The 57,671-nt window shown below is 30.3% G+C and carries 34 protein-coding genes, 1 tRNA gene and 18 pseudogenes (2 of these 53 cut by a window edge); 34 read left to right on the top strand and 19 right to left on the bottom strand.

Annotated features, from left to right (window positions below; translation table 11 throughout):
• The 5 genes and pseudogenes from OTBS_RS09590 to OTBS_RS09605 all read left to right on the top strand — a co-directional run.
• A protein-coding gene (locus OTBS_RS09590) for a hypothetical protein (RefSeq protein ID WP_232489073.1) crosses the window boundary here: on the top strand, nt 1-417 show its 3' portion. Its footprint begins 795 nt before the window's first position; 417 of the gene's 1,212 nt are visible here — the last part of the coding sequence; its start codon lies off the left edge, out of view; its stop codon occupies nt 415-417.
• Between the two features lie 34 nt (nt 418-451).
• Nucleotides 452-562: pseudogene (locus tag OTBS_RS13400) on the top strand (DnaB-like helicase C-terminal domain-containing protein); the annotation flags it as partial.
• Between the two features lie 234 nt (nt 563-796).
• Nucleotides 797-1,372 carry an HD domain-containing protein gene (locus tag OTBS_RS09595; RefSeq protein WP_011945151.1) on the top strand — a complete coding sequence of 192 codons (576 nt, stop codon included), beginning with the start codon at nt 797-799 and terminating at the stop codon, nt 1,370-1,372.
• A 36-nt stretch (nt 1,373-1,408) separates the two neighbouring features.
• Nucleotides 1,409-1,793, top strand: a pseudogene (locus OTBS_RS09600) (ankyrin repeat domain-containing protein); the annotation flags it as partial.
• A 729-nt stretch (nt 1,794-2,522) separates the two neighbouring features.
• Nucleotides 2,523-3,866 (top strand): DUF2748 family protein, encoded by a 1,344-nt coding sequence (locus OTBS_RS09605; RefSeq protein WP_011945153.1) that lies wholly within the window; start codon nt 2,523-2,525, stop codon nt 3,864-3,866.
• A gap of 612 nt (nt 3,867-4,478) precedes the next feature.
• Here OTBS_RS09605 and mnmA read toward each other — a convergent pair.
• A complete protein-coding gene (gene mnmA / locus OTBS_RS09610) occupies nt 4,479-5,588 on the bottom strand; it encodes a tRNA 2-thiouridine(34) synthase MnmA (protein ID WP_011945154.1) in 1,110 nt (369 codons plus the stop codon).
• 234 nt (nt 5,589-5,822) lie between these two features.
• Between mnmA and OTBS_RS17325 the strand changes: the two are divergent.
• The 3 genes and pseudogenes from OTBS_RS17325 to OTBS_RS09620 form a co-directional block, all read left to right on the top strand.
• A pseudogene (locus OTBS_RS17325) lies at nt 5,823-7,176 on the top strand (acyl-CoA carboxylase subunit beta); the annotation flags it as partial.
• 15 nt (nt 7,177-7,191) lie between these two features.
• Nucleotides 7,192-7,287 (top strand): annotated as a pseudogene (locus OTBS_RS14805) (IS5/IS1182 family transposase); the annotation flags it as partial.
• Nucleotides 7,274-8,473: a hypothetical protein gene (locus OTBS_RS09620; protein WP_232489011.1), complete on the top strand. Its 1,200-nt coding sequence runs from the start codon at nt 7,274-7,276 to the stop codon at nt 8,471-8,473. The pseudogene OTBS_RS14805 and the gene OTBS_RS09620, both read left to right, overlap by 14 nt.
• A gap of 298 nt (nt 8,474-8,771) precedes the next feature.
• Here OTBS_RS09620 and OTBS_RS09625 read toward each other — a convergent pair whose 3' ends face one another.
• Nucleotides 8,772-9,740 (bottom strand): IS110 family transposase, encoded by a 969-nt coding sequence (locus tag OTBS_RS09625; RefSeq protein ID WP_080571859.1) that lies wholly within the window; start codon nt 9,738-9,740, stop codon nt 8,772-8,774.
• A 219-nt stretch (nt 9,741-9,959) separates the two neighbouring features.
• On the opposite strand from OTBS_RS09625, the gene OTBS_RS09630 reads away from it, so the two are divergent.
• A complete protein-coding gene (locus OTBS_RS09630; protein WP_011945155.1) occupies nt 9,960-10,217 on the top strand; it encodes an ankyrin repeat domain-containing protein in 258 nt (85 codons plus the stop codon).
• Between the two features lie 406 nt (nt 10,218-10,623).
• Here OTBS_RS09630 and OTBS_RS09635 read toward each other — a convergent pair whose 3' ends face one another.
• Nucleotides 10,624-11,484 carry a hypothetical protein gene (locus OTBS_RS09635; protein ID WP_011945156.1) on the bottom strand — a complete coding sequence of 287 codons (861 nt, stop codon included), beginning with the start codon at nt 11,482-11,484 and terminating at the stop codon, nt 10,624-10,626.
• Between the two features lie 595 nt (nt 11,485-12,079).
• Here OTBS_RS09635 and OTBS_RS09640 point away from each other — a divergent pair.
• Nucleotides 12,080-12,340 (top strand): hypothetical protein, encoded by a 261-nt coding sequence (locus OTBS_RS09640; protein ID WP_011945157.1) that lies wholly within the window; start codon nt 12,080-12,082, stop codon nt 12,338-12,340.
• Between the two features lie 11 nt (nt 12,341-12,351).
• Here the strand turns inward: OTBS_RS09640 and OTBS_RS09645 are convergent.
• Nucleotides 12,352-13,155: pseudogene (locus tag OTBS_RS09645) on the bottom strand (DNA adenine methylase).
• Nucleotides 13,156-13,639: 484 nt separating this feature from the next.
• Between OTBS_RS09645 and OTBS_RS09655 the strand changes: the two are divergent.
• Complete coding sequence (locus tag OTBS_RS09655; RefSeq protein WP_041621256.1) at nt 13,640-14,164, top strand: hypothetical protein; 525 nt, start codon at nt 13,640-13,642, stop codon at nt 14,162-14,164.
• Between the two features lie 107 nt (nt 14,165-14,271).
• On the opposite strand, the pseudogene OTBS_RS13425 reads toward OTBS_RS09655, so the two are convergent.
• A pseudogene (locus tag OTBS_RS13425) lies at nt 14,272-14,468 on the bottom strand (DNA adenine methylase); the annotation flags it as partial.
• A gap of 348 nt (nt 14,469-14,816) precedes the next feature.
• Between OTBS_RS13425 and OTBS_RS17330 the strand changes: the two are divergent.
• From OTBS_RS17330 to OTBS_RS09675, 5 genes and pseudogenes are all read left to right on the top strand, one after another.
• Nucleotides 14,817-15,563 (top strand): sensor histidine kinase, encoded by a 747-nt coding sequence (locus OTBS_RS17330; protein WP_011944800.1) that lies wholly within the window; start codon nt 14,817-14,819, stop codon nt 15,561-15,563.
• 4 nt (nt 15,564-15,567) lie between these two features.
• Entirely contained in the window at nt 15,568-16,425 is an 858-nt protein-coding gene (locus OTBS_RS17335) for a sensor histidine kinase (RefSeq protein ID WP_011944799.1), read from the top strand.
• Between the two features lie 100 nt (nt 16,426-16,525).
• Nucleotides 16,526-17,116, top strand: a pseudogene (locus OTBS_RS09670) (HD domain-containing protein).
• Nucleotides 17,091-17,216: a hypothetical protein gene (locus OTBS_RS17740; RefSeq protein ID WP_269763926.1), complete on the top strand. Its 126-nt coding sequence runs from the start codon at nt 17,091-17,093 to the stop codon at nt 17,214-17,216. Before OTBS_RS09670 ends, OTBS_RS17740 begins: the two are co-directional and overlap by 26 nt.
• Before the next feature lie 565 nt (nt 17,217-17,781).
• Nucleotides 17,782-18,657 carry an IS982 family transposase gene (locus tag OTBS_RS09675; protein ID WP_011945158.1) on the top strand — a complete coding sequence of 292 codons (876 nt, stop codon included), beginning with the start codon at nt 17,782-17,784 and terminating at the stop codon, nt 18,655-18,657.
• Nucleotides 18,658-19,132: 475 nt separating this feature from the next.
• On the opposite strand, the gene OTBS_RS09680 is transcribed toward OTBS_RS09675, so the two are convergent.
• The 3 genes from OTBS_RS09680 to OTBS_RS09690 form a co-directional block, all read right to left on the bottom strand.
• Entirely contained in the window at nt 19,133-26,032 is a 6,900-nt protein-coding gene (locus tag OTBS_RS09680) for a hypothetical protein (RefSeq protein WP_011944727.1), read from the bottom strand.
• Nucleotides 26,025-26,447, bottom strand: a complete 423-nt coding sequence (locus OTBS_RS09685; protein WP_157866369.1) for a hypothetical protein — start codon at nt 26,445-26,447, stop codon at nt 26,025-26,027. Before OTBS_RS09685 ends, OTBS_RS09680 begins: the two co-directional genes overlap by 8 nt.
• A 685-nt stretch (nt 26,448-27,132) precedes the next feature.
• Entirely contained in the window at nt 27,133-28,452 is a 1,320-nt protein-coding gene (locus OTBS_RS09690) for a hypothetical protein (protein WP_011945159.1), read from the bottom strand.
• 473 nt (nt 28,453-28,925) lie between these two features.
• Between OTBS_RS09690 and OTBS_RS13445 the strand changes: the two genes are divergently transcribed.
• Nucleotides 28,926-29,749, top strand: a protein-coding gene (locus tag OTBS_RS13445) for an IS5-like element ISOt6 family transposase (RefSeq protein ID WP_157866465.1) whose coding sequence is annotated in 2 segments (ribosomal slippage) — nt 28,926-29,313 and nt 29,313-29,749 — 825 coding nt in all. Because the reading frame shifts where the segments join, the coding sequence is not laid out codon by codon here.
• A gap of 61 nt (nt 29,750-29,810) precedes the next feature.
• Here the strand turns inward: OTBS_RS13445 and OTBS_RS09705 are convergent.
• Nucleotides 29,811-30,251 (bottom strand): annotated as a pseudogene (locus tag OTBS_RS09705) (conjugal transfer protein TraD).
• Between the two features lie 278 nt (nt 30,252-30,529).
• On the opposite strand from OTBS_RS09705, the gene OTBS_RS15290 reads away from it, so the two are divergent.
• The 7 genes from OTBS_RS15290 (at nt 30,530) to OTBS_RS09725 (ending at nt 37,645) form a co-directional block, all read left to right on the top strand.
• Complete coding sequence (locus tag OTBS_RS15290) at nt 30,530-31,306, top strand: MobA/MobL family protein (protein WP_232488879.1); 777 nt, start codon at nt 30,530-30,532, stop codon at nt 31,304-31,306.
• A gap of 80 nt (nt 31,307-31,386) precedes the next feature.
• The gene (locus OTBS_RS17745) at nt 31,387-31,854 is read left to right on the top strand and encodes an AAA family ATPase (protein ID WP_080571907.1); all 468 of its coding nucleotides are present in this window, start codon (nt 31,387-31,389) and stop codon (nt 31,852-31,854) included.
• A gap of 83 nt (nt 31,855-31,937) precedes the next feature.
• Complete coding sequence (locus tag OTBS_RS17750) at nt 31,938-32,129, top strand: AAA family ATPase (protein WP_269763935.1); 192 nt, start codon at nt 31,938-31,940, stop codon at nt 32,127-32,129.
• A 34-nt stretch (nt 32,130-32,163) separates the two neighbouring features.
• Nucleotides 32,164-33,390 carry a toprim domain-containing protein gene (locus tag OTBS_RS15300; RefSeq protein ID WP_050897578.1) on the top strand — a complete coding sequence of 409 codons (1,227 nt, stop codon included), beginning with the start codon at nt 32,164-32,166 and terminating at the stop codon, nt 33,388-33,390.
• A 629-nt stretch (nt 33,391-34,019) separates the two neighbouring features.
• Nucleotides 34,020-34,730 (top strand): hypothetical protein, encoded by a 711-nt coding sequence (locus tag OTBS_RS17345; protein ID WP_041621174.1) that lies wholly within the window; start codon nt 34,020-34,022, stop codon nt 34,728-34,730.
• Nucleotides 34,675-36,177, top strand: a complete 1,503-nt coding sequence (locus OTBS_RS13460; RefSeq protein ID WP_041621376.1) for a toprim domain-containing protein — start codon at nt 34,675-34,677, stop codon at nt 36,175-36,177. The genes OTBS_RS17345 and OTBS_RS13460 overlap by 56 nt, the downstream gene beginning before the upstream one ends.
• Before the next feature lie 364 nt (nt 36,178-36,541).
• Nucleotides 36,542-37,645: a reverse transcriptase domain-containing protein gene (locus tag OTBS_RS09725; RefSeq protein ID WP_232489012.1), complete on the top strand. Its 1,104-nt coding sequence runs from the start codon at nt 36,542-36,544 to the stop codon at nt 37,643-37,645.
• 405 nt (nt 37,646-38,050) lie between these two features.
• Here OTBS_RS09725 and OTBS_RS10750 read toward each other — a convergent pair.
• Nucleotides 38,051-38,609, bottom strand: a pseudogene (locus OTBS_RS10750) (MobA/MobL family protein); the annotation flags it as partial.
• A 666-nt stretch (nt 38,610-39,275) separates the two neighbouring features.
• Here OTBS_RS10750 and OTBS_RS13475 point away from each other — a divergent pair.
• A pseudogene (locus OTBS_RS13475) lies at nt 39,276-39,699 on the top strand (conjugal transfer protein TraD).
• 41 nt (nt 39,700-39,740) lie between these two features.
• On the opposite strand, the gene xth reads toward OTBS_RS13475, so the two are convergent.
• The 3 genes and pseudogenes from xth to OTBS_RS09750 form a co-directional block, all read right to left on the bottom strand.
• Nucleotides 39,741-40,526 carry an exodeoxyribonuclease III gene (gene xth, locus OTBS_RS09740; RefSeq protein ID WP_011944995.1) on the bottom strand — a complete coding sequence of 262 codons (786 nt, stop codon included), beginning with the start codon at nt 40,524-40,526 and terminating at the stop codon, nt 39,741-39,743.
• A gap of 162 nt (nt 40,527-40,688) precedes the next feature.
• A pseudogene (locus tag OTBS_RS09745) lies at nt 40,689-40,871 on the bottom strand (bifunctional (p)ppGpp synthetase/guanosine-3',5'-bis(diphosphate) 3'-pyrophosphohydrolase); the annotation flags it as partial.
• A 270-nt stretch (nt 40,872-41,141) separates the two neighbouring features.
• Nucleotides 41,142-41,411, bottom strand: a complete 270-nt coding sequence (locus tag OTBS_RS09750) for a hypothetical protein (RefSeq protein WP_011945160.1) — start codon at nt 41,409-41,411, stop codon at nt 41,142-41,144.
• Between the two features lie 112 nt (nt 41,412-41,523).
• Here OTBS_RS09750 and OTBS_RS13480 point away from each other — a divergent pair.
• Nucleotides 41,524-42,347, top strand: a protein-coding gene (locus tag OTBS_RS13480; RefSeq protein WP_157866403.1) for an IS5-like element ISOt6 family transposase whose coding sequence is annotated in 2 segments (ribosomal slippage) — nt 41,524-41,911 and nt 41,911-42,347 — 825 coding nt in all. Because the reading frame shifts where the segments join, the coding sequence is not laid out codon by codon here.
• A gap of 59 nt (nt 42,348-42,406) precedes the next feature.
• Here the strand turns inward: OTBS_RS13480 and OTBS_RS09765 are convergent.
• The 3 genes and pseudogenes from OTBS_RS09765 to OTBS_RS13490 form a co-directional block, all read right to left on the bottom strand.
• The gene (locus tag OTBS_RS09765) at nt 42,407-43,663 is read right to left on the bottom strand and encodes a hypothetical protein (RefSeq protein ID WP_232489013.1); all 1,257 of its coding nucleotides are present in this window, start codon (nt 43,661-43,663) and stop codon (nt 42,407-42,409) included.
• A 564-nt stretch (nt 43,664-44,227) separates the two neighbouring features.
• Nucleotides 44,228-44,537 (bottom strand): annotated as a pseudogene (locus OTBS_RS13485) (DnaB-like helicase C-terminal domain-containing protein); the annotation flags it as partial.
• 142 nt (nt 44,538-44,679) lie between these two features.
• Nucleotides 44,680-44,919: pseudogene (locus OTBS_RS13490) on the bottom strand (transposase); the annotation flags it as partial.
• Between the two features lie 1,036 nt (nt 44,920-45,955).
• Here OTBS_RS13490 and OTBS_RS09775 point away from each other — a divergent pair.
• Nucleotides 45,956-46,032, top strand: a tRNA-Pro gene (locus OTBS_RS09775).
• A 222-nt stretch (nt 46,033-46,254) separates the two neighbouring features.
• Here the strand turns inward: OTBS_RS09775 and OTBS_RS18085 are convergent.
• Nucleotides 46,255-47,048 (bottom strand): annotated as a pseudogene (locus OTBS_RS18085) (IS982 family transposase).
• Nucleotides 47,049-47,234: 186 nt separating this feature from the next.
• Between OTBS_RS18085 and OTBS_RS13505 the strand changes: the two are divergent.
• A pseudogene (locus OTBS_RS13505) lies at nt 47,235-47,561 on the top strand (transposase family protein); the annotation flags it as partial.
• 273 nt (nt 47,562-47,834) lie between these two features.
• Here OTBS_RS13505 and OTBS_RS09780 read toward each other — a convergent pair.
• Together OTBS_RS09780 and OTBS_RS09785 are read right to left on the bottom strand one after the other, a co-directional pair.
• On the bottom strand, nt 47,835-51,464 hold the full coding sequence (locus OTBS_RS09780; RefSeq protein ID WP_232489014.1) for a pentapeptide repeat-containing protein: 3,630 nt from the start codon (nt 51,462-51,464) through the stop codon (nt 47,835-47,837).
• A 466-nt stretch (nt 51,465-51,930) separates the two neighbouring features.
• On the bottom strand, nt 51,931-54,204 hold the full coding sequence (locus OTBS_RS09785; protein ID WP_232489015.1) for an autotransporter outer membrane beta-barrel domain-containing protein: 2,274 nt from the start codon (nt 54,202-54,204) through the stop codon (nt 51,931-51,933).
• A 664-nt stretch (nt 54,205-54,868) separates the two neighbouring features.
• Between OTBS_RS09785 and OTBS_RS14820 the strand changes: the two are divergent.
• The 6 genes and pseudogenes from OTBS_RS14820 to OTBS_RS13525 all read left to right on the top strand — a co-directional run.
• Nucleotides 54,869-55,015: pseudogene (locus OTBS_RS14820) on the top strand (IS110 family transposase); the annotation flags it as partial.
• Nucleotides 55,016-55,423: 408 nt separating this feature from the next.
• Nucleotides 55,424-55,945: pseudogene (locus OTBS_RS13515) on the top strand (transposase family protein); the annotation flags it as partial.
• A 128-nt stretch (nt 55,946-56,073) separates the two neighbouring features.
• Nucleotides 56,074-56,703 (top strand): annotated as a pseudogene (locus OTBS_RS18090) (transposase); the annotation flags it as partial.
• A 45-nt stretch (nt 56,704-56,748) separates the two neighbouring features.
• Entirely contained in the window at nt 56,749-57,225 is a 477-nt protein-coding gene (locus tag OTBS_RS17365; RefSeq protein ID WP_232489016.1) for a helix-turn-helix domain-containing protein, read from the top strand.
• 124 nt (nt 57,226-57,349) lie between these two features.
• Nucleotides 57,350-57,601 (top strand): transposase, encoded by a 252-nt coding sequence (locus OTBS_RS17370; protein WP_232489017.1) that lies wholly within the window; start codon nt 57,350-57,352, stop codon nt 57,599-57,601.
• Between the two features lie 63 nt (nt 57,602-57,664).
• Nucleotides 57,665-57,671, top strand: a protein-coding gene (locus OTBS_RS13525) for an IS5-like element ISOt6 family transposase (protein WP_157866385.1); it runs 817 nt beyond the window's last position. Within the gene, nt 57,665-57,671 belong to an annotated coding region that runs on past the window's edge; the region does not span the whole gene.

Raw genomic sequence — 57,671 nt, forward strand, 5'->3', positions numbered from 1 at the left:
TACTACAAGAGGTATGAGCTGTGCATGGCAACGATATTGAGCAGTTACAAGTTATACCATTTTGATGAATCAAAACAAGTTACCAATAGCACAACGGAGTATCAAAAAACCACAGTTTTACAGCAACAAATAAGTGATGAGAATTATCTTTCAGAACTTAGTAAAGAGCTAGGTTCTAACTCTATATTGTTCAAAGTACGAAAATACATACTTCAACATTACGAATATGAGCAAGTTATTGATAAAATATGGTTTAGTAAATTAGAAGTTGTAAATGAAGATAATGTTAATAAAAAGATATTTATTAAGGCTCTAACAAGCTTTGCGAATAGCTATATCAAATCAAATTTTAAGCTCATTCTAGAGCGTGCTTTTGAAGCTCAAGGGTTTTCGTTTGAATTAGTTCAGTGTAAGTAAACTTAAGGGTAATATGGAAGTTGCTGAATCTCATGAAATAATTGTTGCTAAACACCGTAATGGGCCAGTTGGTACAGTGAAGTTGCACTATAATAGTAGGTATTCTAAATTTTGCAATATTGTTAAAAACTCTCATCAAAGTTAATAAACACTAGATTATGCATAAATGAAAAAATGCTTGTCCAAAAAAAATTACAGCAAAATTTTACTCATTAACACCAGAGATATGCAACTCAAGATTGGTTTTTTTGGCATCGTGATAACTGAATCCAAAAATTTATAATTTAATTTGCTTCTTTTCCAGTTTTTATCTGGGATTGGAGTATACAAAAAATTTAAATTATGGTATAATTTATTAATAACCATTTAGAGATGGAAAATGATAGATTTTTATAGTGAGAGCTTAATAAATAAGCTGTTCAGAACCAACGTAAGATTTAACACCAAAATTGATCTTGATAAAGTTGAAAGAGCAATAAAATATGCTAAAAAATATCATGGCCAGCAAAAGAGAGATACTGGAGAACTCTACTACACACATCCATTGAAAGTAGCGTACATGGTATCAGACTACAGCTTTGAAACAGATACAATTATTACTGCAATACTACATGATACACTTGAAGACACAAAACTAACTAAAGAAAGAATAAGGTACGAATTTGGTGCTAATATTGCAGAACAGGTTTCAGACCTTACCAGAGTTAGGGATAATAAGAAAATCAGTGCTATGGAAATGATACAAATATTACGCAGCCAAAATAAAACAGAACTGTTACTAATCAAGCTTTTTGATCGATTCCATAATATTACAACTATATTCATCAAACCTCCTCAAAAAAGGCAAGAAATAATATTTGAAACTCAGCAAGAATTTATAGCTCTTGCTGAATACCTTAAACTACCAGAGATTGGAGAACGCTTAAGTGAATATTGTAAACTTCATGCTAGTTAAAATGTAGAAATAATTGAGAATGAAGCGATTAAATATATGATATTTAAATCTAAGACTAAGTATACCTTACATAGCGCTATTCAAGATGGTGATATTAAAAAAGTGAAGCAGCTTATTAATAAGGATAGTACAACTTGTCAATTCAAAATATAAAGATGGTACTACAGCTTTATATCTTGCTTTGAAATATAAGAATCTACATATTGCTAAGATTTTGCTGAACAATGGAGCTAATGTAAACGCAAAAAATAATGATGGGCACACTGCTTTACATCTTGTTGTTGACAGAATTCAAGTATATTATGAGTTTTTCGAAAAATATCCTACCTATTGCAATGATCATATAGCATTACTGCTAAAATATAACGCTGATGTAAATATCGAGAATAATCAAGGTAATACACCTTTTTCCTCTTACATTCTTACTTTTCTGCTAACCCTTTGCTCTACCCACATTATTGAGTTTCATCACTACTATGGCTAACTCAGCCATCTTTACACCATCTCCAAAGCCTTATGTTTCACCACTTGTACTTTGATACTTACTTAATTACGTAAGACTTATAAGGACTTCTCAAGTTGTGTCATTAATCTTTACAAACTCGCTGACGCCTGCGACCCCGGTAGTTGAAAATTTTTGGATTTTCACTAGTTTGACCTCCAATCTTCTTTTGCCTACTATGGACTAGAACATATCGGCTTCCACTACACCTCACTTTCAGTGCTATCACGTTCACCATTTGATTTCAGCTCGAATATTTCGCTGTCTACGCTTTACTACTGTTGTTACCTTCAGCAGCACAAGACTCGCTATATGGCAGATCTAGCTTCTCCTTCCATAACTGGTCTTTAACCAGTAAGATTAATTCACCTTATCTTGACTCACCTAGCATATGAGTAATCAACATATCACATGATCTACACAATTATTGTCATTTCTTCCATTTCCAACTCTTCATGTTAAGTGAGTATAATGTGTATTTTTTGAAATATTAACTACTGGCAAAATAACAATCAAATATTTAACTATAAGATCAATTTCATAGATATTGCTAGAATTTATATCATATATGCTTAGTTATATGAAATTTTGTGGTTATATTTTATAGTAATATTATCTATATATCTATGCTATCTTTAAAGCAATATTATGTCAAATTTATATCATATACTTCATAAACTACCAGCTATAGAACATGAAGACATGATGGTTGAATATGAAAATTTAGCTCAATCTTTAGTACAATCAGGAAAGCTACGAGTTGATGCTGAACCAAAAATCAATTTTGTTCGTTTATCTGAACCTAGCTTGAATGTTAATATTGCTATTTCAAATGAGGAGCTTAATGATCCTAAGCTTCAGCATCATACTAAAGCAATGCTAGTTAATATTTATAAGAAAATAATAGAAAAAGATAAAGTCATTCATAAAGTTAATCAGATAGTTAGTGTTTTACAGAAAAAAATGGCTATGCAGCTTGCAGTAGAACAGGATCTACTACTTAAATTAGCAAGGTTATTTGTACAATCAGCCCATCCAATAGTAATTCATTGGCTGCTATTAGAACGAGTAGAAGTATTTATATCCTATTCAAACCAGATAGGAGATGTTATGGATATTGCTACCTGGAAATATGCTGGTCAAAATAGTGGTATGCAAAGTATCAATGGAAATAATATAGCAATATATGTTTCATGTGGTGGTAATCCATTCTTTTTTACTCAACGCTATCAAGAGCAATCTATTTATGGCGATGGTTGGCCAGCGATAGCAAGACTGCAAATCATTGCAGCACAAGAATTGGGGCATTATGCTGATATTTACCGCGATATTAATGCTAATATTGTTGGCCGACATTCAGTTAATTCATCTTTTACAAAGGCTAAACCTAATGTTTTACATGCAAGGCGTAGCGATTTATCCAGATGCTATAAAATTCTACAAAACCTTGAGTGTGTAGGACTTAATAGCTTAATTACTTATGAAAAATCAGTAAAATTTTATCGTAAAAATAAAGTTAAAGGTATTAAACTATTATGGGCTAGACTGTTAAGTTTTTTCTATAAGCAAAAGCTTTATTTTATGATCAAACAAGAAGATTTTATATTTGTTAAAGTCTATAAAAATGAGCAATATTCTGGCTTAATGTTAAAAGCAATGATTCTTGATATGATCTCAAACTTAGAACCAAAAGCTGAGGTTTATAAAAGAGATGATCCTGATGCTGAGGAAGCTATTGCTTGCGTTGAAGCTTTAGCTAGGGTACCGCAGCAAGTAATAAAATGGGGACATATAACTACAATGTCAATAATGCAAGATCTGTATTATATTTACTATAAGCAGGTAATTCCATCATTAATTGATAGATATCAGTATATTACAGGAAAACCTTATATGCGAAATCTGAATTATGTTAGCCAAACTCTCAAATATAGAATAAAGAAATTATGGCCATTTTTTAAAAAAACTTCTTTACCTTCTCGTGAAGTTTAAAAAGTCTGCATTTTTAACGCCAGTTTAGGATAAGAAAAAGCATGAAAGGCCTAATGTAAAAGGCCTACGAGAGATAATGCACAATTAAATTATGCGATATATTTAAATATAATTTCAATTAATAACTGTTTATTTATTGCTCATATTTCTACAAGTATTAGTTCATAATACTATACTTAATAACCTGAACATTGACCATTCTAACGCTTGTATATTATCTCTTTCTAACTGTTTCTTATTCTAAATTTGCATTTGCAGACATGCGAGCAATAAATAAATGGCTATTAATTAAAACTATATTTAATATCTCACATAATTATAATTGTACATTATCTCTTGTATACCTTTTTCATTATGCTTTTCATACTTTTCCTTATCCTAATCTGGCGTTTTTAATGCTACAATAACCTAAATTCGATATAAGGTAAGAGTTAGAGTATAAAGAAAAATATCGTAAGAATAAGCTCAGTATAGAGTATCAGCTGCTAGTGATAACTAGAGTTCTTAGAAAAGATACACTTATTCCTGTTTCCTTTTCAAACTTGAATTATCTTTTCATTTCTTTTTAACTCTTTGATATATCCATTATATCAAACTCAAAGCTAGTTAATATTAACTTTGAGTTTGTTCTTTAGCAATCCATCCACCTCCTAACACTAAATCACCTTTATATATTACACAAGCTTGCCCTGGTGCAATAGCCTTCTCAGGTTCGTTTAAAATAACTTTTACCATTGAATTACTATAAGGATATAGTTTGGCTCGTACAGCTGAGTGAGTAGATCGCACCTTTACTTCTACATCTAGTGGTTCTACCAGCATATTTCCTGGACCTAGCCAGTTCAAACTATGAATCATAAAAGTTGTTTTAAACAGCTTAGACTCTGGTCCAACATATACAATATTTTGTTGAGCATCAATGTTAATAACATATAGTGGATCAGAAAAACTTATTCCTATTCTACGCCTTTGACCTATAGTAAAATTTATAATGCCTTGATGCTCACCAAGAATGTACCCATCAATATGTACAATTTTACCAGGCTTTTTAGCATTAGGCTTTAGTTTTGCAACAACATTATGATATGCTCCATCAGCTACAAAGCAAATATCCTGACTATCAGGCTTATCTGCAATATGTAGACCATACCTGTTAGCATGATACCTAGTTTCATCTTTTGTCATATTTCCTAAAGGGAAATGTAGGTATTGCAATTGAGATTTAGTAGTGGCAAACAAAAAATAACTCTGATCTTTTTTACTATCAACAGCTTTGTGTAGTTCTATTCCATTAGCAGTATCAATGCGCCTAACATAATGCCCAGTTACTAATGCATCAGCCTGAAGATCTTTTGCAAAGTTTAATAGATCATGAAATTTTACTGATTGATTGCATTGAACGCAAGGTAATGGAGTTTCACCATTAATATATGATTCGATAAAATTATCAATTACTGATTCTTTGAATTTATCTTTATAATTAAGCACATAGTGTGGAATTTGTAGCTGGTTAGCTACAAATTTAGCATCATAAATGTCCTGACCAGCACAACATGCTCCTTTTCTGTTTATAGCTGTATCATGATTATATAATTGCATAGTAATACCAATAACGTTATATCCATCTTCTTTTAAAATAGCAGCAACAGTAGAACTATCTACTCCTCCAGACATTGCTACTACTATTGTGGCTTGTTCTTTTGCAACTTTTAGATTCAACATAATTTGATAGCTAACTATATATTTATATTCTAATTATAACTCAATTAATACTTACTTAATATTTTATGTCTTTAATTATTAGTAAATCACCTTCAATAATTTTAAAATACTTGTATGTATCCTTTTTACATTGCTCAGAGTATACTAAGTCTTAAAAAATTCTGTCAACATTATTTTTTAAGATTGAGTTATGAATCACAATAACTTACAGATATAAGCTAACCTAGAAGTAAAGCGTCAAAAAGCTATGCAAGGGGAGGAGGAAGTAGCAAAATTGATATTCAGCATAGTAAAGTGAAGCTTACAGCTCGTGAACGCATAGAAGTTTTACTTGATCATTAGAGCTTTGAAGAAGTAGGTATGTTTGCCAAACATCGCTGTAGTAACTTTGATATGAGTAGCAAAATGTTTCTTGGTGATGGAGTAATTACAATGCCATGGTACAATCAATTGTCGTTTAGTATTTGTATATAGCAAAGATTTTACTGCTCTTGGAGGTTCATTAGGAGAGGTGTATGCTAAAAAAATCTGTAAATTAATTGACACTGCTATAGATGTTAAGAGCTCCAATAATCTGTATCAATGACTCTAGAAAGAGCTAGAATTCAGGAAGGTATAGATTCGCTTGGAGGATATAGCGAGATTTTTCAGAAAAATGTCATTACTCCAGGAGTAATACCTCAAATTTCAGTAATAATGGAACCATATGCTGGAGGAGCTGTGTATTCTCCTGCGCTTATAGATTTATTATGGTAAAAAAAATACCTCTTACCTGTTTCTAACAGGTCCTGATGTAGTAAAGCAAGTAATAGGTGAAGATATTAGTTCTGCTAAACTTAGTGGAAGTTTTGTGCATACAACGCAAAGTGGCATAGCTGATTTGGCTTTTGAAAATGATATTGCAGCATTGCTTGAAATTAGAAAATTTTTTAATTTCCTTCCTTTATCAAACACTCATCTTACTCCATATCAAGAAACTAATGATCCAGCAGATAGAGTGAACATGTAATTAAATACTTTAGCGCCAATAAATCCTAATAAACCTTATGATATGAATGAACTAGTTGAAAGAGTAGCTGATGAAGGATATTTTTTGAGTTGCAGCCTGATTTTGCTAAAAATATTATTATTGGATTTTGATATATGGAAGGCAATCCTGTAGGCATTATTGCTAATCAACCTCTATATTTAGCAGTATGCTTAGACATTAACGCTTCAAGAAAGGCCGCTAGATTTATTAGATTTTGTGATGTATTTAGCATACTATTAGTTACTTTAGTCGATACTCCTGGATTTTTACTAGGTCAAAATCAGGAAAGTAATGGTATAATAAAGCATGGAGTTAAATTATTATATGTTTATGCTAAAGCAACAGTACCTAAAATAACTTTCATTACTAGAAAAGCATATGGTGGAGCTTATATAGTTATGAGTTCAAAACATATTTAAGTTGAGATATTATTATGCTTGGTGTAATGCTGAAATAGGCGTTTTAGGGCCTAAAGTTGCTATAGAAGTTCTATATAAAAATTCATATATTAGCCCTGAATTTAAGGCAGAAGAAAATTTTAGAATAGACTTCTTTCGAAACTGGTTAAGGTAGTTCAAAATTATTGCTGACAAATATCGAAATAGACCTAAAAGATTCGGTCTTAGATTTAATTTGATCTCTGGCATTTATAATTTTGAACTACCTTAACCAGTTTCGAAAGAAGTCTAATAGATCTAGATCTACTGAAGTTAAGTTAGTAGAGAATGATCAAAATAAAAATGAAGATCAGCAGCAAAATTTGAAGTTTAAATATACTGAATCTGATGATTTTATAGAAATTGAGTTAGTAGGAAATGAAAAAGAAGATCAACAGCAACAACAGAATTTGAATTTCTATGAGCTTAGTGATGTTAGTAATGACAAGCCATCAAACAATGATTATGAGCAAAACAGTAAGTTAGCAACTCCAGCTATTATCGATAATTCAGAGGTTGAAAAGAATGAATGCTGCCCCAAAAGAAAAAGACTAGCAGATTATTATCCACTAACACCAGAAGATGCAGTTATACTACAACGTATGTCTAGTAGAAGCTTCAACATATACTTCATAAATCAATTACTGTTGAAGTTATCAAATAAATATTCATTCCGTTATTTTGAAAATAAGATAGCAGTGCTAAACTATATGGCAAAAGCCTTAGCAAATGAATTACTAACTACTGATCAGGCTAATAGTGGAAATTTTCGATTTAATGATGTAGGAAGATTTAAAGAACAGTATCTAGCAAATATTGAATCTGATACAGATCGTAGTATGAAGGCTCAGTTGAAGCGTAAAATAGCTGGAGTCTTTGAAGCAGATACTGCTTATCAAATTTTAACATCTTGTGATTTTGGGGCAGCAGTTAAAAACAAATATTACATCAAGTTGATTAAGAATATTTTACTATCAGATCATATTAAATTCAAGATATTACAGGAGGTACGAGCTGTGCATAGCAATGATATTGAGCAGTTACAAGTTATACCATTTGATGAATCAAAACAAGTTATCAATAACACAACGGAGTATCAAAAAACAACAATTTTACAGCAACAAATGAGTGATGAAGATTACCTTTCAGAACTTAGTAAAGAGCTAAGTTCTAACTCTATATTGTTCAAAGTACGAAAATACATACTTCAACATTACGAATATGAGCAAGTTATTGATAAACTATGGTTTAGTAAGTTAGAAGTTGTAAATGAAGATAATGTTAATAAAAAGATATTCATTAAGGCTCTAACAAGCTTTGCAAATAGCTATATCAAATCAAATTTTAAACCCATTCTAGAGCGTGCTTTTGCAGCTCAAGGGTTTTCGTTTGAATTAGTTGAGTTTGTAGAAAGTTAGATTAATGATTAATAGCTGTGAAATACAAAATTCTACTCAGAAAAATTATGGTGCTTTATTTATTTTTTTGTTATATTGTAAGTTATATGATAACCCTTTAACAGATTGCGAAGGTTTCAAAAGGTTAAAATTCATGAATAATTATTTAATAATTATTTATCGTTCTATACTTTGCTGCTAAGCAAAGCTGTACTGAAGATTATATTACAATAGTGATAGTATAATTTTAGATACCGTGTTAAGAGTCAAGAAAAGAAATAATAATTTTATAAAAAAGATGTAAGTTTTTATAAAATTATTATTTTTGCTGGATTGAAACATTAGGATTAAAAGGAGAATTATGCTTCAAAACGCCATAAATAATATGTAGTAACTTACGCATAGCAGCAGTAAGGATAAGCATTTTGGGTTTACCAGTGTTAGATAAACGTTGAGAAAAATGCTTGATAATACAATTATGTCTTAAGGCAGACATAGCAGGCATATAAAAAGACTTACGTAGATCTGAATTACCAGTTCTAGAGATTCTACTAGCGCTACGCACAGAACTACCAGATTGACGATGCTTAGGATTAAGACCTACAAAAGCTACAACTTGTTTAGCAGAACTAAATTTCTCAATATCTGCTAAAAAAGCCAGAACTATAGCTTGTGTTTTTGCTCCTATACCTGGTATTGATTCAAGTAACATAGCTTTATTGTGAAGATCTTTGTTATTTTTAATATGGTCATTGATTAGTTGTTCAATTTCTTTAATTTGTGTTTCAAGAAATTCAATGTGCATTTGAATATTATTAGCAATTGCTTTAGAAGCTCCTTCTAATCTATTTGTTTCTTGTGTTTTATGCTTAATTAAAACATTCAGGCGATTAACCAGCTGCTGTAGTTCTTGAATATAATGCGGCTGTGGATACCATGCTTCCTGTTTCATTGCTTTGCAAAAATCTGCTATTAATACACTGTCTGCTTTATCTGTTTTTGTACGACTAAGTTTACTCATTGCAAAACCTTTAATACGAGCAGGATTTACTACACTTACTTTATAGCCATAATCGTACAGATATTTCGCTAAGCTTTTCCAGTAGATACATGTTGCTTCCATACAAACATGTCCAGTTTCTCTGCTTTTTAACCATGTTACTAATTTGTTAAATCCTTCAGAATTATTATTAAATTTTCTTGTTTGAACTTTATGATTAATTAACACAGCGGCATCAAATGTCTCTTTAGAAATATCAATTCCTACAATTATACTATTCATAATCACCAAATTTTATGTTAAATATCTCAAAACCAACCTTGTAAATACAGGCTTTTTTGCCTAAGAATACCGTCCGGTTTTTAGTTAAAAAAGATAGTTACTTATCTAAAATTCAGGCTAGTAGCCTTAGGAGCATAACTGTATACTAGCTTTCTTTTGTGCTATTGCTATAATCTTTTATTTTATTGCAATTTCACTTATTTTTATCATACAAGGAGTAAAATGATGTCTGAATCTAAGACTAAATATGCTTTACATCGCGCTATTAAAGATGGTGATTTTGAAAAAGTGAAGCATCTTATTAATAATGATAGTACACTTGTCAATTCAAAATATAAAGACGGTATTACAGCTTTATCTGTTGCTTTAAAATATAAGAATCTACCTATTGCTAAGATTTTGCTGAACAATGGAGCTGACATAAACGCAAAAATAATGATGGGCACACTGTTTTGCATACAGCATTCAGAACTATGTATCTAACATTTACTGCTATAATATTTCTAGCAAATATGCCTTTATAATATCTATTCTCAACAATTTACTACTCTTTGTAGGACTTTTAGATTATACCTTTTATACCTTTCATTATCCTAATCTAGCGTTACTAGACATCGCTCTCCTATTAATTTCTTTGTTCATATAATTGCTTCTCTTGCTAGTTATTCTATCTCCAAACTTAATTCCTATCTTATCTCCTCTTCTTTTTCATCACTCAACTTATCCTAATCTGGCGTTTAAAAGAAGCTTTAACACAACATCCAAATGTTTAAGATTATTGGATATGGTACCGGCCATGTCAAAAATATAGAATTCCTAAAGCATGGCATACTTGATGTTCAATATAAACTAGAGCTTGTATCTTAGAACTCCTATTTAATTACATCATCTATACAACATTACCTAGCATTTCTGATATTTCTGATATTTCTGATATTTCTGATATTTCTGATATTTGCTTGTTTAGTGCTGTAGATTCACATTCTCCTGCATGATTAAGTGTCTGGGAGTCTTCGCACATATTGCTGCCGTTATCATCATCTATACTTTGTTGCTTTTCTGCTGTACTTAAATTTTTAACACCAGTATTGGTATCAGTTTTATTTTTTTTGTACCACCAATTATATATTATCGGTCCAGAAACAACTAAGGTTCCTAAAGTTACTAAAGTTCCTAATCCTATCAATATTACTGTTTTTGCTGTAAAAATTGAATGATTTTCATCTGTAGAGCTAGGTGTAACATCAACAACTGCTGTACTAGAACTACTTATTATATCAGTAAATTTTGCACTATTAATATTATTACTATCATGGGGCTTTATGTCATACAAAATTTCTTGTAGAATTTTAAAATTAGATTCAATTATTTTACAAATTTTTATACTGTAATTAGCAATTCCAGCTGGAGTTAAAGCGTATATAATTTCATCTTTAGATGTAACATTACTTGGTGCTAATATTTCTTGACCTGTACATTTAGGCAAATCAGAGTTAAGTGCTCCTGTAAAAGAAAGTATTATATCATAATTTTCTGCAAATTCAGGAAACTGAGGCTTAATGTCAAAATTACATATAAATAACATTTTTGTATTATTCAAGTTGAATGAAGGTAGCAGTCTCATTGCAGTTATTTGGTAGTCAAAGGTTGCTGGAATGTAGTTCTTAATACACCACTCTGTGTATTTGATAGTAACGTTTGTTACTGAAATTACTCCATTCCCTATAAAGCTATAAATATTATTAAACATTATTACAATTAATTAATCTTTATTAACTAATCATAGAATTAACTTAACAATTGTCAATCATTTATTAAATTAATTAGCATGAAGCTCACAGTATGTTTTTATACGCCAGATTAGAACAAAGGAAAGCATGAAAAGCATAATAAAAAAGGTTTATAAGACATAATGTACAATTATAATTGTGCAATATATTTAAATATAATTTCAATTAATGACGGTTTATTTATTGCTCATATTTCTACAAGTACTAGTTCAGAATACTATACTTAATAACCTGAACATTGAGCATTGTAACACTTGTATATTATCTCTTTCTAACTGTTTCTTATTCTAAATTTTCATTTGCAGACATGCGAGCAACAAATATAGTCATTTACAATGAAGTTTGCGTATAGAAAAAAAGCGATAATAGCTGCATAAGGTTTGCTAACACGATATTATACGCAAACTTCATTGTAAATAACTATAAATGGCTATTAATTAAAACTATATTTAATATATCACATAATCATAATTGTACATTATGTCTTATAAACCTTTTTCATTATGCTTTTCATGCTTCCACTTATCCTAATCTGGCGTTATAAGGCTAGGGTTTATGACTAATATCCTTAAAGCATATAATTTTGTCCAAGGAAATTATTATTATAATATAATTGCTGGTAATATAGGATCAATTTTTGCTACAGGTGGCATAATGTCAGTTTTCAAGGAAGGTATTAGAGGAGAGTTGGGAGTTGGCATTGCAGTAGACTTATATGGTATATATTATACAGACATTGAATTTGGTGGCACCTATAATAATAGCGATAATTCACTTCCTTTTTATATACGTTCTGGATTTCGTTTGCATTGTTGAATGAAATGAGTTCAGTAGTTAGTAATGATTAGCTCATTAACGAAATTTCGCTGTTCATTGATTGAGTATGTGACTGGAATATGAGTGATGAAAAAGTCTTTGTATATGTCTCTAATGAATGCAGTATTATTATTTGAAAGCATAATTTTAACACCTTTATTGTTTAGTTCATAAACAAAATCCCGTAGTCTGATTTGCTCTTTTTCATCAAATGGAACTCTGGTATAGAAACGTTCTCCTGATTGGTGGTAAGGCTGATCAAGATAAACGAAGTCACCTTTTTTAGGTTCTATAAACGAAAAATCCATAGCGCAAATTGATACACCAGCCAGAAGGTTACTACATTTATTTATTCTAGAGCAAATATGAAGCTTAAGATATTGCTTATCAGAAAATGTTTGAGCAGATGTACCATCTCTGTTTAGCCTATAAATTCCTCTAAAAGAGTATTTATTAAGATATATAAATTTTGCCGTGATATCATTAGGATCATTACTATAATAATTGTCTCTTATTTTATAGTAGTGATTTTCAGAATGGTTTTTGTGATATAGATTTAGTAACCTGTTGACTTCATTTGGATTCTTTTTTACAGCGTGATAACTAGTAATTAAGTCGAGATTAATATCAGACAAAAAACATTGTTTAAACAGATGCCTAACTTGAAAAAATAAAGCACCTCCACCAAGGAATGGTTCATGGTAATTATAGTATGGCCCTGAAGGAAGATGTTCTATTAATTTATTAACAATTCTCCTTTAGCCTCCAACCCAGTGAATAAAAGGCTTTGGTTCATTAGAAATTGCTGTTGACACAAGAATTTTTGATTAATTAAATCTCTACTATGAATTATAGCAGAAAACAAGCCTTGAAGCCAGTAATAATAACTGTTACAGAGCTTTTTTTGTAAATCTTTTTTGAATGATATTTTTGTAGCTAGAGATACAATGCGATAATTTCGCATCTATTTTAAAAAAATGAAAAAATTTTCAGAAATATTACAAAAAGCCATGTACTGATAAAAATCGAAATGATACTGTATACCTGATGTTATCTGAGATTTAAGGTATAAATGATATCTAACTAAATTTTATTCCGTTTCAAAGTCATATATCTCTTTTAGAAACTAATCTCTCGCTATTTTCCTTACTACTTTCAACAGAAATAATCAGTTTAGAATAATAAATCAGAATTCAATGTACAGAAGAGGTTAGAAAAAATATTAGTTAAGGATAATTCTTGAAAATATAGATAGTATAAAGTATAATAATATGACTTAATCTTAAATGAGAGGTGATTATGTATAGAAGATATTTTGAACAGTTATCAGACCTTGGAAAGAAAACAATCGATTTTTTATTCAAGACAGAAAAAACAAATAAGTCTTTAATTGTTATTGGAGAAACTGATGACCAAAATTTTAATATTACTCAGGTAGCTCGTTTTTATGAAAGTAAAGGTAATGGACAAGTTAATGATCATCATTTTAGTAATAGAATATATTCAGTAGAATATGTAAATTATGATCATCCAAGGTCATATAATACGGTGTATTTAGTAAAAGATTTTAGTCATAATCATAAGGATGAACTTACATCTGAGATGGCTGCACATCAGAATAAATCTCTTGGCATGATTAAAAAGACAGAGTTAGAACGTGCTAAAGTTTTAATTATTGTATCTAATGATTTAAATGAGGATGCCAAAAATGAATTACAAGAGTTTGCTGAAGATCAAAAACTAAACAATTATTATGAACAAACTCACATTTTAAATCTTGATCAATTTGAAGAGTTTTTATCAGGTGATTTAGGTGTTGAATAATCAATTATAGCGCTATATGGAAGTCATGTTTTGACTTCCTACTTTTTTTAAACCTCAGCAAAGCAAAATTATAATTTCATCAGCAAAAGTATCAGCAATAAACCTTAGTTAATATCGGATAAAAAACATTGTTTAAACAGATGCCTGACCTGAAAAAATAAAGAGCCCATCCACCAAGGAATGGTTCATGGTAATTATAGTATGGCCCTGAAGGAAGATGCTCTATTAATTTATTAACAATTCTCCTTTTACTTCCAACCCAGTGAAGAAAAGGCTTTAGTTCATTAGAAATTGCTGTTGACACAAGAATTTTGATTTAGTTTAATCTCTACCATGAATTAGAGCAAAAAATAAGCCTTAAAGCTAGTAATAATAACTATTGCAGAGCTTTTTTGTAAATCTTTTTTAATGATATTTTTGTAGCTAGAGATACAATGCGATAATTTCGCATCTATTTTAAAAAAGATGAAAAAATTTCATAATTATGACAAAAAGTCATGTACTGACAAAAACCGAAATGATACTGTATACCTGATGTTATCTGAGATTTAAGATTTAGATAATATTCTGATAGAGATTAAAACTTAAACCGCAAAATTTTCTTTTTAATCTCTAGGAAGCAATTTAACAACTTAAATAGCAGGGTAATTCTATGCCTATAGAATACGAAGGTCAAAATAAAATCAATAAATTAACTGAAAAATTATCTACAGATGGAATTAATAGCACAACAATAAAACAGGTAGATGCAGAATTGCAAAAACTATACTGTCAGCTGGAAAAATCTGGGCAAGTAAGCATAAATTTCATAGATTGGATACAATATTTTAGGCGAATCGTAAATAACTATGATAAAAAAAAGATAAATATAATAGCTTCTCTGAATGGAATAATTTTTTTATTTAGACAATACATAGCATCAACAAATATAAGGATTGAAACATTTAACATAGAATCACTAATAAATAATACTGTTATCAGAATGAGGAAAAATTTTGAAAATGAGAATATAAATCTAAATGTTCAAAATGATATAAAGACAGTTCTGATTGGAGATAGTTTTCGAATAAAAGCAGTAATAAGCCAGTTAATTGGTAGTGCTATTATAAATAGTAGTAAGAATAGCAAAATTACTATTAACATCAATCAGTATTCAGAAATATTACAATTTACAGTACAAAACATAGGACTAAGTCCTTCTAAAGAAAAATTAGAAAGAATAAATGCTGAACTAGAGAATTTGAATTTGGTAACATATCAAGAACTAGGAGAAGGATTAGCATTTATTAAACATCTTACACATCAGCTAAAAGGAAGACTAAGAGCAAAAGAGGAAAAGAATTACATAACTTTTGCATTTGAAGTGCCAATAACTAGTTTTAACTCTTCTTTAGGATAATGCTATGAAAGCAAAAAAGAAAACAATTAACCAATGGATGGTACAAATACCTCCAATACCAATTACGCTAGTGAATAGAGAAAGGGAGAATATCGATGAATATATGGAGATAATAACAAAGTTAAGAAAAGCTAAGTATCAGGTCGAGGTAGCTGAATCATTGAAAGAATATTGTGTGAATCTGATACAGAATATCAAATATAGATTTAATATTGCAACTAGTGAAATTGTAAGGCTAGCAAGCGAGATCATGTTAAGTGATTCAAAAAATAAAGATAAGCTGAAAACAATATTAAATCGAGCAGTAAATCTCCAAGAGTACTGTAATGATGTAGTTTACACGCTTAGAAGCGAAATTGAGAATGAAAATTTATGTTTAAAAAAATTTAGCATACAAAAGTTAGTAAAGGATGCTGTCAGGAGACTAGAAGACATTGCAAAAGAGAAAGATATAAAAATCAATTACAATTTTCAGTACAAAATGAAGGATATTGTGATTGGAAATAGTGATCACTTACAAGCTATATTAAGTCAATTAATAGGAAGCGTCATTAGATTTAATCACAGCTACAAGGTTATAATTACAGTTCATTTGTTTACTGTAAAAAATTATATAAAAAGCGATAACATACTACAATTTAGAATACACGATAAAGGAAGCGGTATTTCAAAAGAAAAATTAGGGAATATAAAAGCTAAATTAGCTGATTTTGACTTGGTAAGAGACTGTCCGCTAATGCTTGAATCAGGATTATGGTTTGTAAATTACCTTATTAATCAACTTAATGGAGAAATGGAAATAGAGAGTGAAAAAGACAAGTTTACAACCATTACTTGCAATATTCCAGTACAACTTTTTTAATCAAATTAATTCGCTTCTTTTACAGTTTTTATCTGAGATTGAAGTATATAAAAAGTTTAATTTATTGTATAATTTATTAAAGATTATTTAGAGATGAAAAATGATAGACTTTTATAGCGAAAGCTTACTAAATAAGCTGTTTGAAACCAACGTAAGATTTAATACTGAAATTGATCTTGATAAAGTTGAAAAAGCTATATTTTATGCCCAAAAATATCATGGTCAGCAAAAGCGAGATACTGGAGAACTATACTACACACATCAATTAGAAGTAGCTTATATGGTATCAGACTACAGCTTTGAAACTGATACAATTATTACAGCAATACTACATGATACACTCGAAGACACAACACTAACCAAAGAAATAATAAGTCAAGAATTTGGTAATAATATTGCAGAATAGGTTTTAGACCTCACCAGGATTAAGGATAATAAAAAAATCAGTTCTAGAGAAATGATTCAAACATTTTATAGGCAAAATAAAATAGAACTATTATTAATTAAGCTTTTCGATCGATTCCATAATATTCAAACCATACATATAAAACCTTATGAAAAAAGACAAAAAATCGTCATTGAAACTCAGCAAGAATTTATACCTCTTGCTCAATACCTTAAATTACGAGAAATTGCCATAGAACTAAATAAATACTGTGAGCTTTATGCTAGGTGCGTCAAGAAAAGGTGAATTAATCTTACTGGTGAAAGTCCAGTTATGGAAGGAGAAGCTAGATCCACCATATAGCGAGTCTTGTGCTGCTGAAGGTAACGACAGTAGTAAAGCGTAGACAGTGAAACATTCGAGCCGAAACCAAATGGTGAACGTGATATCCCCGAAAGGCTTATATAGTGGAAGCCGATATGTTAGACTACATAGTAGGCAAAAGAAGATTGGAGGTCAAACTAGTAAAAATCCAAAAATTTTCAACCACCGGGGTCACAGGCGTCAGCGAGTTTGTAAAGATTAATGACACAACTTGAGAAGTCCTTATAACTCTTACGTAATTAAGTAAGTATTCAAAGTACAAGTGATGAAACATAAGGCTTTGGAGATAGTGTAAGGATGGCTGAGTTAGCCATAGTAGTGATGAAATCCAGTAATGTGGGCGGAGCGAAGGGTTAGCAGAAAAGTAAGAACGCAAGAGGGAAACTATGACTGTACACAGCATAGATAGAAATACATGGTTAACGAAACTTGAGCGTATAAAGTTGCTATCATCGAAAAATCAAGACATAAAGTTTAATAACGCCAATTTAGGATAAGTAAGAGTATAAAAGGTAGTGAATAAAAGGTATACAAAGAGAGGATGTTGAGTTAAAAAGAAAATTTAAATAAAAAAGGAATAACCCAACATGAAAAAATGTATTATAACAGTATACTATTTAATAGATAATTTTTGCAAGATATATCAAGAGTGGGAAAGAAAGAGATTAATACCAAGTAGCAATCAAAGGAACAGAGATGGAAAGTTGTCCTTAGCTGAGTTATTAACAATAGCGATATATTTTTATTTGTCTCCATGCAAGGATTTTAAAAATTATTATCTATATTACTTGCGTCATAAGTATAAAGGATACTTTTGTTTACCAAGCTATAGTAGGATAATACAACTGTGGCCTAGAATGTTGCTACCGCTAGCTGTATTAATGCATTATCTGAAAGGAGAAGAGACTGGTATATATTACATCGATTCTACAAAGTTAGCAATTTGTCATAATAAACGTATTTCCAGCAATAGAGTTTTTAACAGAATTTCTAAAATTGGTAAGAGTAGTTATGGCTGGTTCTTAGGCTTTAAGCTACATGTTATAATCAATAATAAAGGCGAAATAATGTCAGTTAAAATTACTAAAGGCAATAAAAGCGATCTATCTATAGCTTCAGTTATTTCTGAAGGCTTATCTGGTAAATTGTTTGATGATAAAGCCTACATATCTAAAGAGTTATTTCATCAACTGCTGACCAATGGTCTACGTTTATTTACTAATCTTCGTAAAGATATGAAAACATATTTATTGGACATAGAAGATAAGCTGTTATTAAATAAACGTTCCTTAATTGAGTCTGTCTTTAATGTACTAAAAAAACATATGCATTTAGATTATACTAGACACCGTTCTCCTATTAATTTCTTTGTTCATATAATTGCTTCTCTTACTAGTTATTCTATCTCCAAACTTAATCCCTATCTTATCTCCTCTTCTTTTTCTTCTCTCAACTTATCCTAAATTGGCGTTTCTAGCAAATATCCATTCTTAATAATTGACTATTCTTTGTAGACCTTCTGTATTATACCTTTCATACTTTTCCTTATCCTAATCTTGCGTTGTTAAGGATATCGAATCTCTAAAGCATGACCTACTTAATGTTTAGTACAAACTTGAGCTTGTATCTTAAATAATAGTTTAAACTATATGCACAGCTAGCAATATCAGTACTGATAGAAAATATAGAGTAAGAACTTCAGAATAACATAACTGATGGTAATAATGAAAAAATAAAGAATATGGACATATTAAAGATTTACATCATTATTCTCATGTTTAAATCTTATTAAAAAAATAGTTTCAAGCTAAATCAAGAAGAATGTAATATCACTGTGACCTAGAACACTCTTCTTGAAAAGTATATAGCATAACTGTTTTATACTGGTTTTGCTATATTTTAAATAAGAACTATTATCTTACATCGTACAGAATCTCATTACCAATATAAATCATGCTCATAATTTACTTCTTCTCCAACAAATTGATCTTCTTCTATAACATTTTCTGAATTTTCTGACTGATAATCATCATCTTCATAACGTTTATAAAATATCTTCAGTCCATCTATAATTTCTTTCGCTTTTTTGTTCAGTTCGACTTGTCTGCGCTGTTCTTCAGATAAGCATGTCTTGCTAACATTACATTTTTTTCTCCAAAAGCTAAAGGATTGTACTAAATACTGTATTAATAATATCGTAGAATTGAAATCTGCAGTAGAAACGATAATATTTGTATTATCAGTACTATTAGTACTATCAGTATCAACAAAATCATAGGATAATCCTTTACTTGACATACTCATAGTATCATCAGAATTCAATTTACTAGCACTATTTTCAAACAATTGAATTGATTCTTTAAGATAGTGAGTAACTGTATTAATACTATTTCCTATCCATGTACTTATAAATGATTCAGCTCTGCTAGCGCTACTAGATACCTGCTCTAATTGATCCTGCTGCTCATTATACTCGTCATTATACTCTTCATCATACTCATCACTCTCATTATCAGCTATATCACTTTCATAGCTATCTATAGTTTCAAACGAAGTATCTGACCTTTTAGAACGTGGTTTTGATGGTAAGCTGTTGGATTCATTTTTGTTTATCGATGATGATAAGACATTGAGTTTATTGCTTAAATCTGGTAGTAGTGGTACTACAGTTGGCATTCCAAAATCTGGTGTTCCAAAGTCTTGTGATATATTTTTTAATTGTTCTGATAACCCAGAGTATGTTAATGAATACTTAAACTTAATATCTAAATCTAAGTATTCATTTGCTGTATTAATAATATCATATTCGTTGAGAGAAAGTATTTTTTTCTCATATTTCTGAATTTGAATATCGTCATAACACTTTAACTTAATCCGATTTAGCAATACATCTTTGTACTCTTTCAGATGGACTTCTGTGTTAGAATATAAATATGAATATGATGCTAAATTATCATCTGTAAGGATATTTGTAACGCATGCATTATTAAAAACTATTTGATCAGCTTCCGATACAAATCCAAGCATTTTATAATTGATAAGTTTGTCCTCAGAGTTTTTATTCTCAGAGTTTAAGCTATATAATGATACAAGACACTTTACAATGTCTTCGTGATGTGGTGCTATCCTAGATGCTCGCCATGAATATAGTTCTCCAGCAATCTTCAATGCTGAATTCATGTTCTCAATAGAAAAATTGCATACTAAATATATTATTATCGGTTCATTGTTATAATTAAGCATATCATTGGTATAACTAAACTTAATTACATCAATTGCATACCTTATATCAAAAAAACATTCCTCTATTATAACTTTACTTTTGCTAGTAGTATGAGTTAATACAAAATTTTTCTCCTCTTGTGTTGCAAGTATATCATCTGGAATTACATTCTCTAGTACTAAAACACCTACTTTTTCCTCATCACGATGATTATGTTGTATTATTGGCTGTGTTTTTACAGTATTAAAGTGCGTAATAGTGTACTCACTTACAATGGCCTTATAGCTATAGTCTTCTATTTTGCGGCTTTCAGCAAATACATCAATTGAATAAGTATAATCAATATCTCCATCATGGTAGAAATATATTTTTAAGTCTTTCCACTTAGAAGTATCTAAATAAAAATTCTTTACAGTTAATATAAGCTCATTACTTTCTTTATCACCTATAGATAGAATAAGTGAATTCTCTACTTTGAAAAATTTAACATTTCTACTTTCAGTAAAAACTACAACTGGCCCATTCTTCCTTACTTCAAATTCTTTTTGGTTATTGCTTGCCATATAAAATTGAGCTATATTTCTATGTACATAGCATTCACATGGTATATAATAGTTATTTTGTTGATCCATTAAGATAAGATGTTTATGGGAATTACTATTCTTCCAATTTAGAACAATAATTTCGAACCCATTTTGTGTATTAATTCCTATATGTATTATATTTAAATCATTATTGGCATTCATATCTATGTGAAGATCACGTATACTAGATAGTTCTAATATGTCTAAAATTTTATCTTCGTCAAAATTATCAATATATATGGTATTTATCTTAGAATTATCATCCTTTAAAAGCAAGTATATATCTGATTTTCCTCCACCTTTGATAAACATATTTGCTTGATCTAAAACAATAATATCTTTACTATCTGAACCAAAAATAAAGAATGTTCTAGCAGATTTTGCAGTGCAAAACACTTGAAATGATTTTCTGCTTTTAGATACTTCTTTGTAATACGTAACTACATCTTGATTTGTCAAACTTTTTACTTTTTTAGAGTTTAGATGCAATTCAAACTTGTCAATAAAAACTCCAACATCTTGGCCACTGCTCATAGATTCAAAACTAACTTTAGGAATTACAACACTACCATACTTATCAATTAGATTAAAATTTGGAGTTTTTTTTACTTGATTAAAATAGTTGTTTATCTTAAGAGTAAACATACTATCTTGAGATAAGATGATGTCTATAGTCATAGTATTATCAAGTAAATTATAGAAACACTCTTCCAACAAAGGAATATCTAGAAAAACAATATCACCAGTACCACGTACGTCTATTATTGATTTTGTGTTCTTATAATTTGCATACTCGTTTTTCATTGATTTAACAAAAATAGTGTAATCACCGCTACCACCTTCTACCTTTGTATATGGTCCTATCGTTAACTTTTTGCAGTTTTTTATAACATCAAATTCGTCTTCTCCATTACCTCCATTGCTGTCTATATGCATACTATCAGAATTAAGTATCTCTTTGTCCTTATATATACTGTCTCCTATTCTACTCACTCTAATAGATGCATCAACAGTATCGCAGTTAACATTATCTTTTTTATTTACTCTACCTATATATTGAATCTTCAGCTTGTTTATATATGGAGTATCTCTAATCTCCTCATCATTTAAATCTTTTTGAATTAAGCTAGAAGTATATTGAATACCTCTTAATCTCATCCTGCACTGAACAAGATCAACTTCAAATTTTACAACTGGAGACTTTATATTACTTACATCTATTATGTTTATATAGTTGCCAAAATATATTTTACCTGTAAACTGATCATTCAAAAACATAAAGTGATTAGTAACACCATAACCACCTTCTACTTCTACATTACCATCCGAACTAATCATGAAAATGTTATTTAGATCATTGAGACCTTTAATATAACCAGAGTTTATATACTTAAAATCAAAAATAATATATTTTTTACGATCTTGCGATTTCCTACTATCATCTGGAATAACTAATGTTCGTGTTTTATCAAGCTTGTACCTAATAATTTCTATTTTTGATTTCCTACTATCATCTTCAATAATTACTGCATTATCACAATAATATCTAATATTTGGATATGAAGACACCTTGTAGCTACTCTCTCCTCCATTTTCATAGCTACTACTAGTGATTTTTGGTAAACAGATAAATGCAGCTCCTGATATTTCATTTGGTAAAACACGAGACAATTTTTCAGTAGGTAATGGACGATTTTTAGTGTTAATATTAGAGTTGCCTGGGACAATGTATTTGTTAGTTATTTTAAACACTTTGAATCCATCAGATGTGACTTCATTAATAGGTTTACCATGTATAGTTCTAGCAATTTGTATAACAACCCCCCCATTAACTGGAGACAGTTCACATTTCTCATATTGTTTTAGTTCGGTTGGGCATTTGCTTACAATCCTAGGTTTGGCCTTTTCTGCTTTCCCAAGTCCAGTAGCATAAGCGACTGTATTATTCGGAAAAGAGTTTAATGCATTCCATGCTGACTTAACTATCGAATTTACTGAATCCGTTTTAAATGCAAGCTCCTCCAGACTTTCCTGTGGACTTAACATCAACGTGCTTCTTATGAACAGATGAATATTTTCCGAAAGTGTAGTATCATACTTTTGTTTCCATTCTATAATGGTACTGATGCCACCATATATTATATTAGATCCAATTATAATTACAGCAACTAGAATAGAAACTGGCCCACCAGCTGCAGCAGCTAATAAAATAATACTAGAAACAAGTGCTATTCCAGCAAATACAATAGCAGCGATGCTATCTCTTATCTCCTTTTCACTACATGCATTATCAGTATTTGCTGCTTTAGCGCATTTAATTAACTTAATTGTTGATCGTACTATTTCTATAACATCAAATATTCCACCTACTACAGCTCCTCCAATCCTAATTGTTTTTGGAAATTTAGGAAATTTTTTTATTAATGCATCTTCACCACGTTGAATTAAAAATGAAGAACTTATCTCACTAAGGCTTAATGCGCAGTCTAGGTTTTGCTCTGATTCGCCTTGAATGGCTTGCTGGCATGTAACAATAGTTCCATGTATTCCTCTTACTAGTAGAATACGTGATCCGGCATTGGTTAATCGATTCTTAAGTATAGTACTAAAGCCTGACAAAGGTGCCTTAGCAATATTATTCATTTCCTCTAAGAACTTATTATTACGCCAGTTTGCATAACCATTATTCTCGACAATCTGACTAAATAAGTATTTCTCATCACCAACTATTCTGTCACCATCATCTGCTAGTATACCTTTTGCTAAATCTAATAATTGATCCTCAAGAATTATGTTACTATTCTCAGATAATAGCTTATTAAATTTTCTAGTATCAATCTTAATTTGATAATAGTTCCGTTTCTCTGAAACTTCTTCATTTGCATTAAACTTATCAATATGGTCCCAGCTTATTCTACATTTGATACCAGCCTCTCTCTTCTTCCTACCTTGAGAATTAGTAAGACATAGTCCGCTACTTGTGCCTACTACGCCTGGGTTTATTGCATTGTTCAGATCTAAGCTAAGTCGCTCAATTTGATCACTATTATCAGCTCTGAATTTGTGTAATATACCTGCAAATTGTTTTTGTCTATTTAATAGTATTTCTCGTGAGGTGCCTTTAAATCTGCTGTGTATGTGTACATTATTATCATTTATTCCTCCTATGGCATTATTATCTAATATATCTAATACTCTTTTAAATTCTCTTTTATATTTCTCAATATCTTCTTGGGAATTTTTTTCATCTGACTTAAGTTTACTTAAATCACGTGCACGATTTGATATAGCTGCAGCATTTATTTTAAGATGTGATTGATGACTAGGTTTTAACAAAAAAGACATAGTATGCAATGTATCACATATTAATTGCCAGTTAGTTACTGATGATTCCCATGTTTTTGTATTAAAGTTAATTTCGTGGTTTTCATAATTATGATAATATCTTTTTAAGGTTTCAATATATTCATTTAACTGCACTGTATATGTATCTAAACTAGGTTGAGAAAAAAAAATGGCTAATCCATAGTCTTCAAATACACTTCGCAAATGTATTATAGTTTTCTCGTTCAGAAATTCATAAAACTTTCCTTCTAATTCTGTTGCTACTGCTCTAAAACTATTCTCTCTTTCTTTAGAAAGTGTTTCTTTACTATAACTATAATCCAACGATGTAAATAATATTTTTACATCATCAAAATAGTTTTTAAAAACACCGCTATGTAGTTGATATATCATTTTAGTATTAGCAGTTGCTAAAAAAACATTATGCACTTTAGCATAAGCATTCATCATAAAATCGTAAAAATTAAACTCTTGGCCTCTTTGATATAATACACGTGCAATAACCTCCAATATTTGTTGTTTATCATTGTACATTGTATTAGCATTTTGTATATCATGTATGCCATGAGAAATCTCAGTCCAAGTTTTAGATAATGCAGCATAATAATTGTTACTATTTTTTGTGCCTTTGCTGTTTCCGCCTCCACCTTTGCCTTTGACAGCATCTAGGGCAAGCATAATGTAAGAATCTATATAATCATGCAGATGAGAATATTTACTACATATATTTTTTAACTTCTGAAAGTTATCACTTACGCTTTGTGAATTTAAATTATCATAAATATGATCTACAATATACTTTAGATATGCTTTATAATAGAAAAAGCTAACATCTGCAGGGTCAGCGTTGTAAACTCGTTTTAAGAATTCGTGTATTGGTGAGTAAGGTTCAGATTTCTTATCATCAGTAGCCTTTTGAGAATCTGTTATCTGTGTAGGTCCAATATGTCCTACGTATTTATCTGTTTGTTCTGCATTAATGCTTTTTAAAAATGATATTCTAGTGTCATAAGAGCTTTGCTTAATAGCATAATCATATATTTTTCTTGCTTCTACAGAAAATTCTGGTTGGTTTGCTGTTTTTGGGTTATTATTATATAGTAATTGTGCTGATCTACGCTGTACAAATTCATGAAAAACAGGTGGAATAACTTTAATGTTCATATTAAGGTTTTTTGCTAAGTTTAGTAGTAATATAGCACGCTTATTGTATCTAAGATCTGGTCCGTATGGATCTATAATTTCTGAAAAAGATTTAGCTTTGTCAAAAATGCCAAAATATTCACGTATGCTTTCTTGGAACTGTGATTTGTCTTCGTTTGTGTTTCCATGATATGCAGGCTTTTTTAGTTCATGCTCCACTGTAGATAGTGAAAATACTATTATATCTCTGTAATACTTAGTTTTTCTATTTATATAAAACGATTTGCTATTCCCTGCTGCTTCCTTTAACTTTATTATTAACTGATCAAATGCATCCGGAGTATTAGCAGATTTAAAATATTCAACTATATGCTCATATTTTATTTCCTCATGTGCATTTCCTGACTCATTAACAATACCTTCATTTTTAAAAAGTGCCCGCATAGCCTCTGGCGATACTTCGTTATATGCCACACAAATAGTGTCAAACAGTGCTTTAAGTAAAGCATAATTATTTGTATCAAAAATGATTTCGTTACTCATAATTTATATCTCCTTCGCATATTAAATCATCTATTTCTTGACTGCACAGTACAGTCATCCTATCATTATGGATAGTTACAATATCTTCATCTTCTTCCGCATTTTCTGTATTTGCATCTATTACTTGTTTAATATAAGATATTAGCATCCTACGATTACTATTAATACCTTGTAAGTCGATCCATAAATTAACATTTGGTAGCATGTGATAAAGGGCAATAACCTTCATAGCTCCTTCAAAGTTTAAACTTCGACATTGCAATGATAATTTAATCGTTGCTTCTGAAGACCATTCTACTTCAGATAACCCATCACATAAAATATATGAGTCTACATATCCAAAGTTACTATAGTTAAAGTTGAACTCTATTGTGATAGGCCCTTGGTTCCATTGATACTGTTTCAGATCAAGCATTATATTGTGTAATAATGACTCGTATATGTAATCATTTATCTCAAATGTTAATACATTGTCTGCTTTTTTTAAATATTTTTTGTGAAAATAACTAATGTTGACATCTAATGAATCATATATCATATATACCTTCCTTTATAAATTGTAAGTTTATTACTACACAAAATAGCAATAATGCGCTTTCACATAGCACATTATTTTAGTGTATGTAATGAAAAATAATTTTACAATGATTATTTAATTTCTATTAACCTTTGATTGTTTTATTCGACTATAGATGAAATAACTTTTGAAAGAACAGTATATAGTTCAATATAAGAGATATGGCAACCACCAGCAAAAATAAGTGTTATAGGCATCTTTTAATACTTATTTATAGAGTTAAAACATGTCAGTACTTCTTGCAAAGCATCAAAAAATCACTTTTATTAAAGAGTTTGATTAGTAATAGTAGTTTTTGTTCAAGATAAATTACATTCTTAAAATATTTTAGCGTTTGTAGACCTTCTGCATTATGACTTTCATACTTTTACTTATCCTAAATTGGTGTTATAAGCAATAAATAAACAGTATTAATTCAAACACTATATTCAAGATAATATACAATTATAATTGTATATTATCTCTTAATTCTTACTTAATCTGACATCCATTTTGATACTTATGTCAAGATGTAAGCTGAATCTCATGCTGAGTCACTAAGGATGTAAATAGATTCTCCTACTAGATGAGTAGTAGTGATCAAAGAAAAATTATATCCATCAATACTATCTTGTTCATTTTGCGCTACTTCTGTGCGATGATCGCTATTTAACTTAGGATTGTTACACTGACGTTTATGAGTGTAAAGATCTTCATGCTCATCATAACATAATGTTCGCTTTTCTACTGATTGCATAACTTCTTCAGTATGAGTATGTCTTATTATTTGCAGATTTTCAATATTATTTTCTTGATAGCTTTCTATAGGTTGAGATTGATTGTTAATAGTTAAGCTATTTACTGCTTCGGATACTACATTATTTTTTACAGTATCCTCCATAGCTAGTGACAGCTCTAATATATTATCTAATTCTGAATCACTTGTATTTATCTTATTTTGTTGAATTGGTTGTAATTGATTTTCAAATTGATTGGTAATATAATTATTTAATTCCAGTTCTATTTCTTTGATATTATTATCATCATCATCTATAGCTAGCATCATATTTAATATATCACCAGCTACTAGCATAGAATCTGATATGTTAGCTAATTCTTTACCATCACTATGTGTATTTATCTCATTACTACTGTTCTCAATATCATCTTCTCTATGTTCATCTATTATCTGAGATTGATTATTATTGGTTGTTAAGTTATTTGTCAATTCATGTACTGTTTCATTTATTTTTTCATCATTATCATTATTTAGCTCTTGAATATTGCTATATTTTTTGAACATGCTATCTATGACGTTTTTACGAGTTTCTCGATCCTTCTTTTTCACAAATTTTAATTCCAGTTCAAATTTTTTGAAAGATATTAAAAACTCTTCGTTATTTTTATGCACTTCTTTCATTATATAAAGAGTTTTTAATAATTTATCCAAACAATATGTGGCATTAGGTCCTATATTAGATAACTTACCGGAAATAGTAGAAAAAGGTATATCTAAGGTATATAAGTCATTTAATATATTGATATTTAAAGTTAATACCTTTAATGTTCCTGCTAATGCATCTAGATCGATTGTATAATTATGGAGTAATATACCTCTGATATTGGAAGCTTCTATTATGTTAGCTGGTTGTAGCAGTTTTTCTAAGTTATCTAAGTCCATCTCAGAAATAAAATCATCAAAATATGTATTTGAGTAAGAAGTACTTTTCCAATTGGTCTGAAAAATTTTACTTAAAAATTTCTTCGACCATGGATGATTTTCTAATAATCTTGTTCCTAAGGTGTCCTTGTTATCAAGGTATTGGTTGAAAGTATATAAACTATCTTGTTTTCTAGGTGGCATATAAGTTCCTTTTATCAATTCATTAAATAAAGCCTCTTACTATATATTCATTTTCTAAATAAATAATGATGTGAATATAGCATTACTTTATTCAAAATCAAACAAAAAAACTAATAAAATTAAATTAATTTAAATTATCTATTAAAATATACTAACTTTCTATGTAAAGTTATTTATATAAACTAAAGTTTGATATAAAGTGATAGGTTAGACGATAACAAGAATAAGAATTATATTTGTAACGCAGGATTATGATAAGAAAAAGTTAAAAAGAGATAATATACAATGGTAAATGTTAAGGTTATTAGGTATATCTTATGAAAGAATAATTGCACATATTATGAGCAATAGATAAACAGTTATTAATTGAAATTATATTTAATATATTACAAAATTATAATTGTACATTAGACTTCTTTCGAAACTATACAATGATGTAAAATGGTGTTATAAAAATCTGATTTGAAGTAATAATGAAATTAGATCAGATTAAAGAGTTAAAGGATGAAAAATTTCGTCGATTAACAGTAGTAAGGAAGGGAACATTCTCAAAGATGGTGGATATTTTGAGGAAAGCTGATGGTGTTAAGAAATCAAAAGGAGGGCGTAAAAATAAGCTCAATTTGGAGGAACAGTTATTGATGGCCTTAGAATACCTTAGAGAATACCGTACTTATTTTCATATAGGTCAGAACTATGGGATTAGTGAAAGTTCAGCATATAAAGCTGTAAAATGGGTAGAAGACACCTTAGTTAAACACCCAAACTTTGCTCTTCCAGGTCGTAAAGCTCTAATGAATAGCGATATGAATTATGAAGTAGTCTTGATTGATGCTACTGAGAGTCCAATAGAAAGACCCAAAAAAAACAAAAATTCTATTATTCAGGAAAGAAGAAAAGGCATACACTAAAGACTCAAATAGTGGTAGACAAGAAAACACACCAAGTAATATGTACAGATTTTTCTAACGGTAAAAAACATAACTTTAGATTATTTAAGGAATCCAAAATTCTTATCCATCCTAAGATTAAAGCGATTACTGATACAGGATATCAAGGTATACAAAAAATTCACAATAATTCTGCATTACCAAAGAAAAAAAGCAAGAAAAATCCTTTAACTAAAAATGATAAAAAGAATAATCGTAGGTTAGCAGGAGAAAGAGTTGTCAATGAAAACTTTATTGGTATGCTAAAACGGTTCAAAATTATTGCTGACAAATATCGAAATAGACGTAAAAGATTTGGTCTTAGATTTAATTTGATCTCTGGCATTTATAATTTTGAACTACCTTAACCAGTTTCGAAAGAGGTCTATTATACCTTGTATACATATTACATTATACCTTTCATTTTTTTTATCCTAAACTTGCGTTGAGAAGGCCATGCTTTAGAGATTTGATATCTTTAACATGGCCGCACCATTCTTGACGAAAGCTATTCCATTTTAAGCCATGAAGGCGAATGTAGCGCTTAGTGTTTTCATCTGGTTCAGAGGAAAATTTTAAAATCACAGCAGCTTTATTTTGCTGTTCCTTATCAAAAATATTTTTACCGATTGTAGTCCAATGATTCTGAACATTTGGATGTTGTGTTAAAGTTTCTTTTAGTGAAACCAATCGCACCAAATAAAGTGTTTGCTGATAAGTGATCAAGCTTAGCCTTAGCGACTAGTCCACCCATTTCGATAAGACGTCGAGTACGCATTTTACGTTCTTTGATTTTGAGGTTAACCTCATCCATGATTAGCTTAGCTTTTTTTGTTGGAGAGTAATTTTTTGCTGCATAAGATTTGCCATGTTAGTAATTCAGAAAGATAAAAAAATCAGGCAAGAATATATCAAAATAAAATTCCAGTAAAGAAAAAAACCGCACCTGCCAAACCAACATCAAATAATTATAGTCAAAAAAACGTGAATCCAAGGTTAGAAGCTTTATTAAAGAATAAGCTTATACGCAATATGCGCTCCATAAAGAGCGATGCTAAAAAATGAGTACTCATTAGCTGATCTAGTGTTAACAAAAAGCAGTTTGTGCTAGCAAAACCAAAAAAATCATGCTAACTTAAAAAACTCAGGTGAGAATTGGTGTTGAGATGGCGATACAGTTTGCAAGGATTGAATTTTTAAGTAGAAGTAAAGGATGTAATAGTTGTTGTAAGGCAGTGTATAATGCAAGAACTATTGTTAAAAACAAGAAGACAAATATAAGGTATAACTTCTCTCGTAAGAAAGATAACGTATATCATACAGTACTGATACCAGCTTATGTAAATCAAAAATTCAAGAATATTCAAACATTAATGAATGAGGTGGAACAAACAGAAAAACGAAGAAACAGTAAGTTGTTGAATGATATCGTAATAGCGTTGCCAGACGATAAGGAGCTAAATTCAGAAGATAGAATAAAGATTACACATGAAATAGTTGATGCAATGGAATGGGTGCAAAATGGTCTTGGAGTACAGATAGACATTCATAAGCCTCATAGAGGAGATAAAAACTGGCATGCGCATATATTGGTTACTACAAGAAGATTTAGAGAAGATGGAACTGGTTTAGGTGATAAAGCAGTAAATTTAAACCCAAAATGCATAACATTAAGTAATGGCAAAAAGGTTGTTATTAAAGATCCCGAGATGATTCATGAAAAAGTAAAAGAAATAATTAATGCATATTTTGCTAAATTAGGCTTAACAAATAGAGTTGATAAGATAAGTGCAGTGCTGCAAAAGCATATTGTGCCTACTAGAATTAGAAGTTTAATTAATGAAGCAGCAAATGAAAATGAGTTACGTAAAGAGGCTAATTTAAAAATTATTAAGGATGCTGATGTAATAACGGATTCTCTATAACACATTACAAATCTATTTTTACTTAAGCAGGATATCGAAAAAGCAGTAAAAGATATACCATATATTCAGCGAAAGCAGAAATGAAACTGTTAGTTCAGCAAGTACTTAGTTCAAATAGAGTATTAGAATTGTATCATGAGAATGGTGAAGTTAGCGAATTTTTTACTACAACTGAGGTTAGAGATGAGGAAGCAAGCATAATAAGAATAGCTAATAAAATCAATAATCGAGTTTATTACAACGATATTTACAATCTTAAAAGTAATATCGAAGGTCTAGCAAATGTTAGTGAAGAACAGAAACAAGCTCTAAGGCATATTTTGCTTAGCACTAGTGGAGTTAGAGTACTAAGAGGAAGAGCTGGAACAGGTAAATCCACTGTTTTAGCAAAAGCATATAAAATTGCAACAAATCGTGGACAAAATGTTATTGGCCTTGCTCCCACTCATAAGGCAGTATCAGAGCTGAAGAACAAAGGTTATACAGATGTCTATACAGTAAAGGGATTTTTGTATAATCGAAAAAAATTTTTATGCAAAATAGGTTAATAGTAGTAGATGAAGCTGGAATGGTAGGTACTAAAGCTTAGGCAGAGCTATTTAGAGTAGTTAGAAACAATAATTGTCAACTGATACTCGCTGGGGATGAAAAGCAGTTAGCTTCAATAGAAAGAGGCGGAATGTTTGAGATTCTGAGTAATATTTTCAGTTCACATATTTTAGTGAATATTCGAAGACAAAGTGAAAACTGGAGCAGAGAAGCAGCAACAAAGTTTGCTGAGAGTAATATTTTAAGCGGTATAACCTTACCTGAGACAAAATAAATGTATTAAGTTTGATAATACGTTGCAGGACTCAATGAGTAAGTTAAGATACAACTGGAGTCTAAGCAAGTTTAAGCTACATGAAAAATTGGTAATTACAGTACGTAATAAAGAGGTAGACATTCTTAATTCAAGTATTAGATCTTTGTTAAAAGCTAATGGCACGCTACAAGGCACAGAATATAGGCGTTCAATAGCTGGAAGGAAAGAGTCCTACATGGCTGGAGATCGAATTGTATTTCAAAAAAGCGATAAGGATTTACAAATACAAAATAGTGAATTTGCAACTTTAACTTCGGTTAATAAAAATGAATTTGTAGCTAAGACAGATGCAGGACAAGATGTGAGTTTTGACCCAAGCAAAATACAATTTAAACATGGTTATGCAAGTACTGTTTATAAGGCCCAGGGAGCTTCTATAAAAGATGTATACGTTTTACATAATGGAGTAAGTAATATAAGCAGCTCATACGTAGCTATGACAAGGCATATAGAGAAATTACAGCTATATTGCAATAAGGAAGCAACTAGAAGCATTAACAGCTTAATAAATCAGCTTAGCAGACCAAATGATAAATCAGCTAGCATAACTCTGAAAACTGCTCATGATTTGGAGAAAGCACGGACAAAGACAACTGTTTTTAGTAAAATCGAAAACTGGTTTAAGTCTATAATCAATGATATCAATGATAGATCTCATGTGAATGAAGAATATTATCACTTTACTGCTAAACCAGAGCAAGAAGCTAAAGTAGAAAGAGTCCAGCAAGAGAATTGCATAAAGCAATGTACCACCAAAGATATTTCTACTCCATTGTTTATGCAAATCAAAGAACAAAGACAGTACAATTATGATGTAACCATTTTGTCTGCAGAAGGAAAAACGATATCAAGTTTTCAGGAAGCTGGCATTGATAGCAGAATGGTATATAGCTCAAATGTTAATAATTTGAAGTACTATCAACCATTTCAAGGAGAAAAGATTCTTATAGCTGCAAATAATGATAAACAGAATAAAGAATATGTAAGCACTATAAACGATGCTGCAAAAGTACTGAAAAGTAAAGGAGCAATCACTAGCATCGTAGTTCCTTCAGAAGGTGAAGATTTTAACGAAATGCTAAAAAATAAAGGAGCCACAGCTGTTAAGGAGCTTGTGATACCTGAAATCATGAAATTAGTTAATAATCAGAACGTAAAAACAGACCCTGAACAAATTGTAAAAACTGATATATCTCCAAAAATTGGAGTTAGACGGTAGTACTGAAGATAGAAATTACACACATGCCTACGTAAAAATAGTAAATAAACAAATAAAGCTCTAATTTAGTGTCAAATAGTTGAGAAATTTAGACTCCAAAGATTATTATTGAAAAATCTAATCTTACTATGTATTATTAAACTAACTTAGATTTGTAGTGATTAAGTATAGTATACATAATAATTGATGCAACTATAATAAAACTAATATACTCTTCTGTCGCACTATGGCAATAATACTGACCATGGCGTCTTAATCTTGTGTTTAATCTTATAATTGCATCAATTATTGTGTATATCTACGTCTTATTTTTATATCGCAGCTTTAACCAATAAATACTTAATCTAGAATTATACCGTCAGTATATCTTAATACTCCAATTATTGCTACTTCTTTTATTAACTATTCAAGTTAAAGTAATAGATATAAAACATCTCACAGTATAATCTATGTAATTCGCATTATGCCACGCTAAGAGAATACTGAAAGCATTTGAACTTTTGCAAGCTCTACATTTAACAGGAAAACTATCTCAATAATCACTTAGCAATAAAATTATAATTCAAACGGTAAAAATAGCAAATGTTTATACCGCAAAACAATTTAGTGACGCGAAGGTGAGGTTTTATATGACTGACAAAATCAATGATTCAAATAATTTCAATAACATTCATAATTCAAAAACAGAGATAGAAAATTCTAAGGCTAACAGCTGGAACCACAACGTGGCTGTAAAGTTGATAAATGGTGATATTGCTGATGGTATAGTGCTGCTTAGTGATCATAATAGCTTAAAGGCTAATAACACTCTGAAAGAATCAATAAACCAATTAATCAATGATTGGAAAAATAGTAAAGTTGAGCCGCATGACCGCTTGATAATTGCTGGTCATAAGGAAGCTGAAAATATTAATCAACACATCAGAAATTATATGAAGGAAAATGGTGATCTAAAAGGCCCAGAATACAGCATTTTAATTTCAGGAGCTGAATCAAAAAAATATGCTAACTACATGGCTGGAGACAGAATTATTTTTCAAACAAACGATAAGGATTTACAAATACAAAACAGTGAATTTGCAACTCTAGTATCAATTGATGAAAATAAGTTTGTAGCTAAGACAGATACAGGAAATGAGGTAAGCTTTGATTTGAATAAAATAAGCTTTAAACATGGATATGCTACGACAATTTGTAACCCACAAACGGCTTTCAAAAAAGATGTATATGTTCTTCATAATAATGGTGTAGGCATAGAAAGTTCTAACATAAGCATGATAGGGAATGCAGAGCAAGTACGGCTGTACTACAACGTGCAAGCTACGAAAAAATGTTGCTAATCTAATAGAGCAGCTTAGCACAGCTAAGACAGAGTCTATGAATTCAAAAGATGAGAATAATAATGTTCAAGCAAATGAAGTAAGGCAATATCAATCTGCTCAAAACTATAGACAAAACGATTATTATTCAAATAGCCAGGAAGAACTACAAAAATTGAGGGATGCAATAGCTTATAGAGCTGACACTATAGCTCGTGATGTTCTTGGAGATCCAAATAAGCGCCTATCTAGACATGGAAGAATACGTTGGGGAGACACTGGCAAAATACAAGTAACCACCGAGGGCAAATACGCTGGAAAATGGTATGACTTTAGTACAGGACAAAAGGGTGATTTATTATCCCTGGTTCAAAGAGAAAAAGGATACAGCTTTTTTGAGGCAAAGGAATATTTGAAAACTATAGTTGGAATGTCTAATATTAGCCAACGGTATCATAGACAGCTTAGGACTGACGATTCTCAACAATATACTCAACAACCTGAAAGTGTTAAAATCGCAAAAGTTCAAAACTTGTATGAACTATCAAGCAGAATACATGGTTATGATATAGATAAGAATCCACATGCAGAAGTAGTAAACAAGTATCTTGAAAATCGTGATATTACTTTTGACAAAAGCACTGCAAGTTCAGACTTAAAAGCAAGTATACTGTTTGATACTCAAACGAGAGAAAATTATCCAGCATTTACAGCATTTGCAAGAAATTCAAAAGGAGAAATTACCGGAGTACAGGCTGTATATCTAAATTTGGCAGGAGATAAGGCGAATATTTCAATTAACAGAAGATCTTTCGGTAAAATCAGTGGATCGTTCATAACAATAGCAAAACGAAATGCGAATGACCCTAATATAACAATTATAGCAGAAGGCGCCGAAACAGCATTGAGCTTGCAGCAATCAGGCATTAAAGGTAATATCATTGCTAGTGCAGGAATTTCGAATTTGACAAATTATTCACCATTTCCTGGTGAAAAAATCATCATTGCAGCAGATAATGATAGCAAAAATTCTATAACTAATAATACTGTAATTAAAGCTGCAAAAACGTTAGAAATGAAGGGAGCGATAACTTGTATAGTCAAACCACCAGAAAATGGTGATTTTAATAATCTTCTGCAAACTTGTGGAGACCAGTCAATTAGAGACATTATAGAACCTGAAATTACTAAACTGACTAAGGCAGTTGAAACAACCAAACTTACTCAAACAGAAAATAATAGTATAGCAAAACAAAATGATATTACGAATGTTAAAGAATTGTATAATAAATCTTCATCTCTATACTACTGTAAACAAGAAGAGGAGGCAAAACTGGAAGCAATTGTCTGTGCGTCAAGAAAAGGTGAATTAATCTTACTGGTGAAAGTCCAGTTATGGAAGGAGAAGCTAGATCCACCATATAGCGAGTCTTGTGCTGCTGAAGGTAACGACAGTAGTAAAGCGTAGACAGTGAAACATTCGAGCCGAAACCAAATGGTGAACGTGATAGCCCTGAAAGTGAGATGTAGTGGAAGCCGATATGTTCTAGCACATAGTAGGCAAAAGAAGATTGGAGGTCAAACTAGTAAAAATCCAAAAATTTTCAACCACCGGGGTCGCAGGCGTCAGCGAGTTTGTAAAGATTAATGACACAACTTGAGAAGTCCTTATAACTCTTACGTAATTAAGTAAGTATTCAAAGTACAAGTGGTGAAACATAAGGCTTTGGAGATGGTGTAAGGATGGCTGAGTTAGCCATAGTAGTGATGAAACCTAGTAATGTGGGTGGAGCAAAGGGTTAGCAGAAAAGTAAGAATGCAAGAGGGAAACAATGGCTGTACACAGCATAGACAGAAATACATGGTTAACGAAACTTGAGCGTATAAAGTTGCTATCATCGAAAAATCAAGACATAAAGTTTAATAATCTTGGACATATCATTGATTTAAAGATGTTAGAAGAACAATATAAGGAACTCGATAGCAAGAAAGCGATAGGAATAGATGGTATAACCAAAGCTGATTATGGTAAGAAGTTGAAAGCAAATCTGCTCTCGCTTCTTACTAGAATTCGCAAATGGCAATATCAAGCTAAACCTGCACGAATAACAGAAATTCCAAAAGAAGATGGAGGCAAAAGACCTTTGATAATATCATGTTTTGAAGATAAGATAATCGAGTCTACAGTAAGCAAGATATTAAACTCTGTGTTTGAGCCAATATTCTTAAAGTATTCATATGGATTTCGACCTAAATTAAATGCACACGACGCTTTAAGGGAGTTAAATAGACTTACGTATAACTTCAATAAAGGGGCTATAGTAGAGATTGATATAACAAAGTGTTTCAATACAATCAAGCATTGTGAGTTGATGGAATTTCTAAGAAAGAGAATATCTGACAAGAAATTTCTAAGACTAGTTATGAAACTGATTGAAACACCAATCATAGAAAATGGTACTATAGTTACTAACAAAGAAGGTTGTCGTCAAGGATCAATAGTTTCACCAATCCTGGCAAATGTCTTTCTGCATTATGTTATAGATAGCTGGTTTGCAAAAATCAGCAAAGAAAACTTAATGGGACAAACAGGAATGGTGAGGTACTGCGACGATATGGTATTTGTCTTTGAAAAGGAAACAGATGCGAAAAGGTTTTATGATGTTTTGCCTAAAAGGTTAAATAAGTATGGGCTAAATATCAATGAAGCTAAATCACAAATGATTAAATCTGGTAGAGACCATGCTGCAAATTTAGCAAAACAAGACAAGAAGATCGCAAGTTATAATTTTCTTGGATTTACTTGCTATTGGGGCAAATCAAGATTTGGCACAACATGGAGACTAAAATATACCTCAAGGAGAGATCGTTTTACTGAGAAACTGAAAGGACTGAGAAAATATTTGCGTAGTCAGTCAGCTAAACAAGCAAGATAAAACACAAACATTATCACAAGTCATTAGAGTTATTAGGTGAATGGATCAACTATCATGGTATATCTGATAATAAAAGACGAGTAAGTTCATTTATCAACCAAAGTAAACGGGCAATATATAACTGGTTTAATAGAATGGGAGGAAAACGTAAGATGAATTGGAAAAGACTAACCGAGATACTTAAAAGAGTAAATTTTCCTAAAATTGGAAAGATTGTCTCAATGTTCTAGACAACAAATAAGGCATAATGCTTATCTTATTTTTGAGAGCCGGATGCGGTAATTCTGCAAGTCCGGTTCTGAGGAGGGGCCTAATTGAGCAATTGGTTAGGTCTACTCACATAGTTTTAATTTGATCTCTGACATTTATAATTTTGAACTACCTTAGCCAGTTTCGAAAGAGGTCTACTATTTCATGAATCATCTCTGGATCTTGAATAACAACCTTTTTGCCATTAACTGTTATGCATTTTGGGTTTAAATTTACTGCTCTATCTCCTAAACCAGTTCCATCTTCTCTAAATCTTCTTGTAGTAACCAATATATGTGCATGCCAGTTTTTATCTCCTCTATGAGGCTTATGAATATCTATCTGTACTCCAAGACCATTTTGCACCCATTCCATCGCATCAACTATTTTGATGAGTTATTTCTATTCTATGCTCTAAATTTAGCTCCTTATCGTCTGGCAATGCTATTACGATATCCTTCAACAACTGGCTGTTGTCTCTTTTTGCGGTTCGTTCTACCTCATTCATTAATGTTTGAATATTCTTGAATTTTTGATTTACATAAGCTGGTATCAGTACTGTATGATATACGTTATCTTTCTTACGAGAGAAGTTATACTTTATATCTGTCTGCTTTTTTTTAACAATAGTTCTTGCATTGTACGCTGCCTTACGACAACTATCACCTCCTTTACTTCTACTTAAAAATTCAATCCTTGCAAACTGTATAGCCATCTCAACACCAATTCTCACCTGAGTTTTAAGTTAGCATGGTTTTTTTGATTTTGCTAGCACAAACTTCTTTTTTTTTTAAACATTCAATCGGTTAATGAGTACTCATTTTTTAGCAGCAATCTTTATAGATTGCGTATTGCGTATAAGCTTATTCTTTAATGAAGCTTCTAACCTGAATTCACGTTTTTCTGACTATATAATTATTTGATGTTGGTTTGGCAGGTTCAGTTTTTTTCTTTACTGGAATTGTATTTTGATATATTCTTGCCTGATTTTTTTATCTTTCTGAATTACTAACGTCAGTCTAGGATAAGAGAAAATATGAAAGGCAGTGAATAAAAGGCATACAAGAGATAATGTATAATTATATAGTATCTGTAGTTTCAATTAATAACCGTTTATTTATTGCTCATATTTCTACAAATATTCTTTCATAATACTATACTTAATAACCTGAACATTCACCATTATAACACTTGTATATTACATATTTTTAATTGTTTTTTATCATAAATTTATATTTACAGACATGTGAGCAATAAATAAACGGTTATTAATTGAAACTATATTTAATATCTCACATAATCATAATTGTATATTATCTCTTGTATACCTTTTACATTATGCCTTTCATGCTTTTTCTTATCCTAAACTGGCGTTACTAACATGGCAAATCTTATGCAGCAAAAAATTACTCTCCAACAAAAAAAGCTAAGCTAATCATGGATGAGGTTAACCTCAAAATTAAAGAACGTAAAATGTAGTTGCTAAGGCTAAGCTTGATCACTTACAGACAAACACTTTATTTGGTGCAATTGTTTCACTAAAAGAAACTTTAACACAACATCCAAATGTTCAGAATCATTGGACTACAATCGGTAAAGATATTTTTGATAAAGAACAGCAAAATAAAGCTGCTGTGATTTTAAAATTTTCCTCTGAACCAGACGAAAACACTAAGCACCACATTCGCCTTCATGGCTTAAAATGGAACAGTTTTCGTCAAGAATGGTGCGGCAATGTTAAGGACATTGAGGCCTTAAAGAATGGCCTTCTCAATGTTCAGTATAAACTTGAGCTTGTATCTTAGTTTTTAAATACTTAGTATACTGCAGTAGGTTGATATAGCATTTAAGTTTCTATTTCTAGCATAACTGGAACATGATCAGATGGCATATCCCATCCCCTGGCATCTTTGATGATTATACAAGATTTAATTTTGGATTCTAAAGGGTGACTAATCCATATATGATCTAGCCTGCGGCCGCGATCGGATTTGCTCCAGTCAATATTTCGATAGCTCCACCATGAATACAATTTTTCGTGTTTACCTGAAAAAAAGCGCACTGCATCAATCCAATCAAAGCTAGTAATATTATGCATTAATTTTTTTCGTTCAATATCTGTATGAGACACAACATTGCGTAATTGATAACTTGACCATACATCGCTTTCTAATGGCGCAATATTAAGGTCTCCAAGCAGTATAATCTTATCTTTTTTAGACTTATTATTCAAAAACCAAGCATTCATAAAATCAACATAGCATAATTTATGCTTAAACTTTATATTTACATTTGCATCCGGAATATCTCCTCCTGCAGGCACATAAAAATTATGGATGCTTAACTCTCCTATGTTAATAGCAATATGCCTTTTTTCATCATTATATAGATTTATTACAAACGTAGATTCAAATGAAATTCTGGATAAGATTGCTACTCCATTATAAGATTTTTGTCCACTATAAGTAATATATTTATATCCCAAATTTATGCATTCTGTTACTGGAAACAGCCTGTCTTCTACTTTTGTCTCTTGTAAAGCAATAATATCTGGATTATATAGATGAACTAATTTTTGTAAAAGATGTATACGTATCCTAATAGAGTTAATGTTCCAAGTAATTATTTTCATTTTGAAAGTTAATTTTTTCTATTGTGCTATATTTTCCTGTTTCGTACTTTTGCCTTTTTATGTTAATAATTCAAGAAAACGTTACAACAATTACTATTCTTGATATCAATAGTTTATATAACTCTATCTTAATATTAGAATATATGCTTTGAAACACATACATTAACTAGCATAAAGCTTACAGTATTTATTTAGCTCTACAGCAATCTCTGCCAGATTAAGGTATTCAGCAAGAGGTATAAATTCTTGTTGAGTTTCAATAAGGATTTTTTGTCTTCTTTTAAGCAGCTTTATGAATATAGTTTTAATATTATCAAATCTATCGAAGAGTTTAATTAGTAATAGTAGTTTTTGTTCAAGAGCAATTACATTCTTAAAATGTTCTGGCATTTGTAGGGCTTCTGTATTATGGCTTTCATACTTTTATTTATCCTAAATTTGCGTTATAAGCAATAATAAACCGTTATTAGTTGAAACTATATACAAGAGATAATATACAATTCTAACTGTATATTATCTCTTGTATAGCTTTTGACTGATACTTTCCATCTCTTTTTATTGTCCTAAACTGGAGTTGCTATTAATTCTTACTTAATCTGATATCTTTTTTGAGACTTATTCCAAGATGTAATCCGAATACCATGCTATATCACTAAGGATGTAAATCGATTCTTCGGTATCACTAAGGATGTAAGTCGATTTGCCTGCTAGATGACTAATAGTGACAGAAGTAGGACAATCTACATTAATGCTATCTGCTAGCTTATCTAATGCTACTTCTGTGCCATGATCGCTATTCAGCTCAGGATTGCTATACTGACGTTTACGAGTGTAAAGATCTTCATGCTCATCATAACATGATTTTCGCTTTTTTACTGATTGCATAACTTCTTCAGTATGCGTCTCTCTTATTATTTGCAGATTTTCAATATTAGACTTCTTTCGAAACTATACAATGATGTAAAATGGTGTTATAAAAATCTGATTTGAAGTAATAATGAAATTAGATCAGATTAAAGAGTTAAAGGATGAAAAATTTCGTCGATTAACAGTAGTAAGGAAGGGAACATTCTCAAAGATGGTGGATATTTTGAGGAAAGCTGATGGTGTTAAGAAATCAAAAGGAGGGCGTAAAAATAAGCTCAATTTGGAGGAACAGTTATTGATGGCCTTAGAATACCTTAGAGAATACCGTACTTATTTTCATATAGGTCAGAACTATGGGATTAGTGAAAGTTCAGCATATAAAGCTGTAAAATGGGTAGAAGACACCTTAGTTAAACACCCAAACTTTGCTCTTCCAGGTCGTAAAGCTCTAATGAATAGCGATATGAATTATGAAGTAGTCTTGATTGATGCTACTGAGAGTCCAATAGAAAGACCCAAAAAAAACAAAAATTCTATTATTCAGGAAAGAAGAAAAGGCATACACTAAAGACTCAAATAGTGGTAGACAAGAAAACACACCAAGTAATATGTACAGATTTTTCTAACGGTAAAAAACATGACTTTAGATTATTTAAGGAATCCAAAATTCTTATCCATCCTAAGATTAAAGCGATTACTGATACAGGATATCAAGGTATACAAAAAATTCACAATAATTCTGCATTACCAAAGAAAAAAAGCAAGAAAAATCCTTTAACTAAAAATGATAAAAAGAATAATCGTAGGTTAGCAGGAAAAAGAGTTGTCAATGAAAACGTTATTGCTATGCTAAAACGGTTCAAAATTATTGCTGACAAATATCGAAATAGAGGTAAAAGATTCGGTCTTAGATTTAATTTGATCTCTGGCATTTATAATTTTGAACTACCTTAACCAGTTTCGAAAGAGGTCTATTATTTTCTTGATAGCTTTCTATTGGTTGAGATTGATTTTCAGATTGATTGACAATGTAATTGTTTAAATTTCAGTACTATTTCTTTAATATTATCATCATCATCTATATCTAGCATTCTATTGAATATTTCATCAGTTATTAGCTCAGAATTTGATATGTTAGCCGCTAATTTTTGACTATCACTATGTGTATTTATCTCATCACTATTGGTTTCAATATCATCTTCTCTGTGTCTATCTATTGTCTGAGATTGATGATTATTGATTGTTAAGTTATTTTGCTCTTGACTATTGATTTTTTTGAACGCACTATTTATGATCTTTGGAAGATCTTTTTGATACTTATCTTTCACACTAGCTAATGTCGGTTCTGATACGTCGAAAGATATTAAGTTCTCTTCGTTATTTTTATGCACTTTTATCATTTCAACAAGACTCTTAAATATTTCAGTCAACAAATCTGCTACCTTAGATCCTGCACTATGTAACTTACTGAAAAAAGTAGAAAAAGGTATATTTAGTGTGTATAAAACTTCTAATGTATTAATATTTAAAGTAAATTCTTTTAATGTTTTCTCTAATACACATATATTAAATCTATTACACTGGAGTAACATACTTGTGATTCTGCAAGCTTCTATTATTCTAGCTGGATATAGTAGTTTTTCTAAGTTATCTAAGTCTAGCTTAGAAATGAATTCATCAAAATCTTCATTTGTGAAAGTGCTTTTCCAAGCGTTTTGAAAAATTTCCCTTAAAAAAAGTTTCATAGACCATGGATAACCTTTTAATTTATTGTTGTTGGCAATGTATAGGTCGAATGGATTTTGTTTTATCGTTGTCTGATTCGTAATATCATTATCAACATCATAATTAGAACTGTTAACATCATAAGACTTTAGTTTCGCTTTTTTGAGAGAATTCAGAACATATGCTCTTAGTTTACATATTTCTTCATATGTATTTCCTGGCCAATTTTTCATCTTTAGCTTAAAATCTTCAAATATATTTTTTAAATGACCTGGAGCATTAGATCCTGCATGACTGCACTTATAGGAAATATTAGAAAAAGGTATGTGTAAGTCGTATAAGTTTTTTAATACATCAATATTTGAAGTTAATGCCTCTAATGTATCTGCTAATACATCTAGCTTGACCATATAATTATTACTTATCATACTTGTAATATTAGGAGGTTCTATTATTCTAGCTGGTTGTAGTAGTTTTTCTAAGTTATCTAAGTCTAGATCGTAAACGAAGTTATCCAAATTTTCATTTGAGTAAGTACATTTCAAACTTTTCTGAAAAATTTTACTTAAAAATTTCTTAGAGCGCGGATGAACTTCTAATAATTTTGTTCCTAAGTTATCTTTGTTATCAAGGTATTGGTTGAAAGTATATAAACGATCTTTTTTTTTAAATTCTTTTCTTTAGATGGCATATAAGTTCCTTTTGTTGATTCATTTAGTAAAACCTCCTCCTCTATATACTCATTTTCTAAATAATCAATAATGCAAATATAGCATTACTTGATTCAAAATCAACCAAAAAACTAACAAAATTAAATTAACTCGAAATATTCATTAAAATATTTTAAGTTTTGATGTGAAGTTATTTATATAAACTAGCGTTTGATATAAAGTGATGGGCTAGATGATAACGAGAATAAGAATTATACTTGTAACGTAGGATTAGGATAAGAAAAAGTTAAAAAGAGATAATGTACAATAGACCTTGCTTAGGCCGATTCTTCAATATCTCAAGTTTTTGGTTAAAATTATTAATTTTGGCTGTAGTTTTTAAATATCTATTTTCTATTATGCTATTTAATCTATATAGCGCGGAAGGCATAACTATAGCTACATCACAATATTATCAAATTTAGAATACTGATTATCATAGTGTAATTTTTCACTGTACCAACTGACCCGTTACAGTGTTTAGCAACAATTATTTCAGCAGTATTATAAATATTTATCTTGTGTTCCATTCTTCGTATTCCATAGAATCTGGATGCGGTTCTGATCTAGACAAGTAATATTCATCCAGATATATGAGCATTACAATATCTGCGTCCTGTTCAATGGAGCCTGATTCTCTTAGATCTGAGAGAATGGGCTTTTTATCTGACCTTTGTTCTACAGCTCTAGATAATTGAGATTCAGCAACTTCCATATCACCCTTAAGTTTTATTGAAATTACTTACACTGAACTAATTCAAACGAAAAACCCTTGAGCTTCAAAAGCACGCTCTAGAATAGGTTTAAAATTTGATTTGATATAGCTGTCTGCAAAGCTTGTAAACGTCAATTTAGGATAAAGAATCAGGATAAGAAGAGATAAGATGGGGATTAAGTTTAGAGATAGAATAACTAGCAAGAGAATCAATTATATGAACAAAGAAATTAAGAGGAGAACGGTGTCTAGTATGCTCTAAAAACATATGTTTTTTTAGTACATTAAAGACAGACTTAATTAAAGAACGTTTATTTAATAACCTATTATCTTGTATGTCTAATAGATATGTTTTCATATCTTTACGAAGATTAGAAACGCCAGATTAGGATAAGTGGAAATATGAAATGTAGAGAATAAGAGGTATACAAAGAGAGAATGTTGAGTTATAAAAAAAATTTAAATAAACAAGGAATAACCCAACATGAAAAAATGTATTATAACGGTATACTATTTAATAGACAATTTTTACAAGATATATCAAGAGTAGGAGAGAAAGAGATTAATACCAAGTAGTAATCAAAGGAACAGAGATAGGAAGTTGTCCTTAGCTGAGTTATTAACAATAGCGATATATTTTTATGTATCTCCATGCAAGGATTGTAAAAATTGTCTATTAAATAGTATACTGTTATAATACATTTTTTCATGTTGGGTTATTCCTTGTTTATTTAAATTTTTTTTATAACTCAACATTCTCTCTTTGTATACCTCTTATTCTCTACATTTCATATTTCCACTTATCCTAATCTGGCGTTTCTAATAATAAATTGTATAGGCATTGCTAATTTTAAGTTTTTAGTTAAATTAAGACTGAATACTCAGTTAGGATATATTTGCAGCGCTATATATGTTCTGATTTTGTTTTTTAGATTAGATATGTATACTTGACATTGACAAAAAATACAAATTCAATTATAACTAAAACAAAAATTATAGTAGGTTTTTCGTAATAAGATATAGGCGAAAAAAGATATAATATAGTTAAACTACTACGAAGAAGAGCTGGTAAGTCTTGATTGTATTAAGATTATTGTAATTTTAATTTTGATTTGTTTTTTGCTTTAACAGTAATTTTGTGATGTTTTGGTGGAGTCAAGGATAAAAATGCAATAACTTTTAATGGTAGTATATATGCTATCCAAGTAAAAAAAAGACTATTTTTTTACCACTTATGCTAACTTAATGATTGTAAAAAGTTTTAGTTACCGAGCAATAAACTGTTTGTTGCTTTGTAGATGAATGCAGTTCAAATTCTAGCTCTAGAAGCAATGTTGATATATAAGCGTTGTTATATCAAATTAGCTAGCAATCGAAAAACACTTAATAATGTGTAGAGTTAATTATTTTATCGGAGCATGGCGCAGTCTGGTAGCGCATCTGGTTTGGGACCAGAGGGCCGGGAGTTCAAATCTCTCTGCTCCGACCATTATTATATTATCAATCGTTTTATCCTTGTCTCATCATTTCGAACCTCAGTTGTCGTAAAATATTTGCCACTTTCACCATCGTCATGATATAATTCTAGTATTCTATTTGAGAACTAAGCACTTGCTGAACTAACAGTTCCCTTTCTGATAGGGTATATCTTTTATGGCTTTTCAACATCCTGCTTAGTAAAAATAGATTTGTAATGTGTTATAACGTCAATTTAGGATAAGGAGTCAGGAGAAGAAGAAGAAGAGATAAGATGGGGATTAAGTTTAGAGATAGAATAACTAGCAAGAGAAGCAATTATATGAACAAAGAAATTAAGAGGAGAATGGTGTCTAGTATGCTCTAAATGATATGTTTTGTTAGTACATTAAAGACAGACTCAATTAGTTAACGTTTATTTAATAACAGCTTATCATCTATGTCTGATAAATATGTTTTCATATCTTTGCGAAGATTAGTAAATAAACGTAGACCATTGGAGAAGAGTTAATGAAGTAATAATTTAGATATGTAAGCTTTTATCACAAAACAATTTACCAGATAAGACTTTAGAAATAACTGAAGCTATAGATAGGTGGCTTTTATTGCCTTTGGTAATTTTAACTGACATTATTTCGCCTTTATTATTGATAATAAGATGAAGCTTAAAGACTAAGAACCAGCCATAACTACTTTTACCAATTTTAGAAATTTTGTTAAAAACTCTATTGCTTGAGGGACGTGTATTATGACAAATTGCTAACTTTGTAGAATCGATGTAATATATACCAGTTTATTCTTCTTTCAAATGATGCATTAATACAGCTAATGTAGCAATATTCTAGGCCACAGTTGTGTTATCCTACTATAGCTTGGTAAACAAAAGTATCTTTTATACTTATGACTCAAGTAATATAGATAATAATTTTTACAATCCTTGCATGAAGACAAATAAAAATATATCACTACTGTTAATAACTCAGCTAAGGACAACTTTCCATCTATGTTCCTTTGATTACTACTTGGTATTAATCTCTTTCTCTCACACTCTTGATATATCTTGCAAAAATTGTCTAATAAATAGTATACTATTTATTTTTCATGTTGGGTTATTCCTTGTTTATTTAAATTTTTTTTATAACTCAACATTTTCTCTTTGTATACCTTTTATTCTCTACATTTAATATTTCCACTTATCCTAATCTGGCGTTATAAAACGGTAAAAAGCATGACTTTAGATTATTTAAGGAATCCAAAATTCTTATTCATCCTAAGGTTAAAGCAATTACTGATACAGGATATCAAGGTATACAAAAAATTCATAATAATTCTGAATTACCAAAGAAAAAAAGCAAGAAAAATCCTTTAACTAAAAATGATAAAAAGAATAATCGTAGGTTAGCAGGAGAAAGAGTTGTCAATGAAAACGTTATTGGTATGCTAAAACGGTTCAAAATTATTGCTGACAAATATCGAAATAGACGTAGATTAGGTATTAGATTTAATTTGATCTCTGGCATTTATAATTTTGATCTACCTTAACCAGTTTCGAAAGAGGTCTAATTACATATCAGAAATAGTAATTTTATAAAAACTTATATCTTTTTTATAAAATTGTTATTTCTTTTATTGATTTTTAACGTAATATCTAATCTGAAGTTATTAACCAAAATCTATTATGTGCTAGATTAACATATACGCGTGTTGCTATTCTTATACTTTGATTACTTCCTTAAGTATTACCACTATTGTATAATATGCTATCATCAAATAATAATTTTCATTAGAGCTCTGATAATTATTTTTCCTTTACAGTTACATTTTTTGTTGCTTTTTTGACTTATTTCTAGGCTTATTTGGAAGTTGCTGTGATACAACAGCTTGTTCATCAACGAAATCTATGTTATCAATACTGTTTCTTATAGCATTAAGATCTTGTTTACTTATGTTTATGATCTTATTGCTTTCCAAATCTATGTTATCTACAGCTTTTTGATTAACTGTTTGTTCTGTTAGTTTTTGCTGATTAACTGAATGCTGTTGGTTATTTTTCATCTTGAGGATTCCACGCATAACTTTTTTCGTAGTTTTATATGAAAGATAAGCTATTGACGCTGGTACCGCACCTACTACTGCTGCTGTCGTAGCACTAGCAACTATGCCTACAGTAGCAAGTCTAGTTTTTACATTGCTTTCTCGCCAAAATTCTTTTCCAGCATACAGAAGTAATTTTATGTATTTTTGATCGAGTATATGCTTAACTATTGGTATTTTTCGCTCCCATATTTTGCGTGCTTTTATGTATTTTTGCTCAGGCAAAACATTATCTGCTTTTTGTGGTTGTAGAACTCCTTCCTTAGCTTCCTTGCACAATTCAGATAATATATTAGCAAGCGTATTCTTTACTACTGATTGATCATCATTACCTGTAATAAATTTCCATCCTTCTTTATTAAAGTTTTGTTCAATAATGCTAGCTAAATTAGTAAATTTTGCTAAGGTACAACTAAGCATATTATATGAATTAGCCCCCAAATATGCTAAATAGTCTCCATATAAACTATCAATATAACCAACTTTTTTATCTTCTTCTGAAAGTGGCAATCCTTCTTTATCATTTTCAACTGTTGAGATAAAACTATTTGCAAGCTTATATATATCTACTTCGCCTGATTTCATATAAGAAGATAACGCGTTTGGTAGCAAAAGAGATATTTCTTTTGGCATAGAGGTTAATAATTTATACCCTAAACGCTGAGCTTTAAGTCTCACATTAACACCATCTTTATCTGTAATAATACATTTTGGATATCTTTTATTTAATCCCAGTCCTGCAAGCAAAGTCTGATCTTGATCTTTAATATGTTGCTTTAACTTATCATCAACATTTTTAGCATCTTCCATATTAGAACCAACCAAAACAGTGCTAGGAGAAAACTGTATATTCTTCAGATTAGCAGACATTAAATTAGCTGATGTTAAATCACTGCCTTTAATATTCATCTGGCTCATGTTAGCTGCTACAAAGCTTGAGTTTGTCAAATTAGCCTTTTCTGCATTTGCAGCAGTTAAATCAGATTGATCAAAGCTAGCTTCCTTAGCTTGAACATAACTCATATTCATATTAGTTAAATTTGAATTCTCCATTTGAATATGGTCCATGATTGCAGATTCAAAGTTAGCATTTTGCGCATTAATTTTATTAGCTTTAACGTCAGTTAAATTTGCTTCTACTGCAATAACTCCATCCATATTAGATTCATTAAACTTAGCTAATCTAGCATCTGCCATTGTCAGATTTGCACTTTGTAGTATAGTTTTAGAACAATCTGCATTAATCATTTCTGCTTCTTGAAAGGAGCTTTCCATTACATTAGCACATGATAAATCAATATTATTAGCTACTGCTAATTTAAAATTAGCATTCTGCATTTTAGCATGTTGCGCTTTAACTCTCGTCATGTTAGCTTGACTAAAATCTGCTTGTTTAAATTCAGCACCGCTCATATCACAGGCACTTAAATCAGCGCCAAAACTATCAACATTCAATAATTTAGCTCCTTTAAATGTTGCTGGGGTGGAATGAGGACCATTATTTGTAACATCACCTAATTCAGCCCCCATTAATCTTACATTAGATCCATTTACTTTATCAAATACAACTTTGCTACCACATATATTTATTAAATTAGTATTATTTAGTGTAGCCTTATAAAATTTAGTATCAGTAACATTTGATCCTTCTAAACAGCTGCCATCTAGATTAGCCTTAGAAAAATTGCAAGATGTTAAATTACAATATGCTAAATTAACAGAAGACATATCCTTTTTACTAAAATCCAATTCACTTAGATTTTCTTTAGATGCGTCAGGAACTACAACAACTTTTATACCTGTAATATCAGGACTTAATTTTTCTTTTATAGAATTTTCTTCGTTTTGAATATAACTAGAATATTTTTTAGAAATAAATTCACTGCAGCTCTGACCTTGCCCTTCGTTAATAAATTCTTCAAGATCACTACGACTAACTTTAACTGTAACTTTATAAACAGTATCTTCTGATTGATTGAAGCGATATGTTGGATCACATGTAACATTCTTTATTATAACTTCTTTAGCAGCATTTGCTTCTTTATGTTGAAGCCTTTTATCTGCATGATATAAATTTTGCAACTGATTGTAATGAGATGTTATACTATTATAGTCTAAATCATCCTTTCCAGATTTTTCAATTTCAGTTTTGATATCCTGCAGGTCTTTTTCTATAGTTGCTTGTAGTGTTTGAATGCTTGGTATACTACCTTGCAAATAATTCACTGCAGATTGAAAATAGCTAAATATACTTGAACCAGTAGCTGGAGCTGCTCTAATAGCTGTTAATTTATTAGCTGTACGTTTACTTAAATCTTGCAAGTCACGAGTATAATCTTCTTTAGTATAATATTTATTTATTGAATGTGTCTGTTCTTCTTTTAACTCATCAGACTGCTCTAACCTAAGAACGCCAAGTTTTTTTAAAACACTATAATCTGCAACATCAAAAGAGACATTTTTTATTGAACCATTATTGCTAAACAGTAACTGTTGTAGTTTTACTCCTCTTAAATCTAAATTGTTAATTGTGTGATTACTAAAGGCTACACTATCAAATAAGCAGTCTCGAAATTTTATATCTTTAGGAGAAAAATCAAATTCAATATTACGAAAGGTCGATCCTTGAAAATTACCACCATTAAATAACTCTTCTCGGCATTCATTAGCACCAGGTTGAAAATCTTCAGTACCAGTTAAAATATGAGTTTGAAAATCAACAGTAGGATGTTCTTCAAAAAGGAAATCATCATTAAGCATTTGTTGCGCATTATTAGCTATCATTTGAGGTTTATGATGAATATTAGCGACTACAGACTTACTTTTAAGGTCATTATGTAATGATGCAACATCCGAATAAATTGATGTAATATTACTATAAAGGTTAGGGTATTGCTGTAATTCTGATAGGCTTTGTATGTTACTTAATTTATCATGCAGGAATTCATTAAATGATGCATTTACCTGTGTATGACTATATTTTTCCTGGTACTCTAATAATAATGCAACTCCATCCTCTGGTTCATATAAAAAATTACGTAACGCTTTTTGTAGTTTTATGTACTGACTATCAAGTTCATAATCCTGATCATCTGCCTCATTAATAGGAATTTGACTAATAATCATTTTAAGCTGATCATTTTTAGAATAGCCAAACTCTTTTTCCATTTGGAGCTTAAACTTTTCATTGTCTAGATATAAATCTATATTTTTTTGTAGTGATTCTAGGTTTAGGCTATAATTTACAGTAAATCCATCATTATTTTGATCAAATGAGTTTTTTAAGAACTTATAAGAGTTGCTTTTTAAGTGTTTTGATAAACAGATATCAATCGGTAATATATTTTCCATGATTTTAGCCTTAATATTCACTGTTAATTACTTAAATTATAAACTAATAATCTAAAGTTGAATATAAGAAATAAGGTAAATTTTAGGCAGAATAAATATTGTAGCTTGCTTAATTAAAAGCCCTCTATTTGGAAAAAGACCTTGATAGCTATTTTTGTTTTTTAAAGTATTCTATCTTTAGATGTATTTATTATTCTTTTTTCTGTTTTTTTATATAATACCATAGGTACAATACTTAACTTTACCCATAGTAACTGATATTCCTTATATCAAAACTGTATTAACTATAGTATGATATATTATAGTTATCATAAAAACAACATAACTTCCGCATCAAAATAATTACTTTTAAAGCAAAAAATAAATCATAGCCCAAAAGTTACCATAACAAGAATTTAATTCTCTAAAACTCTAGATTTGATCTGAAATCTTGTGTTATATATTACTAATTTGAAAAATATGAAAGCTAGAAACTAGCTTTCATATTTACAGATCCAATATGAGAAATATATTCATTAGCTAAGTAAGCATTATATGATACTCCTACACCTACTTTACCATGCCATATAGTTACTGCAACACCTAATTGGCCGAATGACTTAGGTATTTGTTCATCAATGTCCGAAATATTAGAAGAGTTAGCATATTCTAGTTGTTTACTCTTAACAGATAACAAGTGATGAATAAAGGCATGAAATTCAGGTACTATCGACATATTGTTATTAATATTATCAATAACATATTTTATCGTAATTCCTGCTCTACCTGTTAATATGTTATAATCTATATCTTCTATAGTAGTTTCAAATGCATGACTAGAATTAGTATATGCAATACCAACTATTGGTGAACAAGTTAACTTTGAATTATTTTTTAATGGATATACATTGACAGCTAACATAAAATCACCATACCAGCCTTTGCCGTTAATGTTACTAGATGGCTGAACAGTAGCATAATATCTAGTTGTACCATCATATTTAATCAACCCAACGATACTTTGCATAAATATATCTTGCCGAGGATAATATCTACCATTTAAAGATAATGAGTATACCTTACAGTTTGTTTTATTTAATATTACATTTTGATCATATGTAATATCGAGATTTGAATATAACCCAGTAACACCAATAACAACCTTCTTATTTAAATATTTATTTACTGTAATAAATGCTCCGCTAATGTCTGTGTTGTATCCTTTAATTTCCTTGTGTTCTGTTTTCTTAGTTTTGCCACAAAATACATTACCATCAATACTCCACCCATTGCTGTTATAAATATTTGATCCAGAGCTTATAATTTTTGGAGATTGATTCTGTACTGTTGCTATTTTAGATAAAATTGATGTTGTAGCATTCACTGCAGTATCAGCTGTAAAACTGATAGCATTAGCTAGCATTGCATTGTTTTGAGCTTGATATAGCAGCTGTTGCTTTTCAAAGCTTGCATTTGCTTTGGTAGGAGCGATTTGATCACCAAGTAGTTGCTGCTGCTGAAGTGTATCTAGTTGCTGGTTGAGATAACTAACCAACTGATCAATATTAGCTATTTTATGATTTATACTTTTTAAGTTATTTTCTAAATTATTTTTATATTGTTGCAACGCTTGTGGAAAATCATTAATGATTTCTCTAATATTATCTGATAAACCTGGCTGTACTGGTCCGTTTTCATCAGGCTTAATCTCAGCTCTATGATCAAACGTAGCTATCAAATTTGATATATTCCGTAATTGTGTAGCCAACATGCTTAGATCTTGTTTAAATTTTGGCATAAGTTTTTTTATATCTTGCATTTGCTTATGCATTTGATTTAGTTCATCCTGCGGTATAGCTTGAGCACCTGCTTGCACGTGAGTTTGTAATATCAGTACTATTTCTTCAGATGTACTATATAGATTATCAAGCCATTGCTCATACTGCTGGTCCAGATTTAACATGGAATTACTGCCTCGTTCACACGCTTGTATACTTTGATCAATAGCTACTAGTTGATTAGCAATATCTAAATGCAAGTTCCTTGCTTCTGTTGATAAATCATTTAGTGATGCTAAAGACAAAGCCTGAATTTTAGCTTGTACATCTCTTAGAGCTGTATGGAATTGACGCAATTCTTGATTTTGATTTAACTCATCTATTTCAATCGTAACTGCACGGTATCGTTGTTTTGCATTATTTACTCCGCCGTGTATCCTATTACCAAAACGATTAACCTTATCGCTAAGTTGTTTTTCATAATCTTTCATTTCAGCAAGTGTAGCTGAGCGATTTGTATAATTTGGTACTATATCGATATCGATTAATCCAAGCATATTGTTAATAAAATTTGCAGTTTCATTTATATGTCGATAAAGCATGTTACTGCGTGGTCTAAGATTGTGTGTATCATATTGGTCATGTTCATCCAAGTAAACTGTTACTTGATCAGACGGATGTAATAGTAATTTTCTACATACGTCTGAATACGACTTTATATCCTCTAAATTTATACCATTATATATCTTATCTCTTATACTATTATATATCTTATCTCTATCTTGCTCTAGATTCTGTTGTTGTAGAAGCAGTTGAGATTTTCTTGCATCTATCTGATTTATTTTATTATTTAATTGATTTTGCTTTGTACTATTGGGCTGTGCATTTACATTGAATATACTTTGAGCATTACCAATAAAAAATAACGCAGAAAAAATTAGCGATACTTTAACTAAAGCTACTTTTTTATTAATTTTTATCATAAGGTACACAATAATTTTAAATTGTTTTTATAATTTGCGTAATAAATCAAAAGGACTATAACAGCCTAGAGTGCTTTATTAGGTAGACGTTGTATTGATTAAATCACCCTATAGAATGTATCAATTTAATTATACTACTAATTTAAAAGATGTTAAAATATTTTAATTAATTTAGCAAGCGATTTTTAACACTATAGTTAAAAACTCTTTAATATCACTCAAAACTAGTGATATTGTGCTGTATATGTTGTATGTTGACTTTTGAATAAAATGTTGATGATAGAACAGTAGTAGAATATTTAGTACGTAAACTTAAAGAATTGCTATTTACAGATTGTGAATTTATTAGTAAAAATTTGCTGTATCACTTACCAATCAAGGTTTAGAGTTAATCATAAAAATCAGATCAAAATTTAATGTTGATTTTTACTTCAAAAACTCCAAGTTCTTATATGATAAAAATAAGTGAAATTGCAATAAAATAAAAGATTATAGCAATAGCATAAAAGAAAGCTAGTATACAGTATGTGTCCTTAGGCTAATAGCCTGTATTACAGATAAGTAACTAGCCTTTTGAATAACTAAAAACCGGACGGTATTCTTAGGCTAAAAAGTCTGTATTTATAAGGTTGGTTTTGAGATATTAAGTTTAACATAAAATTTGGTGGTTATGAATAGTATAATTATAGGAATTGATATTTCTAAAGAGACATTTGATGCAGATGTGTTAATTAATAATAAAGCTCAAACAAGAAAATTTAATAATAATTCTGAAGGGTTTAACAAATTAGTAACATGGTTAAAAAGCAGAAGTTTTATGCAAGTGACATTACGTAACTTAACATTGTCTTTAATTATTGTCCTATTTTCAACTTCAATAAAACCTGCATCTCTTAATTCTATTAAGCATTGCCTAACTCTTCATCGACCAACATCTAGCTTATCCTCATAAAGCTGATAACTTTCCTATAATTCATCTATATCTTTGTTGTAATAGATATGTAGTCTAAATACCATGAATGATAAAAGCTGTTTAGATGTTTTGCTTAATGCTTTTCCATTATCTCCAGTTAGTTTCCTCTATTCTGGTGGAATGATATTTCCAATAAAGTTATAAAATATTGTAGCATTATTGCTACTATTATTTTTAATAATAAACTTCTTTCGAAACTAGACAATGATGTAGAATGGTGTTATAAAAATCTGATTTGAAGTAATAATGAAATTCGATCAGATTAAAGAGTTAAAAGATGAAACATTTTGTCGATTAACAGGAGTAAGGAAGGAGACATTTTCAAAGGTGGTGGATATTTTGAGGAAAGTTGATGGTCTTAAGAAATCAAAAGGTGTGCGTAAAAATAAGCTCAATTTGGATGAACAGTTATTGATAGCCTTAGAATACCTTAGAGAATACCGTACTTATTTCCATATAGCTCAGAACTATCGGATTGGTGAAAGTTCACAGCATATAAAGCTGTAAAATGTGTAAAAGACACCCTAGTTAAACACCCAGACTTTGCTCTTCCAGGTCGTAAAGCTCTAATGAAGAGCGATATGAATTATGAAGTAGTCTTGATTGATGCTACTGAGACTCCTATAGAAAGACCTAAAAAAACAAAAATTCTATTATTCAGGAAAGAAGAAAAGGCATACACTAAAAACTCAAATAGTGGTAGACAAGCAAATATACCAAGTAATATGTACAGATTTTTCTAACAGTAAAAAGCATGACTTTAGATTAGACCTCTTTCGAAACTTATTAACTCCAATTTAGGATAAGTGGAAATATGAAATGTAAAGAATAAAAGGTATACAAAGAGAGAATGTTGAGTTATAAAGAAAATTTAAATAAAAATAAAATAACCCAACATGAAAAAATGTATTATAACAGTATACTATTTAATAGACAATTTTTGCAAAATATATCACGAGTTGGAGAGAAAGAGATTAATACCAAGTAGAGTAATCAAAGGAACAGAGATGGGAAGTTATCCTTAGCTGAGTTATTAACAATAGCGATATATTTTTATTTATCTCCATGCAAGGATTTTAAAGATTATTATCTATATTACCTGAGTTATAAGTATAAGGGATACTTTTGTTTATCAAGTTATAGTAGAATAATACAGCTATGACCTGGAGTGTTGCTATCACTAGCTGTATTAATGCACTATCTGAAAGGAGAAGACTAGTATATATTACATCGATTCTACAAAGTTAGCAATTTGTCATAATAAACGTACCTCCAGCAATAGAGTTTTTAACAAAATTTCTAAAATTGGTAAAAGTAGTTATTGCTGGTTCTTAGTCTTTAAGCTTCATCTTATAATCAACAATAAAGGCGAAATAATGTCAGTTAAAATTACCAAAGGCAATAAAAGCAACCTATCTGTATCTTCAGTTTTTTCTAAAGGCTTATCTGAAAAATTGTTTGGTGATAAAGCTTACATATCTAAAGAGTTATTTCATCAACTGCTGACCAATGGTCTACGTTTATTTATAGTCATTTACAATGAAGTTTGAGTATAGTATCCTGAAAAGGAAATGCCAAAATCATATAGCCAAGACTTTCGGGAGAAAGTAATAAAATGTGTTAATCAAGGAAAAAGTTGTAATGCTGCCTCAGTAAAATTTGATATAGCAGCAAACACAGTAAGAAATTGGTATAAAAGATATAAATCAGAAGGTCATTATAAAGAAAGAGATCGTCTTGGTAAAAAAGGGAAAATATATAAGATAGAATTTGAAAAATACATTTCGCTAAATCAAAATCTAACTCTGGCACAAGCAGGGAAACATTTTGGAATTTCAATAAGGGTAGCGAGTTATTATATGAAAAAATTCGGCTATAGTTATAAAAAAAACGTTTACCTACATGGAAGCAAAACCAGAAATAAGAGAAAAATATCAACAAGTGATAAGTGTGCTATACCTAAGGAAAACTTGGTATACATAGATGAAAGTGGCATTGAAATGTCTATATGCAAGAATAGAGGGTGGAGAAAAAAGGAACTCATGTAAGCAGCAAAAAGAGTGGTAAATATTACGAGCGTACAAATATTATAGCTGGTTATGTTAATAATAAATCAATCGCACCTATGATATTTAATGGTGCATATGTAATACAAGATTATTTGAAGCTTGGGTGCAGCAGGTATTAATTAATGAGTTAGAGCCTGCTCAGTTTGTAGTAATGGATAATGCTGCTTTTCATAAGTCTAAAAAAACTAAAGAGTTAATAGAATCTGTTGGTTGTAAAGTTATTTTTCTTCCACCTTATTCTCCAGATTTAAATCCGATAGAAAAGTTTTCGGCTAATATGAAGCTGTGGATTAAACATCAAATTACTCAATTTGCTAATTCTATTATCTCTTTTTTCTATGCTCAAACTTCATAAGACTTCTTTCGAAACTATACAATGATGTAAAATGGTGTTATAAAAATCTGATTTGAAGTAATAATGAAAT

Origin of the sequence: Orientia tsutsugamushi str. Boryong, from assembly GCF_000063545.1 — a bacterium.
Taxonomy (GTDB): Bacteria; Pseudomonadota; Alphaproteobacteria; order Rickettsiales; family Rickettsiaceae; genus Orientia; species Orientia tsutsugamushi_C.

Excerpts from the sequence above, each read along its gene's own strand:
- OTBS_RS09595 (WP_011945151.1), top strand. The coding sequence starts at position 797 with ATGATAGATTTTTATAGTGAGAGCTTAATAAATAAGCTGTTCAGAACC.
- OTBS_RS09605 (WP_011945153.1), top strand. The coding sequence starts at position 2,523 with ATGTCAAATTTATATCATATACTTCATAAACTACCAGCTATAGAACAT.
- mnmA (WP_011945154.1), bottom strand. The coding sequence starts at position 5,588 with ATGTTGAATCTAAAAGTTGCAAAAGAACAAGCCACAATAGTAGTAGCA.
- OTBS_RS09630 (WP_011945155.1), top strand. The coding sequence starts at position 9,960 with ATGTCTGAATCTAAGACTAAATATGCTTTACATCGCGCTATTAAAGAT.
- OTBS_RS09635 (WP_011945156.1), bottom strand. The coding sequence starts at position 11,484 with ATGTTTAATAATATTTATAGCTTTATAGGGAATGGAGTAATTTCAGTA.
- OTBS_RS09640 (WP_011945157.1), top strand. The coding sequence starts at position 12,080 with ATGACTAATATCCTTAAAGCATATAATTTTGTCCAAGGAAATTATTAT.
- OTBS_RS09655 (WP_041621256.1), top strand. The coding sequence starts at position 13,640 with ATGTATAGAAGATATTTTGAACAGTTATCAGACCTTGGAAAGAAAACA.
- OTBS_RS17330 (WP_011944800.1), top strand. The coding sequence starts at position 14,817 with ATGCCTATAGAATACGAAGGTCAAAATAAAATCAATAAATTAACTGAA.
- OTBS_RS17335 (WP_011944799.1), top strand. The coding sequence starts at position 15,568 with ATGAAAGCAAAAAAGAAAACAATTAACCAATGGATGGTACAAATACCT.
- OTBS_RS17740 (WP_269763926.1), top strand. The coding sequence starts at position 17,091 with ATGCTAGGTGCGTCAAGAAAAGGTGAATTAATCTTACTGGTGAAAGTC.
- OTBS_RS09675 (WP_011945158.1), top strand. The coding sequence starts at position 17,782 with ATGAAAAAATGTATTATAACAGTATACTATTTAATAGATAATTTTTGC.
- OTBS_RS09680 (WP_011944727.1), bottom strand. The coding sequence starts at position 26,032 with ATGAGTAACGAAATCATTTTTGATACAAATAATTATGCTTTACTTAAA.
- OTBS_RS09685 (WP_157866369.1), bottom strand. The coding sequence starts at position 26,447 with ATGCTTGATCTGAAACAGTATCAATGGAACCAAGGGCCTATCACAATA.
- OTBS_RS09690 (WP_011945159.1), bottom strand. The coding sequence starts at position 28,452 with ATGCCACCTAGAAAACAAGATAGTTTATATACTTTCAACCAATACCTT.
- OTBS_RS17745 (WP_080571907.1), top strand. The coding sequence starts at position 31,387 with ATGAAACTGTTAGTTCAGCAAGTACTTAGTTCAAATAGAGTATTAGAA.
- OTBS_RS15300 (WP_050897578.1), top strand. The coding sequence starts at position 32,164 with ATGAGTAAGTTAAGATACAACTGGAGTCTAAGCAAGTTTAAGCTACAT.
- OTBS_RS17345 (WP_041621174.1), top strand. The coding sequence starts at position 34,020 with ATGACTGACAAAATCAATGATTCAAATAATTTCAATAACATTCATAAT.
- OTBS_RS13460 (WP_041621376.1), top strand. The coding sequence starts at position 34,675 with ATGCAGAGCAAGTACGGCTGTACTACAACGTGCAAGCTACGAAAAAAT.
- OTBS_RS09725 (WP_232489012.1), top strand. The coding sequence starts at position 36,542 with ATGGCTGTACACAGCATAGACAGAAATACATGGTTAACGAAACTTGAG.
- xth (WP_011944995.1), bottom strand. The coding sequence starts at position 40,526 with ATGAAAATAATTACTTGGAACATTAACTCTATTAGGATACGTATACAT.
- OTBS_RS09750 (WP_011945160.1), bottom strand. The coding sequence starts at position 41,411 with ATGCAATCAGTAAAAAAGCGAAAATCATGTTATGATGAGCATGAAGAT.
- OTBS_RS09780 (WP_232489014.1), bottom strand. The coding sequence starts at position 51,464 with ATGGAAAATATATTACCGATTGATATCTGTTTATCAAAACACTTAAAA.
- OTBS_RS09785 (WP_232489015.1), bottom strand. The coding sequence starts at position 54,204 with ATGATAAAAATTAATAAAAAAGTAGCTTTAGTTAAAGTATCGCTAATT.
- OTBS_RS17365 (WP_232489016.1), top strand. The coding sequence starts at position 56,749 with ATGCCAAAATCATATAGCCAAGACTTTCGGGAGAAAGTAATAAAATGT.